Genomic DNA, 57671 nt, shown 5'->3' on the forward strand with positions numbered 1-57671 from the left:
CCATTCTAAAATTGCCATCCTCAATTTCCTTCAAGAGATCTTTATTGGTCGCGGCTACTACCCTGACATTGACGTCAATTTCTTTATCGCCACCCACTCTGGTGATTTTATGTTCCTGTAACGCCCTTAACACTTTAGCTTGAGCGGATAGACTCATGTCTCCGATCTCATCCAAGAACAATGTTCCGCCACTCGCTTGTTCAAATTTTCCGATACGCTGTTTAATAGCTGAAGTGAAGGATCCTTTTTCATGGCCAAATAATTCTGATTCGATTAATTCGGAAGGTATCGCAGCACAGTTCACTTCAATAAGCGGTCCCTGCGCACGATTCGATTTCTCATGCAGCCAACGTGCCACAAGCTCCTTTCCCGAACCATTTGCTCCAGTTATCAATACACGCGCTTCTGTCGGTGCTACGCGATCAATTGTCTCTTTAATACGTTTGATTGCCCCAGACTCACCCAATATATCTTTAGTTTTCGAACTGCTAACTTTTCGTTTCAGTACTTTGGTTTCGGTGACTAGGGAACTTTTATCCAGTGCATTCCGAACGGTGATCAATAATCTGTTCAGGTCCAGCGGTTTTTCTAAAAAGTCAAATGCTCCTTTTTTCGCCGCTTCAACAGCTGTTTCAATCGTACCATGTCCTGAGATCATAATAAAAGGGATATCCGGGCTGCTTTGGTGTGCTTCCGCCAAAACTTCCATCCCATCCATCGTATTCATCTTGATATCGCAGAGAACAAGATCTATTTTTTCCTTTTTTAAAATATCTAATCCATCCCGGCCATTGTCGACATCTAAAATCGTATAATCTTCATATTCCAAGATATCACGCAACGAACTTCTGATGGCGCGCTCATCATCAATGATTAAAATTGTACTCATAAATCGAGAGTTATGCTATTTTTTCAATTACGGGAATCAATATAAGTTTTTTTTGGCAATTAGCAAAAAGAAGCAAACCTTGTAAGCCGGGTTCTGTAGACCACCGAAGTGGAATTTCTATCATTTATCTAGATTTGCCATCGCTGACAAACTCAATCAACCTACCCATTACGAATTCCAATACATTGAAAGAAGACGAGCAGCCTTCGAATTTCGCAACCTATTTGGTCTTTCAACACACGAGGTTTACCGTAATATATGTCACCATACAAGACCGTAAGCTCTTACCTTACGTTTTCACCCTTACTCCGAAAAGCGGTATATTTTCTGTGGCACTTTCTGTCTGCTATTTTCATAACAGCCTTCCCGTTAGGAAGCGTGTTGCTCTATGTTGCCCGGACTTTCCTCTCCTCTTAAAAAAGAGCAGCGATAGAACCAGTTTGCTTCTGCGCAAAAGTAGCTATTTTACTCGGATAAACCCGAATTTCTTTTCAATTTCGAAAAGACCATTCATTTAGCACCACAGGCACAAAAATCTACGCAATTACCTTGCGTAGATAAAGAGAATTTTTGTATTTTCAATCTAACAAAAAAAACATGGCACTCAATAAACTAGCCCTCATACGTTATAAAACGATTGACCATTGCCTTCGCTTGCGACATCGTAAATGGACCTTGGAAGATCTCATGGAAAAGGTTTCCGATGCACTTTATGAATTTGAAGGAATCAAAAATGGGATAAGTAAACGTACCATACAAGGTGATATTCAACTCATGCGTAGCAATAAACTTGGCTACAATGCGCCTATTGTGGTGTTGCACCGAAAATTCTACACCTATGAAGATCCCAACTATAGCATTAGCAATTCACCGATTTCCGTCGGTGACATGCAAAAAATGAAGGAAGCAGTAGAGGTACTTAAGCATGTGAGCGGTTTCTCCAGTTTTGATGAAATGAGCGATATTGTTGCACGGCTTGAAGATAGCATCCATACCAAAAAGGACAATTCACCTTCCATTATACAAATGGAAAGTAACAACCTGCTAAAAGGCCTTTCTTTTATCAGCCCGCTGCATCAAGCCATTCGTGAAAAAACACCACTCCTGATCAGCTACCAATCGTTCAAAGCAACACAACAGCAGGATCTGGTCTTCTCCCCTTATCTCTTAAAAGAATATCGGAATCGATGGTTTCTAATTGGTCAGCATAAAAAGAATGAAGGATTAATGACGCTGGCGCTTGATCGAATCAATACCATCGAGGAAATGGGCAAAAATTCATACAAGGAATATACAGGGGTCGATTTCGAACGTTACTTTTCGGATACCATAGGCGTAACGAAGACACAAAAAGACCGCGGCCAGCGGGTGATATTGCAAGTCAATGCAAAAAATGCACCTTATGTAGCAACAAAACCCTTACATCCTTCACAGCAGATTTTAGACAAAAAGGAGGATGGCTCAATCTTAATTCGCATCGATGTTGTACTTAACTTTGAACTGGAAAGAGAAATTTTAGGTTTTGGCGAATCCATTAAAGTACTCTCGCCAAGAAATTTACAAACGAGAATAAAACAGCGCTTGACAGCTGCCACAGAACTCTATGCTGAGAAATCTGTCGATAAGATATCAAATTCACAACATGAATAATAGCTCACACACCTAAATATCTTGGGCGATGGCGTAACCACTAGCCCAAGCCCATTGGAAATTATAGCCGCCAAGCCATCCTGTAATATCAACAGTCTCCCCGCCGAAATAAAGGCCTTCAACTTTTTTAGACATTAAGCTTTTGGAGTGAAGCTCTTCCGTTGAAACTCCTCCACGCATGACCTCAGCTTTATCATACCCCTTATCTCCCGCAGGTTTTACCTTGAAACGATGGATCGTATCGACAATCAACTTCGCATCAGCTTTACTCAGTGAGGCGATTTTGGTATCCAAGGCCAAAAATTTCCCAAGGGCGTCGACCAATTTCCTGCTGAAATAATCGTTTAGCAATTGTGAAACAAGTCGCTTTCCGCCGTATTGTCGCTCCTGTTTAATCAGATTATCCAAATTAAAATTAGGCAAGAGATCAATCGTAATCTCCTGTCCAGGCCGCCAATAACTTGATATTTGAAGAATTGCAGGTCCGCTTAATCCCCAGTGTGTAAAGAGAATATTCTCTTCAAAAGACATTCCGGCAACAGACACTTTCGAGAACACCGAATTTCCAGCCAGAGAACTATACCAATCCGCATCTTTTCCAGTTATCGTCAAAGGGACTAATGCAGGCGCTGTACCGACTACATTCAAACCAAATTGTTTAGCTAAGCGTACTCCAAAGTCTGAGGCCCCAAGCTTTTGCACCGGAAGCCCACCGGAAGAAACAACCACTTTATGGGCATGGTATCGGGACTCACCTTTTGCATTTTCTACTTTTACCACAAAGCCATTATCGTTTTTTTCTACAGATTTGACCAAGGTATTCAAGGCTATATCCTGCCCTGTCTCGTATAAAATTTTAGAAAATACAGCAACGATATCTTTTGCTTTATTGGTCTCTGGAAACAACTGTCCCAGTGTTTTTTCATGTCCCACGATACCATATTGTTCAAAAAATGTAATGGTATCGTCCACGGTCCATTGTTTGAATATACCGTGCAAAAAATCTGGATTTTCAGAAATGAAATTAGCGGGACTGCTACCAATATTTGTATAATTACAGCGCCCACCTCCGGAAATCAGGATCTTCGCACCGACCTTATCGTTTCTTTCAAGGACCAAGGTCTTCTTCCCAATTAGCCCTGCTTGGGCTGCACACATCAATCCGCAGGCTCCCCCCCCAATAATGATGGCATCGTATAGTATACTCACAGCAACACTCTAATAAGCAATCAATGTATTTTCAACAGAAACAACTCTTCGTTCCAATTGACTCTGATACCCCAATTCAATAATTTTAATGACATCCCGCGCCTGTTCCGCCGATGCGATCAAGGTAGTTTTTCCCAATATGCTATCCGCAACGTTCTGATAAAAATCAGGATAAGAACCTATTTCAGAAGGAATCATTTCTTCAATATCATTCCCCTGTTCAACAATATTGAGCTTGCCGTATAGACTTGGATCTTCTTGTCCCCAGGTTGGATCTTCATCGGGAAATTTACCATCGCGCAGTAAAGCTTCCTGTGGATCGACACCATATTTTACAAAATTTCCGTTCATGCCAAAGACACGATATCGAGGTGTAGGTTCTTTTGTAAGCATAGACCCTTTCAGCGATACCCGTAAGTCATTATAGTACAATAAGCAGTCGAAATTGTCAATGGTTTTCGCATAATCCCGTTGAATAGCTAAATCTGCAAAAACAGCATCTGGTCTTCCAAACAATTGTAAAGTTTGATCGATAAGATGCGAGCCCAAGTCGTAGAATATCCCCGAACCCGGTAAATGCTCTTCACGCCATGCATTTGGTCTCAAGTAATTGCGGAAACGATCAAACCTAGCTTCCAAATTTACAATTCTTCCCAATCGTCCACTTTGAATCACTTTCTTTAACGTTCGATAATCGGAGTTGAATCTTAAATTGTGATAAGGCGCCAAAATCAGATTTTTCTCCTTAGCCAGCGCGATAAGCTCATCGGCCTGCTCTACATTGTTCGTAAATGGTTTCTCGACAATAACGTGTTTCCCTGCTTCCAAAGCACGTTTTGCAAAAGGATAATGCATGTCATTGGAAGTCGCAACCACGACTAAATCAATAGTTGCATCATTAAAAATATCATCTGCCGACAAAGCAATTGCTGCCTGTGGATAGCGTTCCTTTAGCAAACTTTGCTGATCTGCTTTCCGGGCGGTCACTTTAACAAGATCCAGTTCAGCTATCGAACGCATCACGGGAGCGTGAAAAACCTGACCTGAAATTCCAAAACCAATAAGTCCTACGCGAATTTTTTTCATAGCATTACATTCTTTCAGGTACATGAATACCCAATAAGTTCATCCCTTTGGCGATAACCTTTGCCGCAGAAGCCGAAAGATGCAATCTAAAGTTCTTTACATCAGGATCTTCCGCTTTCAATATCGTTTCTTCATGATAGAATTTATTGTAGAACTTGGCTACTTCATAGATATAGTTTGCCAATTGCGCCGGGCTGAACTCTTGCGCAGAAGCCTCAATAGCCTCCGGAAACGCACCTAATTGCTGAATTAGATCTCGCTCGTAAGAGGAAATCGTCGCCGGTACAGACACAGCACTGTCAAAATCGAATTCAGCTTTACTTAAAACAGATTTGATACGCGCATGCGTGTATTGAATAAACGGCCCTGTATGACCTTGAAAATCGACAGACTCATTTGGATCAAACAAAAGACGTTTTTTAGGATCCACTTTCAATAGAAAATATTTCAATGCTCCCATTCCGATCGTATCGTAAAGAGCAGCTTTTGATTCCTCGTCCAATCCGCCAGTCTTGCCAAGCTCCTCAGTACGTACCTGTGCAGTTTTAAGCATTTCAGCCATTAAATCATCCGCATCAACAACTGTTCCCTCCCGCGATTTCATTTTACCTGAAGGAAGGTCGACCATCCCATACGATAAATGGAACAATCCGTCAGCCCAGGCTTTACCTAGTTTTTTTAAGATTAAAAACAATACCTTGAAATGGTAATCCTGTTCGTTACCGACAACATAAATAGAATCATTCATTTTGAATTCATCATATTTCAATTGTGCTGTCCCCAAATCTTGTGTAATATAGACCGAAGTACCGTCGCCACGAAGCACAAGCTTCTGATCCAATCCTTCGTCTGTTAGATCAATCCATACGGAGTTATCCTCTTTTTTAAAGAAAACCCCTTTATCTAAACCTTCCTGGATAATATCTTTACCCAACAAGTATGTATTGGATTCATAATAGTATTTATCAAAATCGACGCCTAATTGTTTGTAGGTCTTTTCAAACCCCGCGTACACCCAACTGTTCATGGTTTTCCAAAGGGAGATCACCTCTTCATTACCGGCTTCCCATTGTTGCAACATCGCTTGTGCCTCCTTCATCAAAGGTGCATTTTTCTTTGCTTCCTCTTCGGTTTGCCCCTCAGCTTTCAATGCCTCGATTTCCTTTTTATATTCTTTGTCAAAGACAACGTAATATTTTCCAACAAGGTGGTCGCCTTTAAGTCCAGTAGACTCGGGTGTTTCACCGTTACCAAATTTCTGCCAGGCCAACATGGACTTACAGATATGGATACCACGATCGTTCACCAAATTTGCTTTGATCACATCATAACCATACGCTTTTAGGATTTCCGCAACAGCATATCCTAATAAGTTATTACGGATATGTCCCAAGTGCAGTGGTTTATTGGTATTTGGAGAAGAGTATTCCACCATCAATTTTTTCCCGTTCGCAGGAAATACAGCAAAGTCCTTCGCCGTTATGGTCTGATTCAACAACGTGATCCAGTAAGCATCGGAAAGAACAATATTCAAAAAGCCTTTTATCACATTGAAATCTGATATTTCAGCGATATGCTGTTGCAAATAAGCACCAATTTCCTTTCCGGTTTGTTCCGGAGAAGATTTCGAAAAGCGCGTTACGGGAAAAGTTACGATTGTAATTTGTCCCTCAAACTCCTTTCGGGTAGCTTGTAAAGCAATTTGAGTTTCTAAAATATCTGCATTGTAAAGCTCTTTTACTGCCTGTACAGTGACTTCAACAAGTCGCTTTTGAATAGAATTTGCCATTTAATGATTTTGTAATTTTTACAACTTCCTGATAGTGAATTGGAAATAAATAACATTCCTTATTTAGGTATTCACCATTAAAGTATATCTTTGCAAAAATAATAAAAAATGCAGAGCTATCAGGAATTTCTTGACTTAAGTGTTGGTTTTCCGCAAGACGGATTCGAAATCATCGACGACGAATTGTATTTCCACGATTTGAATTTAATGGAAATGATAGAAACGTACGGTACGCCGTTACGTTTTACCTATTTGCCTATCGTCAGCAAAAAAATTCAGCAAGCGAAAATCCTCTTTCAGACCGCAATTCTGAAACACAACTATCGCGGATCTTACAAATATTGTTATTGTACCAAGTCATCCCATTTCAAGCACATCGTAGAGGAAGCTTTGAAAAATGATATCCACCTGGAAACTTCATCTGCATTTGATATGCCGATGATCGATTCATTGGAAAGACAGGGCACAGTAACAAAAGACATTACAGTGATCTGTAATGGGTTCAAAACCTACCAGTACAAACAATATATTGTTGATATGATCCACGATGGATATAAAAACATTATACCGGTGCTGGATAACAAAGAGGAGTTTAACCTTTATGATGATGAAATCGAATTGGATGAGCCTTGTGCTTTAGGTATCCGCGTTGCTTCCGAAGAGCAACCAGATTCTCAATTCTATACATCTCGCCTAGGGATTCGCCAGGAAGACGTCGTTGAATTCTATAACAACAAGATCGCCGACAATCCAAACTTTAAAGTAAAGTTGCTCCATTTTTTCATTAATTCAGGTATCTCGGACACCCCGTATTACTGGAACGAATTAGAGAAATACGTTACTTTATATTGTAAATTCAAGAAAGTAAACCCGGATTTAGATACCCTAGATATCGGTGGTGGCATGCCATTTAAGGATTCATTGGTACACGACTTTGATTACGAATATATGGTCAATGAGATCGTCAACCGTATCAAACAAATCTGTGCTCACCATGAAGTGATGGAACCAGACATTATTACTGAATTTGGCAAATACACTGTTGCTGAAGCATCAGGTATCCTCTATAAAGTTTTAGGGCGCAAGCAACAAAACGACCGCGAACGTTGGTTTATGATTGATGGTTCATTCATTACAAATTTGCCGGATGTATGGGCATTGAATCAAAAATACATTCTATTGCCGATCAATAACTGGGATTCAGAATATGAACGCGTCAATTTGGGTGGCATCACATGCGATGGACAGGATTATTACAATCAGGAGGCGCATATGAACTCGGTATTTATGCCGAAGACCCGTAAGGTTCAATACCTGGGCTTCTTTCATACAGGCGCCTATCAAGATGTTTTAAGCGGATATGGAGGCATCCACCACTGCTTACTTCCTTCACCCAAACATGTGCTTGTACGCCGCAATAGAGATGAAACATTCAACTACGAGGTGTTCGGTGAGGAGCAAAACTCCAAACAAGTAATGAAATTGTTAGGCTACCAATAAGATATTATATTCTACCAAGAGTAAGCACGCTCGTCATTGGGGGATCAAAACAATATCCTCGTAAAAAAGAGCTATTTTAAGCCAAAATAAAAAGGTCTCGTTTCTAGGAACGAGACCTTTTTATTTTCAGCCTATCCGCCATTATTTACAATCGGGCGTAAATTAAAGGCAAAATCACAGACAATGACAACCATATCCAGTAGAAAAAAATAGATTGTAAAATCTATATAGTAAGCTGTTCGGTAGATGTAAACCTATTTCAGTATAAGACAGCTGGCTTTTATTCATATTGTGTTCGTACCTGCTTCGGACCACGTTCGGAGCTGCCCAATTCCGTTACGACTGTTGACCTAGTAGTGTACAGACCTTTCCTGTTTGGAGACTGGACAATATCTGTACAGCATCTGTACAAGATCTATTGATGATCCGAAGCAGATACGAAGCAGGTACGAAGGAAAGCTACTGATCTTTCAGAATGTATCGTCGTTTAGGAAAGGATTGCTGGGTATTTTCCTTTAGCGCGACTAGAAATCCCAAAGTCGATAATTGCTATTTTGCAACCCAAGTTTTAAAGAAATTAAGCACTTTTTCTTCATCATAGCCCTTTCCTTTTTCCAGACTACCACTCTCCTGTACATGCAACGTTTTTCCATTTCTATCCAAAATAATAAAAAATGGATAACCTAGTTTATTGCCTTCAGGGGCATACTTTTGAAACACAGCTTCATTTTTATTTTCCTTTGAATAATTGAGGTGATAATAGAGGAAATGACTCTTTAATAACTTGTCGACACTTGCCGTTTTATGGATATATTCATTAAATCTTAAACACCAGACACACCAATTCCCACCGGCTTGAATGACGATGTTTTTCTTTTCTTTCTTTGCTTGAACCAATAGCTGATCAATATCATTCTGTGCATTGGCATCTGGATTGTAAGGCTTCGAAAGATCCTGAGCTGTAGCAAGCTGCTGTGAGAACGCTTTGGACTGTACGAGTACCGTCCCCAAAAACACAATAGCTCCACACAGTAATAATCTTATATTTCTAATCATAAATAAATTAAATACGAATCTAAAATTACAAAATCATTTCCCCAAACCAAAACATAAGCAGCACATAATCGTTAAACATGATATAGCTATTGACCATGAAAAAAAACACCCAGGACTACAACGGACCGTATTTCAGCGGATTCATAAAAACGCGATTAAGCCCTATATACATGACCTTAGGTGATCATAATAGGGGTGTCATTCAAAATACCGCCATTGGGGAGAAGTAAAAAAGGCAACCTGTTGATATGCTATACCCTATCACCCGTAAAAACCAAAAAGACTTCCTTTTGCTAAAATAAAAACAAAACAAAACAAAAACAAACACCTGACCTTAACATAAATATTATTTAATTTCCTTTAAAATTTAACAAATATAGCATAACTTAGTGTAAAGGAAGTAGTAAAAGAAGCACAGAAGATTCACTACAAAAATCCAAAACGAAACAAAATGAAACACCAAGAATTCAACAGGTCAAAACTGATAGAAAAAATAAGGGATACGAGCGCGTGGGATGTTATCGTCATAGGCGGCGGTGCCAGCGGATTAGGTGTTGCATTAGATGCCTTAAGCCGAGGGTTCAAAACAATTTTATTGGAGCAGGTTGATTTTGCAAAAGGCACTTCAAGCAAAGCAACAAAGCTTGTTCACGGTGGTGTACGCTACTTGGCTCAAGGCGACATCTCATTGGTTAAAGAAGCGCTTCATGAAAGAGGTTTACTCCAAAAAAATGCTCCACACCTTGTTAAAAACCAATCGTTTATCATTCCAAACTACAGCTGGTTCGATGGCCCATTTTACACCATTGGAATGAAAATATATGACCTTCTGGCAGGTAAATTAAGCTTGGGAAAATCCATTCATATCAATAAAGAAGAAACGCTCAATCGCATAAGCACTGTACGACCTAAAGGGCTATATGGTGGCGTGGTATATCAAGACGGACAATTTGACGACTCCAGGCTTGCGCTCAACGTTGCGCAGACCTGTATACAAATGGGCGGAGTCGCCCTAAATTATGTAAGGGTCAATAACCTCACCAAAGACAGCGATGGACGAATAAACGGTGTCATCGCCAATGATACCGAAACTGGTGAAGTTTTCACCATACAAGGCAAAGCTGTTATCAATGCTACAGGAATATTTGTCGATGATATCTTAAAAATGGATAGACCTGAAGCGAAACAAATGGTACGCCCCAGCCAGGGTGTTCACCTTGTATTTGACAAGTCGTTTCTCCCGGGCGACGATGCCATTATGATTCCAAAAACGGATGATGGACGGGTCCTTTTTCTAGTACCTTGGCATAATCGAGTCATTGTGGGAACAACGGATACACCGATAGACGAGCATAGCCTTGAACCGGTAGCTTTGGAGCAGGAGATCGATTTTATTCTGAAAACGGCGGGACGTTACTTGACAAAACAACCAACAAGAGCGGATGCATTGGCCGTATTCGCCGGCCTCCGTCCACTGGCAGCCCCTACAGGTAACTCAAACAAAACCAAAGAGATCTCACGAAGCCACAAGGTTATTGTTAGCGACTCCAAATTACTGACTTTAACTGGCGGAAAGTGGACAACATTCCGTCGAATGGGCCAAGATACCCTAGACAAAGCGATAAAAATTGGTTGTTTACCTCAAAAAGAAAGCCGGTCTGCCACACAAAAGATCTATAGCGCCATTCCAACGTCCGACAGAAGCAATCATATGTATATTTACGGTGCCGACCAAGAAATGATCAATGCATTGGCTCAGGAAAATCCCGAATGGAACGAAAAGTTAATCCCACATCTTGAGTTCAAAAAGGCCGAAGTTGTTTGGGCAGCACGCAATGAACTTGCCAGGACTGTGGAAGATGTGCTATCCCGTCGGGTACGGATGCTATTTCTTGATGCGAAAGCTGCAATTGAAGCTGCACCTGATGTCGCAAAAATACTCGCCCAGGAACTGGAAAAAGATGAAGATTGGCAAAATGATCAAATAACGCATTTTCAAAATGTTGCAAAAAATTATATCTTAAAGTAATACAAAATAACCAGCAATACTCAATTACTCAATTATGGAACAACAATACATCTTGGCAATGGATCAAGGTACCACCAGCTCCAGAGCTATCATTTTTGATAAAGACAGAAATATAGTCTCCATTGCCCAGAAGGAATTTACGCAAATATTCCCACAACCAGGATGGGTTGAACACGATCCACATGAAATCTGGTCAACACAGGCAGGTGTCACTGCAGAAGCAACCACAAAAGCAGGGTTAAACGGCAAAAATATTGCCGCCATTGGCATTACCAATCAACGGGAAACTGTGGTCGTTTGGGAAAAAGAAACAGGAAAACCCATCTACAATGCCATTGTATGGCAAGATAAACGCACAGCAGATTATTGCGACGAGTTGCGTAGCTCTGGAAAACATGAGATGATCCAGGAAAAAACAGGCCTAATATTAGATCCTTACTTTTCTGCAACCAAAATAAAATGGATTCTGGATAACGTGGAAGGTGCCCGGGAAAAAGCACAAAACGGGGAATTAATCGGTGGAACTATTGACACTTGGCTCGTCTGGAACCTCACCCGGGGCGATGCTCACATTACGGATGTAACAAACGCTTCCCGCACCTTACTCTTTAATATTCATAGCATGGAATGGGATAAGGAGCTACTCGAATTATTTGACATCCCAGCCGCCATGCTGCCCGAAGTAAAAGAAAGCAGTGAAATATATGGGGAATCACGGACAACCATTTTTGCACACAAAGTCAAGATAGCTGGAATTGCTGGCGACCAGCAGGCGGCACTGTTCGGACAGCAATGTATTGAAAAGGGAATGGTCAAAAACACGTACGGCACTGGATGTTTTATGTTAATGAACATCGGGGATAAACCAATCCGTTCAAAGAACAACCTTTTAACGACTGTCGCCTGGAAAATCAACGGAAAAACAGAATATGCCTTAGAGGGGAGCATATTTATCGGCGGTGCACTGGTCCAATGGCTACGCGACAATCTCAACATCATCTACAAATCGGCAGACATAGAGCAATTAGCGCTGACAGAAAAAGATAATGGCGGTGTCACATTTATCCCTACATTCGCCGGACTGGGGGCTCCATACTGGAACGCTCGTGCACAAGGTACACTATTTGGCCTTACGCGTGCAACAACCAATGGTCATATTGCACGCGCCTCGCTAGAGGCAATTTCCCTGCAGACTCGTGATGTGCTGCAAGCCATGGAAGCTGATAGCGGCATACCGATCAAAGAATTGCGTGTAGACGGCGGCGCAACAGCGAATAATCTACTTATGCAGATTCAGGCCAATGTACTAAACAGCAAAGTTGTACGCCCCAAAATTACAGAAACTACAGCTTTGGGGGCAGCATACCTCGCCGGACTGGCCGTGGGATTCTGGAAAAATGAGGATGAGATTTCTAAGTTTTGGGCACAGGATCGTATATTTGAACCTGAAGCAGAGCAAGAAGAGCAAACAAAAAAGATTATTAAGCTCTGGACCAAGGGAGTCAAAGCATTACAATACTGGACCGAAAACTAACCAACAAGCATGAACCATTATTTAGCAGAATTTATCGGCACCACCCTTCTCCTTCTTTTAGGCAATGGGGTTGTGGCCAACGTTATCTTAAAAGGCACAAAAGGAGAAAATGGAGGGTGGATTGTAATCACGACCGCATGGGCACTTGCAGTCTATGTAGGTGTTGTTTTTGCCGGCCCATATACCGGAGCCCATCTCAATCCTGCGGTAACCATTGCCGTAGCCCTTAATCATGGCCTCCCTTGGATGGAAGTACCTGGCTATATTCTCGCACAAATTGCCGGTGGTTTCTGTGGCGCGATGTTGACCTACATCATGCACAAAGACCATTTCGATGCAACAGCAGACCCAACGACCAAACTTGGTGTTTTCGCTACTATACCCAACATCCGAAATACATCAACAAATCTAGCAAGTGAAATTATCGGAACCTTTGTGTTGATTTTTGTAATTTTCTTCATAACAGGTCAAGATGTCACCATTGACGGAAAAACAGCTCCCATTGGCATGGGCTCCCTTGGTGCGATACCCGTTGCATTCCTCGTGTGGGCCATCGGTCTCTCCCTAGGAGGAACTACGGGATATGCCATCAATCCTGCCCGGGATTTTGGCCCGCGCTTATTTCATGCGCTTTGGCCAATCAAAGGAAAAGGTAGCTCCGACTGGTCTTATGCCTGGATTCCAATCCTAGGACCGATCTTGGGCGCCATTTTATCCTTTGCACTGTATACCTGTATAAAACCGGCCTAATCAAGGTCGAGCTGCACGAACAAAATAAAAGGGATTCAAAAATTGAATCCCTTTTATTTTATTATCCACGCTTGGGTTTTCTATGACCGTATTCACGATCCCGATCAAACGTATTCATATGGCGTTCCTTCTTCACGGGATACACATCATCAATTACAATCAAAATACCTTTTTCTTCTACCGTACCAAACTCATCATTACGTGCAGTGCCAAATGATTTCATCGTAGGCGATAGGTTCATATAGGTATTGATCAACGGTGGAATATTCTCTCCCAATGCTCTCACATGGCTATTTAATACCTTATATCCTTCTTTATAATCCAGCCCATCAAATACGCCGACAAAGCGATCGTAATCATTTTTGATTTCCAATTCCGGAAGAGGAAGAACCAATTTATCATGGTCAGGAAAATAATAGTCCATAAAATAAAGCAACATATCCCGTGCATCTTTATTATAATGTGGATACATGGTCACTTTACCAAAGAGGTATTTAATTTCAGGGTTAAGCATCACCAAAGCCCCTAAACCGTCCCAAAGATTGTCCAATGAAAAAATTCCTTTTCTATTGTCGATGGCTGGTTGGTACTTAGGCTGTACAAACGACCGTCCCAACTCTATGGTGTAAGGTAGATATTCATTCGTAAATAATTCGGAAAACTGAAAATAATGTGCTGTTGATAAATTGGGTATGCCGTTTACTTCACCAGCCTCGGCACATTTGATTACCCTATAACCGGCAACCACCTCTTCATCTTCGGGATTCCATGCGATCAACTGATCGTAACAATCTTCGCATGTATCATTTTCATCGATATCAATTGAAAGTCCTGTACCTCCCCCTGCGCCACGAAAAGTCAACTCCCGCAAACGCCCAATTTCACGCATGACATTTGGCGAATTATGATAGTTGATTAGGTATATCTCGTTATTTCCATTGTTGGTATATCGTAAGAAGACTTCTTTATTCAATTCGGTCTTCAATAATTCTCTATCAACTGGAGGTATAATTTCTTGCATAAATTCTATTTTTCTTGAGCCAATCCATAAACCCTTCTTTTCACTTCCTCAGCCCAAGTTTTTTCGTTTTTTGATTGATCAAACGCTGTATAAGGGATTCTTTCTCCTACTATAATATTGACGGTATGTCCGCGTTGAGCAAACATTTCATCAGGTAAATATAACATTTCAATGTTTACCTTGAGACCCAATTTCTGTCTAAGCCTTGCAAAATTATAAAAAAACTTAGAGTTTTTACCGTCAATCAGGACCGGAATGATATCTTTTTTATATTTTTTTGCTTTGCTAATAAAACTTTTCTTCCATTCTAGGTCTTCTATACGGCCATCGTTTTGTTTTCTAGAAACCAAACCAGCAGGGAATACCAATAGCGCATCATCCGCTCCGTAAGCCTCCTCGATCGCAGAAATAGCCTGTTTCCCCTGCCCCCCCAACTTATTGACACCGACAAACAAAGGCCTCAAATTACCTATATTTAAAAGAATATCATTAACCAAAAATTTCACATCGCGTCTATATTTACCTATAGCGTGCATAAATGCAATTCCATCCAATCCGCCCAAAGGGTGATTGGACGCAAAAATAACCGGAACCGATACTGGAATATTTTCTGCCCCATACAAATTGACCTTGACATCCAGATCGTTGATCAATGCATCAACAAAGTCCAGGCCCTGAAGATCCGCAAAGCGCGTCATAATATCATTTATCTCGTCTTCATGAATTGTCCTTTTTAAATAATTAAGTAAAAAAGACGGAATCCATTTAGCAAGGCCCGCATTTTTTTTGTGAATAACTTCACGTATATCAATAAACTTTTTACTCTCGCTTGTGATCATCAATCTTACTGTTCCAATTAAAAATACTTCACCTCCATTTAAGCCCAGTTTTTAGGCGTATCCCAATTCGTTGACAAAAATAATAACAGAATGGTAATAAAAGTACAATTTTAAACTTTAAAATTGTACTTATTTGCAATAATGTATTCGTTCTCTGTGCTTCCTGTTTTAGGTATTACAAGCAATCAACGAATTAAGTATAAATCTGATCCTGTAAAATTTCTTTTCACCTAGTTTTTTTATTAAGTTTGAGTATGCTAATAAGTCAATTTCTTTCAAATGCTGATTTCAGTATTCAAAATGCTGATTCAATACAACAAGCGCTAGAGAAGCTGCAAGATATGCTTTGTAAAGAATTAGTCGTTTTAAATGGTGACGACTATATTGGCCTGGTTAATGAAACCATCTTATTGGATGCGGAAGATGAAGAAGCTCCCCTTTCTTCCATAAAAATAAATACGGCCCCCATACAGCTGAAGTTCAATCAACACCCCTATGATGCCCTGGTGATGATAACGGTATATAATAGCACAATCATTCCTATTTTAGATCAAGACAACAAATATATTGGTGTGTCAACACAATTGGATATATTAAAGGCAATAAGTTCAATTCAATCACAAAATGAATCTGGTGCTATTATTGTGTTGGCGACTGGCCTACACGATTTTTCACTTTCACAGATTGCGCACCTTGTTGAAAGTGACAATTGCAGAATCCTCAATTGCGCAACTAAAATAAATTTGGAAAGTGACAACATTGAAGTTACCCTTAAAGTCGACAAGTCAAACATCAATGCCTTACTGAATTCATTCCTAAGACACAACTATTTAATTCTTGAAACCCATAATACCATAGCTGCATTTGACGACACTGCCGACCGTTATCAGCAGCTTATGAATTATATTAACATTTGATTAAGATTAGTTTTTTCTCATCTTTGCCCCATAAATTGAAAACAATATGAGAATCGCAATATATGGAAGAGAGTTTCAACCCTCTGTTATACCACATGTGAAACACTTATTTGAATATCTTGTCGATAAAAATATTGAGATCTGGGTATATAATCCATTTCATGAATTTCTGCAATCACAATTTGAATGCGCCTTTAACTTCTCAACATACAATACCTATCAAGAAATAAAAGATCATATTGACATCATGTTGAGTCTAGGCGGAGATGGAACCATGTTATCTGCTGTTTCCCTGATTAAAGATTCCGGAATTCCAATTGCAGGAATAAACTTTGGACGCCTCGGCTTTTTAGCGTCCATCAATAAAAATGATTTTGAGGATGCCATCGAGGATATACTGAACCAGCGTTTTACCATACAGAAGCGCGTGCTGCTCTCTGTAGAATCTGAACAGCTTAACTTGTTTGAAGGCAATCATTATGCGCTCAATGACATTACCGTATTTCGTTACGACAGCTCGGCCATGATTACGGTCAATGCACGCATCAATGGCGAACTACTGAATTCATACTGGGCAGATGGACTAATTATCGCTACACCTACCGGATCCACAGCCTATTCATTGAGTTGCGGCGGACCTATTATTATGCCGGAAAGTGGCAATTTTGTCATTACCCCCATCTCTCCGCACAACCTCAATGTGAGACCCATTGTCATCTCGAATCAGTTTACCCTTGAATTGGAAATAGAGAGTCGAAGCAATCAATACATCTTAAGCTGTGATTCCAAAAACGAGTCTATTGATACATCTGTAAAATTAACCATTAAACAGGCTCCATTTACTATTAATCTGATTAGACTCCCCCATGAAAGCTTTTTCAGTACGCTGCGGGAAAAATTACTTTGGGGCATCGATGTCAGAAATTATTAGGCTATCAATTCACTTCGCACAAGCTCGCTTTGTATGAAGAGAAACACACAAAACAATCTTTCTACATATTGTCCTTCTAAATTTCCAATTAAAAATCGATATTTGGAAGAAATAAAGAAAGACGGAATAAGAACATCCGGAATAGAAATCCAAGTGCGATAATTAATCAATGAAAAGTACGTTAAACAAACAATAATCATTGGTAGCAATACAGGAAACCAAAAGTAGGTTTTAAAACGCCAAAATAGCATTGATGCCTAAGGTGTTCATTTTATTGAAAACAGCAAAAATGAGTTTTTTAGATCAGATAGATAGTATTAAATTGCCACAGCATATAGCCATCATCATGGATGGCAACGGCCGTTGGGCAAAACAGAAAGGGAAACTTCGCGTATTTGGGCATCAAAATGGTGTAAAAGCAGTACGAGAAGCATTAGAAGGATGTGTAAAAGCAAATATTAAATTTCTGACACTTTATGCATTTTCTGCAGAAAACTGGAATAGGCCTAAGCTCGAGGTAATGGCACTCATGGAGCTATTGGTTACTTCCCTTAAAAAAGAAATCAAAACTTTTCAGGAGAATGGCGTCCGTTTGAATGTTATTGGTGATATCACCAAATTACCCTCAAATGCACAAAGAAAGCTGCAGGAGACCATTGAAGCAACGAAAGAAAATACACACTGTACATTGACATTAGCTTTGAGCTACAGTTCTCGACAAGAAATTGTGGACGCCGCTCGAAATCTAGCCCAAAAAGTAAAAGACGGAAAACTCAATGCAGACGAAATTAACGATGAATTATTCGCTGCAAACCTCTATACACAAAACCTACCCGATCCTGACCTTCTGATACGTACCAGCGGAGAATTGAGAATAAGCAATTTCCTACTTTGGCAAATTGCCTATTCAGAATTATGCTTCCTAGATAAGATGTGGCCCGAGTTTACGAAAGAAGATTTATTTAAATCCATCGTCGATTATCAGCAACGCGAAAGAAGGTTTGGAAAAACAAGTGAACAGTTATAAAGATTTTATTAAATTTGACCACTGATTTGAAAAAAAGCAAGCTGGTTAAATTTTCTTAATTAACAAAAATTAACAAACGATTGGTGTACTTTAGCGCCAATAATTATAGATAAATGAAGCGTATACTACCCGTAATACTATTTTTTGGTCTCTCATCAATGCAGCTTGTCTACGGACAAGACAAAGGTGCGTTCAATTTAAATGACCCAGAAAAAATCAGCTATCTCAATCCTAAAAACTATGTAATTAGTGCTATTGATATAACTGGAACACAATTTTTAGATAAAAATGTATTAATTACGATCTCTAAATTGTCAGTAGGTCAATATTTGGAAGTTCCAAGTGAGGCGACTGCAAAAGTAGTGAAGGATATGATGGCTCAAGGCCTCTTTGATGATGTCGAATTATGGGCAGATAAAATTGAAGGTGAAAATATATTTTTGACCATCCGTGTAGTAGAACGTCCTCGTTTAACGCGTATTGATATCAACGGTCTAAGTAAAAGCCAGACCGAAGAAGTTCGCAAACGTTTAAATAGTAACACTGGTAAGATTGTCAACGAAAACTTGATGAACACCACACGTGGTACGATCCAACGGTTCTTAAAAGAAAAAGCTTTTTTATATCCGGAGATCACCCTAAAAACAGTGAAAGACTCGGCACAGGCTAATAATGAAATACTTATTGCCGATGTGGATAAAAAACATAAGGTAAGAGTCAAAAAAATGACTTTTACAGGGAATGAACATTTTTCTCAGCAAGAGTTGAGAAAAATGGCCAAGCCAATTAAGCAAAAAATGTGGTACCGTATTTTCGGTCCTGGAAAATTCAAGGAAGAAAAATACAAAGAAGGTAAAGAAAACCTAATCAAGAAAATGGCAGCCAAAGGCTATCGTGATGCGACAATCTTGAAAGATACGGTTATTCGCGATGGTGAAAAAAATGTGTTGGTTAACTTTGACATCTATGAAGGTCCTAAATATTATGTAGGTAATATTGTTTGGACAGGTAATGCTAAGTATTCTGACACTTTGCTTAATAAAATTTTAGGTGTCAAACGTGGTGATGTTTTTTCGGAAGAAAAATTAACAGCAAAATTGATGGGTCCTACAAAAAATAGTGATGACATCTCTTCAATCTATATGAACGATGGTTATCTTACGTTCTCAGTAGACCCCGAACAAACGCGTATTTATAACGATACCATCGATTTAAATTTACGTGTTTATGAAGGTGCTCAATATACCATCAATAACGTTATTGTTAAAGGTAATGATGTAACCAACGACCGTGTTGTATTACGTTCTATTTATACAAAACCTGGTCAAAAATTCTCAAAAGAACAAATTATGCGCAGTGTGCGTGAGATTGCGCAGTTGGGAAATTTTGATGAGCAAAAGACAAACCCAGTACCGACAAATCTAAATTATGCGGATGGTACAGTGGACATTGTTTACAATGTGACTGAAAAACCTTCGGATCAGGTCGAGCTTTCGGGTGGTTATGGTGCCGGTCAGATCATCGGTACGTTAGGTTTAACATTTAACAACTTCTCTACCAGTAATTTCTTTGATAAAAGTTCCTGGAAACCGCTACCACGTGGAGATGGACAGAAGTTGAGTGTCCGTGGTCAAACTTCGGGTAAACGTTATCAATCGTATAGTTTCTCTTTCTCCGAGCCTTGGTTGGGTGGTAAAAAACCAATTTATTTTGGTTTGAGCGCCTATACTTCGAGTTCATCATATGGTGGGTTTAACTACTATACTGGCGAGCAAATTGTTAAGGATTCCGAGTTGAATCGTATTTGGATGACTGGTATTACCGCAACATTAGGTAAACGCTTGCAATGGCCAGACAACTGGTTCCAGGCAAATACTTCCTTGTCATTCCAACGTTATAAGCTTCAGAATTATGGAAATTACTTCCTATTTGATAATGGTACAGCCTATAACATCAACTTGACGCAAGAGTTTAGCCGTAATTCGATCGATGCTCCTATCTATCCTACTTCGGGTTCAAACATCAAATTCTCGGTGCAATTGACGCCTCCATATTCATTGTTCAACAACATTGATTATAAAAATGGTTCGGCTCAGGAACGCTACCGTTGGACAGAGTACCACAAATGGAAATTTGACTCGCAATGGTATGCAAAAATTGCGGGAAAACTTGTTTTCAAAGCACAAGCTCAATTTGGTTTCTTGGGTAAATACTCCAGCAAAACTGAGATATCAACTTTCGAGCGTTTCAAAGTCGGTGGGGATGGTATGCAAGGGTTTGATTACCTACAAGGATCTGAAATTGTTGCGTTACGTGGTTATGCAAATGGTGTAATCATTCCTGAAGGAACACAAAATGTGAATGTGGCACGAAATTCAGGTAGTCCAATCTATACGAAATATCAAATGGAATTACGTCACCCGGTGATGTTAAATGATCAGGCAACAGTTTACGTATTGGCTTTCGCTGAAGCGGCAAATACCTGGAACAAGTTCACCGAATACAACCCATTTAAAGTACGTCGTTCTGCAGGTGTTGGTGCCCGTATCTTCTTACCTATCTTCGGTATGCTAGGAATAGATTACGGCCATGCATTCGACCCTATCCCGGGTTTACCAAGCAGTACATGGAAACAAAACTTTACATTTAGTATCATGCAAAATATGGGTGGATTCTAATCTTTGTTGATCCAATCCTGTCGAAATAAAATAAAAAGCTATCGCAAGAAATTGTAGATAGCTTTTTTGTTTTAAGATTATTTTCCAATAAATCATGCATTTTTCTTTCATTTCCACCCGATCGGATTAAATGCGAAATCACCCTATATATCTTATAAATTTTCTTATATTGAGTGCGGTTATGATCACCGAAAAAAGAAGCTATAAACAGCACTCAGGCAACTAGCATTGGAGCATTCTTCAACAAGTTAAATAGTGTTAAACCCGAGAAATATCTGTTAGATTGCTTCTTTTTTCTTATTTTTGAGCCGTAAATTTACGTAGAGCGGTTTTCTCGAATTAAACTTTTGGGATTATCCGAAGTCATAAGGTAAATTAGTGTTAAATAATAAAAAGTATAGTCTATAAAAACTTACAGGAAATATGAAAAAAATATTGTTAGTTATAGCTTTTGTAGTCGTGAGTGCTACAGCGACATTTGCCCAACAACTTGCATATGCTGATTCAGAATATATCCTAAAACATATTCCTGAATATACGACTGCACAGAAACAGTTAGATGACCTATCTAAGCAATGGCAGGAAGAAGTGGATCAGAAATATGCTGAGATTGAAAAACTATATCAGGCTTATCAAAAGGACCAGGTTTTATTAAATGAAGATATGCGTCGCCGCCGAGAGGATGAAATCGTGACAAGAGAAAAAGAAGTAAAAGACTATCAAAAACAAAAGTTTGGATTTGAAGGCGACCTCTTTAAAAGACGTACTCAATTGATGAAGCCTATTCAAGACCGTGTAGCAAAAGCTATCCAAGATGTTGCTTCGGCCCAGGGAATTGATTTTATTATGGACAAGGGCAATGAGTCTACTTTTCTCTATGCCAATCCAAAATTGAATAAAAGTAATGATGTCATTACAAAATTAGGATATAAACCCAATCCGAGTCTTGCAAACTAAGCGGGAGTTTATTATCATTGTGAACACAAATAATAATAGTAGTAATTAATTAGAAAACTAAAAGATTGCCATAAAGATGGCTCATTAGATTAAAATGAAAAGCATGAAAAATTTATTAAAGGGTGCGGTTGCTTTAGTGGCAGTATTTTTCTCAACTCAATTCGCAAATGCGCAACAAAAGATTGGTCATATCAATTTTGCTGAAATTATTCAGTCAACATCTGAATTTAAAACAGCTGAAGGGCAGTTGAAGACATTGAGTGATGGTAAAACCAAAGAAATTCAAGATATGGTTACCATCTATCAAACAAAACAAAAAGATGCAAACGATAAATTGCGTAACAGAAGTGAAGCAAATAAAGATACGGTTGATCCAGAAATCAACAAAATAGGTCAAGAATTACAAGATATCCAAGCGCGTATTCAAACAGCACAACAAGCTGCTCAAGAAGACTTGAACAAAAAAGAAGAAGAATTAATTGCACCTATACACAGAAAAGTTGGTGAAGCTGTAAATGCTGTTTCTAAAGAAAAAGGTATGGCTTATGTATTTGATATTTCAAGCACAAATATTCCTTATTTCCAAGGCGGAGAGGATTTAACTGCTGCTGTAAAAACAAAATTAGGTATTTCAGCTACAGCTGCTCCTACTGCTGCTCCAGCAAGAAAATAAGCTAGTATACAAGGCAATAAAAAAGGGATTATCGATATCGATAATCCCTTTTTTATTGCCTATCTATTTTCCCAATGGCAAGTGAATTTCAATCAGCGTAAAACGCCGACAGCACCAAATACGCTCCAGTTCTACAGCGAAAAGAATAAGGTAAACTCAAAAGCTTATCGAATCAGTCAAATTATAGTGTAAATAAAAATCTGCTGCTTGATTTTCTTGCATTTACCAGCTAAATTGTAGATATTGGTTCGGAAAACAAACATATCTACCCTAATGAAAACTTCATGGTCCCAAATTTGTTCATTAACTGACGAATATGAGGTACCCAGGAAAGCTTCGTCGTTAAAATGATTTTATTCGCATGAAAAAGAAAGTAATTGAGGATAATCCTAAAAAAGAAAGAAAGGTAACTTCCGGTCCTATTCGCGACAAAGAACGCACCAAGGCGCGAATGATCGCTGCTGTCGGAAAGGTAATTCAGAAAAAAGGATACCATGCATTGAATGGGCCTAATATTGCTTTGGAATGTGGACTGAACAAAGCATTAATATGGAATTATTTTGGCGGTCTCGATCAACTGGTGGAAGCTTACCTAACACAAAAAGATTTTTGGCAAATCGGAGACAAGGGCGTATTGGAACAAATGATCACAAACCCGGGCTCCATCAGTATCTCCTTGATAGAAGAATTGCTTAAATCTCAATTTAACACCTTTTTGAAGGATAAGACGAAGCAAAAAGTTATTCATTGGGGACTGGGCGAAAAAACAAAAGCCCTTAAAAATATAGCCGACAGAAGAGAATTGCTCGGCGAAGAACTATTTAAACATGTCGATTCAAAATTCGAAAACTCCGAAAACGACCTTAGAGCGACATTAGCGATTTTAGTCAGTTCAATTTATTATTTGAGCCTTCAGGCAAAATCTACAGGTAGTACATTTTGCGGTATTGATGTAAATAACGAAGCAGGAAAAGAACGAATTCAGAAAACGATGCGTAAAATATTAGAACAGACATTTTCTGATGTTGAGCTGTAGTCTACTCAGATACAACTAGAGAAAACGTCCAAGAAGAAATAATTCCTTCTGGACGTTTTTCATTACAGCCTAAATTCACCATTAAAAAATTCCAATAATTTATCGTGTTAGGTCCTCATTTTTGATTTATTTTTACTATGTTAGCATAACAAAATAATATAGTATATTTGTTTATAACCAAGATACAAGCATATGATAGGTCAACTAATATTTGCGGTTTGTTTCGCTGTAGCATTGTTTCTTTTTAGCAAAAATGCACAACAGATTTATCGTAATATCAAGCTAGGCAGACCGGCAGATCGTTCGGACAGATCCGCGGAGCGTTGGAAAATGATGTTCCTCGTCGCCTTTGGTCAAAAGAAAATGTTTAAGCGTATTTTCCCCGCAGTCCTACATTTATTTGTATACCTTGGATTTGTCATCATCAATATTGAGATGTTGGAGATTGTCATAGACGGGCTTTTTGGTACACATCGTATCTTTTCATTTCTAGGGGGTCTTTATAATTTCCTGATTGGGGCATTTGAATGGCTCGCGCTGGGTGTACTGGTATCCTGTCTCATCTTTTTATTTCGGAGAAATATTGCTAAAGTAGCTCGCTTAAATAGCGCGGAATTGAAACATTGGCCCAAGACGGATGCAAATATTATTTTAATCACAGAGATTCTTTTAATGTCGGCTTTCCTACTGATGAACGCTTCTGATCTTAAATTGCAACTCTATGGCTTTGCACATTTTAAATCGGCAGGTTCCTTTCCAGTAAGCCATTATCTTCTTCCATACCTTCCTACTTCGACGGAGGCCTTATTTTTAATAGAGCGGTCTTGTTGGTGGTTTCATATCCTAGGTGTACTTGCCTTCTTAAACTACCTCCCCTATTCCAAGCACCTTCATATTATTTTGGCTTTTCCGAACACCTATTTTTCTAATCTGAACGCAAAAGGCAAACTATCCAATATGCCAGCTGTGACCAATGAGGTTAAGGCAATGCTTGATCCGAGTTTCACCCCGCCTCCAGCAGATGCAAATGCACGCTTTGGAGCCAAAGATGTCCAGGATTTAACCTGGAAGAGCTTATTGGATGCATATACCTGTACTGAATGTGGACGTTGTACATCTTCCTGCCCCGCAAATATAACGGGAAAGCTGCTGTCCCCACGAAAAATCATGATGGATACAAGGGATCGACTCACTGAAGTCGGTACGAATATCAAAACAAATGGAAGCTTTCAGGATGACGGAAAATCTCTCATTGACACTTACATCAGTCGAGAAGAGTTATGGGCCTGTACAAGCTGTAATGCATGTGTAGAACAATGCCCGGTCAATATTAATCCTTTGGATATTATTATTGAGCTACGCCGCTTTGCTGTTATGGAAGAATCACAAGCTCCTGCGAGTATTAACAATATGTTTGGAAATATTGAGAATAATGGTGCCCCTTGGAAATATGCGCAATTGGACCGCGCCAATTGGACTCAACAACAATAGTTTTATGATGGAAAATGAATTAAAAGTTCCCACAGTTGCAGAACTGTTGGCCAAAGGAGAAACTCCTGATATACTATTTTGGGTAGGTTGTGCAGGGAGTTTTGACGAACGTGCACAGAAAATTACGCGTGATATCTGCAGAATATTACAACATGTCGGTTTAAAATATGCCATCTTAGGTACAGAAGAAAGTTGTACGGGCGATCCTGCCAAAAGAAGTGGAAACGAATTTCTATTTCAAATGCAGGCCATGATGAACATCGAAGTACTCAATGGCTATGAAATCAAAAAAATAGTAACGGCTTGCCCACACTGTTTCAATACCTTGAAAAATGAGTATCCATCCCTAGGTGGTAACTATGAGGTCATTCATCATACACAATTGATCCAAAACCTGATCAATGAAGGAAAATTAAAACCAGCAGATAACAACGTATTCAAAGGAAAGAAGATAACCTATCATGATCCCTGTTATCTTGGTCGTGCGAATGAGGTCTATGAGGCACCGAGAAAAGTATTGGAAAGCTTGGATGCCCAGTTGATCGAACTGAAACGTTGTAAGAGCAATGGACTTTGCTGCGGTGCTGGGGGCGGACAAATGTTTAAAGAACCAGAGCCCGGAGCAAAAGACATTAACATCGAACGTATCGAAGAAGTCATCGATGCACAGCCTCAAGTTGTCGCTGCAGCATGTCCTTTCTGTATGACGATGTTAAAAGATGGCGTAAAAATAAAAGAAAAAGAATCAGAGATTGAGGTGTTGGACATTGCGGAAATAACTGCCCGAGCAAATCAATTGTAAATTACATTAATTACGAAATAAAAGAGGCCCGATCATACGATCGGGCCTTTTGTGTAGGGAGAAGAATATCTCCTGTCCACGCTTAAATTAGGGGAATCCCAAAGCCGGTTAAAATATAAGGGATTCCCCCGAATCGAAGATCAGCGCTGTTTTTATGCTGATCAACCGACTCTAACATCTAGCCATAACAAAGGTATCGCCTCTAGTTCAATTCATTGTTGTTCATTTCTTTAAAAATGTTGTTCATTTCTTAAATAATAAAAAAAATGATAGACCATACTTTCTTTATCCCAATAGAAGTAATTCGATCGATCACTACAATAGCGTTATAATTTTATCAGCTTTTTCCTTGCCATAAAGTCGAGAAATCACTTCTATAACACGTTGTTTATGATTAAACGCAGTACTTGAATATGCCCAATGATGAATTGCTGTTGCAGTACACAAAGCCTTCAACGTATGTGGATTATAGATAAACATAGGCAGAAGATTAAAAATCTGCTTTTCCTTCACGGCACGGATCGTTTTTAAATTCATTGCGCTGATAGAACAGATCAGTGCTATCATTCCACATCACAATCATATCGGGATTCCATCCAATCAAAGTTTCGGCATTAATATTGGGTTGATCCAGTTCAAATGGACAAACATTCTGTACACCCGCCATTTCCAAACATGTATGCATCATGCTATGGGTTCCTGTTGTTGAAAAAATACGACCATAGGCCCAAGTAAAATAGACCCGGCGCTTTTCCTTAACAGCTGTAGCATTCTCCTTAAGGCGACCAATTTCAGCAACGTATTTAAAGAAAAGAAGATAACCTATCATGATCCCTGTTATCTTGGTCGTGCCAATGAGGTGTATGAGGCGCCGAGAAAAGTATTGGAAAGCTTGGATGCCCAGTTGATCGAACTGAAACGTTGTAAGAGCAATGGACTTTGCTGCGGTGCAGGGGGCGGACAAATGTTCAAAGAACCAGAGCCTGGAGTAAAAGACATTAACATCGAACGTATCGAAGAAGTCATCGATGCACAGCCTCAAGTTGTAGCAGCAGCATGTCCTTTCTGTATGACCATGCTAAAAGATGGCGTAAAGATAAAAGAAAAAGAATCAGAGATAGAAGTGCTGGATATTGCCGAAATCACTGCCCGAGCAAATCAATTGTAAATTATATTAATCACGAAATAAAAGAGGCCCGATCATACGATCGGGCCTTTTGTGTAGGGAGAAGAATATCTCCTGTCCACGCATAAATTAGGGGAATCCCAAAGCCGGTTAAAATATAAGGGATTCCCCCGAATCGAAGATCAGCGCTGTTTTTATGCTGATCAACCGACTCTAACATCTAGCCATAACAAAGGTATCGCCTCTAGTTCAATTCATTGTTGTTCATTTCTTTAAAAATGTTGTTCATTTCTTAAATAATAAAAAAAAATGAGAGAACACTACGCGATGATATAGCCGCCACCGAAATAGCTATCCGCAGAGATAGCACTTTCGGTGAGGTTGAGTACAACTTGATCACTAAAATTCTTACTGTTCACCACTTGAATACGATGTGGTATATTTAACAATGAAGCTTCTAGTCGGAATGCTTCCGACAGCTGTTTCGGATTATATGAGGTATAATCCTTCGAACTAATTTCGACTTAGTCAATTCTGAACGATTTTATTATATCGCTAAATCTCATCCTTCTCAATCCATTTGGGAACCAGTGGCGCTTCATACTGTTGCATCTTCTCGATCAGCTCCTCAATCGTATCAGCCACCAATAACATCGCTCGATTTTCCTGCTTAAGAAGGCCCTCTTCGACCATGTGATCAATAAATTGAATGAGATGATTGTAAAATCCATTGATGTTTAACAAACCAACTGGCTTTTTATGTAAACCCAATTGAGCCCATGTAATCATTTCAAAAAGTTCTTCCAAGGTACCAAAACCACCCGGCAGCGCAATAACTCCTTCGGCATAATCACTCATAATCCGTTTACGATCGTGCATGGTATCTACAGTAATCAGTTTTGTTACCCCCCTATGCTCTCTTTCTTTCGAATTTAAAAAATCAGGAATGACACCTATTACCTCACCTCCCTGTGCAAGAGCTCCATTCGCAACAGCTCCCATTAGGCCAACCCTTCCACCACCATAAACCAAACGAATACCGTATTCAGCCAAAACCTTTCCCACATAGGAGGCTTGCTCTTCATACACGGCCGAATTCCCTAAACTGGAAGCACAAAAAATAACAATACTATTAACTTTCTTCATATACAAGTATAGTTAAAAATAAACGGATCAGCTCTTTTTAATAAAAAAACAAACTCACTATCAATAATATACAAAAAAATACACGCATTATTTTCGCGCATAAATATAAATGTAAAAAAAACACTTAAAATAAATAACACATTTAATATCTTTGATTTACCGGTCTTTTTATACATAACGGCTAACCAGACAAGCTCATCAGATCTTGTTAATAACAAATGATAATTTCAGTCCATATGATCTTCAAAAACAAATTTTTGCACAGTGCTCTCTTAAGCTTATTTAGTCTGGCGCTATCTGCCCAAACAACTTCTCAATTGAATTATTTCGATTTAAGAGAAGTGAGGTTGTTACCTGGGATTTTTAAACATGCTGAAAATCTTGACATCAATTATTTATTGGAAATAGACCCGGACAGATTGCTGGCTCCCTTTTTACGCGAAGCCAATTTACCGCTAAAAAAAGACTCCTATACCAATTGGGAAAATACAGGATTAGATGGCCATATCGGAGGGCATTATCTATCTGCTCTCGCACATATGTATGCCGCTACAGGAGACCTTCGTATTAAGGAACGCCTAGATTATATGCTCAGCAACTTGAGACGTTGTCAGGAAGCAAATGGAAACGGCTACATAGGCGGAGTACCTGGGGGTAAAATTATTTGGACAGAGATTCAGCAAGGTAGAATCAACGCCGGTAGCTTTAACCTGAATGGAAAATGGGTGCCGCTATATAATATACACAAAACCTATGCTGGCCTGCGAGACGCCTACTTGTTGACAGGCAATGAATCTGCAAAAGACATGCTGATTCAAATGACTGATTGGGCGCTTAAGTTGGTCGCTCAACTTTCAGATGCTCAAATACAGGAAATGTTACGAAGTGAACATGGCGGACTGAACGAAACTTTTGCTGATGTTGCTGCAATTACCCAAGATCAGACTTATCTCGAGTTGGCTCGTAAATTCAGTCATCAATCCATACTTGAGCCTTTATTAGCGCATGAAGATCATTTAACAGGATTGCATGCAAATACACAAATTCCAAAAGTTCTCGGTTTTAAACGCATCGCTGACCTTTCTCACAACGAAAAATGGGCGGAGGCTGTTCGCTACTTTTGGGACAATGTCGTTGAGCAGCGCTCGATTGCTATTGGAGGAAATAGTGTAAGTGAACATTTTAACCCAACGGAAGATTTTTCAAAAATGCTCTATAGCATTGAGGGACCAGAAACTTGCAATACCTACAATATGTTACGGCTCACAAAAATGCTCTATCAGACCGATCCGCAAGGGAAATACCTCGATTTTTATGAACGTGCTCTTTACAACCATATCTTATCGACACAACACCCCGAACATGGTGGATTAGTCTATTTCACGCAAATTCGTCCGGGGCATTATCGTGTTTATTCTCAAGCGCAGACAAGTATGTGGTGCTGCGTCGGATCAGGGATGGAAAATCACGCCAAATATGGTGAAATGATCTACGCATACCGCAACAATGACCTATTTGTCAATCTATTTATTCCTTCACGCCTGGACTGGAAGGAGAAAAATATGGAAGTTATTCAAGAAACGAACTTCCCGACAGAAGCCAAAACAAGCATACGAATGAACCCTAAAAAACCGACGTCATTCAGCTTGTTTATTCGTAAACCCAGCTGGCTCACCACAGCTCCCCATGTGTTGATCAATGGAAAGCCTTACCGCAATTTCAGTTCCACAAATGAGCATATCCAGATCAAACGTACATGGCGAAAGGGCGATATCGTCAGCCTTCAATTACCCATGGGGGATACATACTGAGCAGTTGCCTGATAAAAGCAATTATTATAGTATTTTATATGGACCTCTTGTTTTGGGAGCCCGAACTGGACAGGAAGATCTTTTGGGACTTCGAGCCGACGACAGCCGAATGGGGCACATTGCTTCTGGAAAACAAATCCCTTTACGTGATCTCCCGATTCTTCAAGCAGAACCGAACAATATTCCGGCACTTGTAAAACCAATAGCGTCAAAGCCCTTACACTTTACACTCTCAAATCTCTATTTGGGAAAAAAAGATATTCAAATGGAACTAGAACCCTTTTTCGGTATTCATGATTCCCGTTATATGATCTATTGGCCTCAAGCAACGCAGAAAGAATTACTGGCATTACAGGACAAAATGCGCCGCGATGAAGTGGAAAGCTTAGCGCTAGCGGCCAAAACGGTCGATAAAGTAGTCGCTGGGGAGCAACAACCAGAATCAGATCACTTTTTTCGCGAGCAAAATAGCAATGCTGGGGCATTCGGTGATACACGCTGGCGCGATACAAAAGGCTGGTTCAGTTATGTGATGAAAATAACGCCAGAGACCCAACTGGTCGCGATCAAATTGCTGGCAGACAACTCATCCAGGGTAACTGAGGTAATGATCGATGGTAAAACCATCAGTATATTGGAAGACAAGGATGAGAGATCCACCATGAAAACAATACATATACAGCTTCCCATGGAGAGTGCAGGTAAAACCAAAATAGAACTGAAAATTAAGGCCGGGGCAGGATTTACAAGTCACAAGATCCTAGAAATAAGAACTCTTCGTCCTGACTAATGGATCTGGGAGATAGCTTCCATTAGTCAGGCGTGATTCACTTAGCCTAGATAATTCAGTTCATCAAAAGTGATTCAGTTCGTCAGAAGAGCGCTTAATTTATTTTCCGATTAAAACAACGGCGCCTTCAGGTTGCAACGTCAATTTGATGGACTTTGTTTTAGAAAGTCGAATCTGCTTCTGTTTTGACTCCCGGGCAATGTTATCGTCGATTAGCTGTACCGCATCTGTACTCAACATGGGCAAATTCACCGATACAGTTTTTTCTTTGCCCTCGGCATTTATCCCCGCTATATACCATGTATCATTCTTTCTCCGGGCAAGTATGACATATTTACCTGGATAACCATCAATAAAAACAGTCTCATCCCAGGTAGTTGGTACCTGCTTCATAAAATTAATCACATGGGTTGGCATTTCCTGTAAATTATTGGGTGTCAATCCAAAATTTTGTACCGGAGTCTGAAATAAAATCGCCGTTGCCAATTGAAATGTTTCTGTCGTTTTGCGGATAGTACCGCCGCTATTCTCGCGGTTATGACGTTTGTTCAGCAAAACCGGGCCAAAATCCATTGCCGCCACGGCATTCCGAATAAAGGGATGTAAAGTCGCATTAAAAGCCTCCGTATCATTTGCATGTTGTGTGAAAATCAAATTTTCAGAGGCTAATACGGCTTCACTGCCCACGAAATTCGGATACATGCGCTCCCAACCACGCGGTAAAGTACATCCATGAAATATAACGGTTAATCCATAATCATTTGCATCCGAAAGAATATCTTCGTAAAGCTTCAGTGTTTCTTGTTTATCGCCTCCAAAAAAGTCGACTTTGATTCCTTTAATGCCCACATGCTGCATCCATTGCATCTCGGCTTTACGTGCAATCGAAGTATTCATTTTATTTTTTGGCGTCTGAGGTGCGTCGTTCCAGAATCCGTTCGAATTGTACCACAGACAAATACCTACGCCCCGCTCCTTCCCATAAGCCACCAATTGTTCAATTTTCTCATGGCCGATCTTTGTATCCCACCAATTGTCGATCAATACAAATTCATACCCCATTGAAGCCGAAAGGTCAATGAACTTCTTCTGGTCTTCAAAATTAATACTGCCGTCCTGCCATTCCAACCAGCTCCATGTCGCCCGTCCGAATTCGTATTTCTTCGATGCCGGATACTGCGGTTCAACAACATCAAACGGAATGGTCGTTTCCACAATGGGTTTTAGGTTGCTTCCGACAGTCAGTGTGCGCCAAGGTGTATAACCGGGTAATGAAATTGTGGGAGCTGCACGTCCAATGCCATTGTTCTCCCCTTCCTCCGGAAAAGAAATGCTATAAAGGCCATCCTTCGTGCCTTCGCTTAACTTGGATGCGCAATATGCACTTGATACACCCGTTTCCGAAACAAGTACCCATCCCCGATCTCCAACATGAAAGAGCGCAGGAAAAGTATAGCCAACACCATACTTCGAAGGTACGCCTAGCGCCTGATCTGCCTGATACTCCTCTTCGTAACTTGGTTTTGTTTTCATCCAGCCTATCATGGGGGAAGCTTGGGCTGTTAAAAATGTTGTTGTAACGAGGGGAAATTTAAAGCCGCTATTCTCCTTTATCAATGCAAAGTTGGCCGGCTCGCCCACCTGAGGCACATAATATCGGAACGCTATATTGTTGTTGCTAACACGGAAAGTAACCTCGATCTGCTGCTTTGAAGTATTCTCCAACACATAACGCAATTCATTCGCTTTATACTGTACCTGACTGCGTTTGATTTTTGGCTCGATATAATTGGTCAAAATTTCACCTCTTTTTTCTGCTATAGGACGCAAATTATCGCTTAAATTTATCGTCTTGCTTTGAAGCCCAAGCGGTGAAGCTTCCAACATTGTCTTTCCTTCCAGTTCAACCTGATAAAATAGATGACCGTTTTTCAGATCCAATTTAACGGTCAAAGTTCCGTCCGGACTCGATACCGATGTCTGCTGTGCTGCGGCAATTGTCCCCAACAAAGATAGCATACATACCAAAGCATAACGTTTTACTGGTAAACGTTTAAAATAGCGCGTATAATTGTGATTTAACATAGATTAACTCAAATAGTCGGTTAGTTATTCTGTTAAAGATAAGGTTTTATTTTAATAAATGTACAAAAAACACTTATTACAGAATACGTATTTTATCAGGTTGCAATCGACTGCGTCAAATAGGAATCGTCGTCTAATCTGGGAAGGCGCAAACGCAGCTTTTCTTGTCCTATGAGAAGATATACCAAACAAAAATTCCTTATAATTGTAAAGAAATAGTGACATTTATTTTACGATCTTAAAACGTATTAAACTATGAATCTAATTATGAACATGATAGCACTTGCCAGCATAGCAACTGCTACCTTGGCTCCATCATCTGCCAAATCAGGGTCATTGCTCGAGCAAAAGGACCAAAACATTACGCTGATAGAAAAAAAACAGGCTTTAAAACACGATTATGTTGGAACCGACTCGCTATTGCAATATTTTAACCAAACAACTGCGGAGCTTGAAAAGCAGGTTGCGGGTTTAAGCGAAGCGCAGCTCCAATTTAAGCCAGCGCCCGACAAATGGTCGATCAGTCAATGCCTTGAGCATATTATTCGTTCAGAACGAATGATATTTGACATGGCAAAAAAGGGCCTGGATCAAGATCCACAACCTGAAAGGAGAAAAGAGATCAAGATGACCGACGACAATCTAAAAAATGCACTCACAGACAGAAGTCACAAATATCAGGCACCCAAGGAACTCCAACCAGAGGGAATTTATAAAAATGTGAACACCGCTTTGACTGATTTCAATGCCGCTCGCCAACCCGTGCTTGATTACATCAAAAAAGCTGATGCGGAAGATCTCAGAAATCACGTCAGCGATTCCCCAACTGGTCCAATTGATGGTTATCAAGCCCTGATGTTTATTGCTGCGCATTCTGCACGTCATACCAAACAGATCGCTGAAATAAAAGCCGATCCCAATTTTCCAAAACAATAGAAAGATGAAGAAATTAACTTATCAAATTAAGATCCATGCGCCTGTGCCGCGGGTTTTTAAAACAATGCTTGACAAAGAAACCTATAAACAATGGACCAGTGCATTCAATCCAAGTTCAGATTTCGAAGGCATCTGGGACAAGGGGCAAAAAATTCATTTTACAGGCGTCGATGAAAATGGTGAAAAAGGCGGAATAGTAGCAGAAATCGCCGAATACATTCCAAATTCATATGTGTCTATTCGGCATCTTGGTATCCTAGACAATGGCCAAGAAATTTTATCCGGACCAGCTGTCGAAGATTGGGCTGGAGCATTAGAAAATTATTCTTTTTCGGACATCGAAGGACAAACATTATTGAATGTAGATGTTGATACAAACGACGAATACATCGATTACTTTAATGAGGCTTGGCCAAATGCTTTGCAACGGCTAAAGGATATTAGCGAAAAGGAATAGGTGAAATACCCTGCATATTGAAGAGCTTTGCGAAATCAATGCGCAAGTCAGAAGCTTGTTGGCAAAAGTAAAAACGGCACCTAGATCTGGATGCCGTTTTTTTATCTTGCCGATGCTTTTTTTCGTTCGTTTACTTTTGTTTTTTGACCCGAATGTCAAATATATTGTAATACCGTAGCGTGCTATAGTCCTTCAGGCTCATAAAGTCATAGGTAAGTGGATAATTAAAGATATTTTCCGTCTGACTCACATAAAGGAGCATATCGCGGAGTGCTATTCCAATAGCCTTGGCTCCTTTCGGATACTGAATAAAACTGTTCTTGCCGCCGCCCCGATAGTAGATCAGCAGATTGCTGCAATCGAGGACTTTGGTATCTACATCATCCAGTGTTTTATTTTCCAGTATTTTGTCTATTGCCGTATTGAGGCCTGCCCGTGTTGAATCAGTTTCACCCATCAGAATCATATGGGTACCATAAGTCACCGAAGCAAGCACATAGGGAGAGTAACCTGCTTGGGTCAATACAGCTAACTCCGATTCCGGATAAGCATCAAAATACTCTGTGTGGTCAATATAAATTGTAAGCTTATTGACTTTGCCTATACGAAGCGTGCTGTTTTGCTTACTGATCGTCGTTGAGTCGGCATGTTTTACAAGGGATAATGCCTTTTTTACATCCTTCGAAATACCGAGAAATCCCTGTATTTCGGCGTAATCTCCAAAACTGCTCGAAGTAAAGTTCATACTACTTGCCTGTTTCGACTTTTCAAACTTATTGGCATAAGCAAGACCATTTTTATAGCTGGGCTCAAAGAATCCCATATCTACGGAGAAGTCATTGTAAGACAAGAAATGGAATTTTACTTTTTTCGCTTTTGCTTCCAGGCTTTCTAGCCGTGGGCCTTCAAGGGTGTCTTTGAGACTCCAAAGTCCGCCCAGGAAAACCTTTTCATCAATATTATCATCAGAGAAAAGCTCGCTCATCTGAAATTGTACTTTCCGAATTTCGTACTTATCAGGAGGAACAGTGGGCTCATTCTTGGTGGTATCTGAAGGTGCCACCTCTGGGGGCTCTACGTTTGGCTCGATGGGATCTTTTGTGCAACTTAGCCATATTAGTGCGCTAAGAAGAAGTAAAAAATTTCTAGTGTGCATATTGAAGTTCTTCAGTTCCAAATTCGGTTATCATTAAAAAAGGTTAGCTACGCTTTTTTATCTGATAAATTAAATATAATAATCTAAGATAATGTTTTTTTACATCAGTCCAACACGTACCATCCCGTTATAGCATATTTTTACAATTCAAATCAAAACGCTTCAACCTCGTTAAACGAAAAACAAGGTAATAACTTACGCGATAAGACTACCAGTAGTTGATCACAAATCATCAAAGCATACCCTTCCTAGCGTATTATAAGCGAAAAAGCGGGTTAAAGACTGAATTTTCTGCACACCAAAAAGACTTAACAGTCTAACCATTTAGGGCGAAAAAAAAGCGGGGTTTTCACCCCGCTTAAATTAATCGTTTGTAACAGCGCGAAAACGCCGAAACCTATCTGCCGGTTGAAACCAACAGGGATCGACTGCATTAAACACCCCAAAATGCCCTACATGCTTTAAAGAAAGATCCATAACCACCATTTGTATAGGTGTCTGAAGTATGTGTACCGACCAGTTGCGCCGTGTCATAATCATAAAAACTCAACACAAAAATACAGTGTGTCAATTTTCCTTCGCTTTCTTTGACCTCTTCGGTGACTTTCACGAGTGTATTCGTGTTAGGAAGACGGTAAGTCGTTGTCTTAGCATTGACATTTTCTTTCGGTGCCTTTTCCGTTGTCTTTGCAGAAGCGGCTGTAGATAGCAGTGCAACAGCCATCAAACTCATCATTAATTTTTTCATTGTTTCTATCTTTTTATTAAACTATAACATGCTTTTGAAGCAAGCCTTTATTTTATGGAAGTAAAAATAAAAACACCATTAATTAATTTTGCGGTTATTTATTATCTGTTGCAGTTCGTTCAATATTCGTGGTTTTTAGTCTATTATTCGCAATACAGCTAGGCTTATGGTATAGGTGAATGAAACTATTTAAATCTATGAGCTCTAAAATAGGTTCGTGCTAAACAATGAGTCAGCATACCATGGAGCAAGCATACAATCAAAAAGGTCGGGCTGGGGCATTATTGCTCATAAGACTAATCAGAGTAAAGTTCAAGGAATGATCAGCGAGGAATCTAGTACCGCCAAGGTATCCTGTCCTGACTACATCAACTATACTTCAACAATACTGGAACTATACTGGAAGTGGTAATCCAGCATCTATATATACCGTTATTTTACGTTTGTTCTTGACCTATTTTCTTAGGCAGCGGCTGCGTAAACCGTCCTATAGCTGTGCTATATTTATGAAATTTTTTCAGACGAGTTTAAGTTCTCAAAAATAGAAAAGTTAATGAACGTCTACATTGCTTGTTCTCGTATTTCCCATCAAAAAATCGAACTGTGCTCAATTGACCTCCAATGATCTGATTCACAATATTTTTTTGCATAAAAAAAGGAGACTACTATTTAATAGTGTCTCCTTAAGTGCCCAGGAGCAGATTCGAACTGCCACGCCCATGCGAGCGCCACCCCCTCAAGATGGTGCGTCTACCAATTTCGCCACCTGGGCTCATATTCACCTTTGGTATCACAAAAATAAAGATTTTTCGCTCTTTTACAAGTCGAAAATCGCTTTTTACAGCATTATTTTACTAAATTCCTATTGATCAAGGTTCTAATTACACCGTCGACAAGCCCAACCCTTGGAACAATGATTTGTTTTAGACGACCATGCTTCATAATCGTTAGAAAAATCTCACTCGCAGGAATAATGACATCGGCACGATCTTCGTTTAAACCCAATAAGATAATGCGTTCTTTCAAAGAAAATGAAGATAAATGCTCATACACGGCTTTTAATTTAGCATAGGATAATGGTTTATCCAATTTTTCATTGGAAAGGCGCGCAAGCTTATTAATATTGCCGCCAGTACCAATACCAACCACTTGCTTATACATATGCGTATTGCTACGTACCCATTCCCTCAGTTCATCCCAGGTTTCTGCCTTGTCCTGATTGTCGAGGATACGGATTGTGCCCAAGTTGAAGGACCTGGAATTAACCAAAACACCATTGGCAAATAACGATAATTCTGTACTACCCCCACCTACATCAATGTAAAGGTAAACTTTGTCCTTTTCCATCTTATTATCCCAATGGCTATTGTAAATAATCTCTGCCTCCTTTGCCCCTTCTATAATATCGATGTTGATACCGTTTTTCTTGACCTCCGCAACAATATCAGCGCCATTTCGTGCATCACGCATGGCCGAAGTCGCGCAGGCCATATAATCCTCCACGTTATAAACATCCATCAACTCCCGAAAGGCCTTCATCGTTTTAACCAAACTCTCGGCTTTCCTAGGTGAAATTTCCTGATGAATAAACGCATCATCCCCCAAACGAAGTGGAACACGTAACAGTGTATTTTTCTTAAAATTATATTGGTCTTTCTGTCCAATAATGTCAGCTATCAAAAGACGGACTGCATTGGAACCTATATCTATTGCGGCGTATCTCACTTTATATACGATTTCATTAAATTACGCTAAAATAAACACAGTTATTAAAAACTGTGTTATATAAATGTTAAGTTATCATTAATTTAACAAATAACAAACGATTATTCCAGGGAATTCTTGTGTACACAACACTGATATGTCTTACAATAACTAAAATTTCCATTTTATCAAGAATACAAACTCATTTCCTGCCAAAATCATCTCGCTGGCAATCAACTGAGTCGGAATACAGATAGCACATCCTATCGAAACTCAGTACCTATCACAATTCCATGCAGAAAATCTAGTATTGTCAACAAAAAAATCATAAAAAAAGGAATATTCATCTTAATGAATACTCCTTTCCTTTTATTTATCTTATTTCTTAGTGATGGTGTTCTTCAACTTTACCGCCAGCTAATTTGTAGATCTCTTCCACTTTTTTCAAAGACTCCTCCGAAAGGTGAATAACATCCTTGTTTGTATTGTGCTCTTCATGAGACAATCTAGTATTGATCTCACCTTGTTTTTCAACCACTAGCGCTAAAAATGCTTTATCATTGAATGCCGCTGTACTGTCCGAACCAATTGAAGCAGGAACTTGAAATGCAGGCACGCCACGTTGCGCATCGCCAACATGCAATTCTTTTGCTAAATTGTCCAATTCTGGTAACACTGTTGCGTAAGCTTCTTTAATCTTTGCAGCTACATTTTTCACCTCTGCTGAGGTAGATTGTTTTGCAGCTACATCAGCAAGATTTACCAAGTAGTTTCCATTTTCGCCAACGAATTTAATCATTGCAAAGGCATCACCATCCGCTAAGGATGCATTAGAGTATTGACGCTGTCTATCTGCAGCTGTTTGACCACAAGATGCAAATAATGTACCCGCACAAGCCGCAACAATAAATAACTTATTAATCTTCATATCAATTTTGTTAACTATACAAAAGTAGATAAAATATATGTTCTCCGAAACCCTATCCGTGAAAAGAAAGAAAAATTACGCAACATTTCTTCCGGCATTCACCACGCCAAAGATTGTACGCGCTATTAATTTCGAATAATCTTCACGTTGTGCATCAGTCAGCTGATCCGAATTCAATGCACGAATCGCAAAATGCTGTATAACCAATAACGGTAATACAATTCCCTCGCGCGCTAAAATAGACTCACGATCCACAGGATAGTTTTCCATCAATTTTGAGGTTCCGCTCAGCTTTAACAGATATTCTTTTGTTATTTGGTACTCGGCATACAAAGTTTTCCAAAAGTCACCATAAATAGGATCATCTTTCATGTATGCTGTAATATCAAAGTTGGACTTTGTCATCGACATCATACAATTGTCGATCAATGTTTGGAAAAATCCAGATGACACATACAATTGCTGCACGTCTTTCCAAAGGTTATTTTTTTCAGCCCATTGCAATGCTGTTCCGACACCATAAAACCCAGGAATATTTTGTTTCAGCTGGCTCCATGAAGTTACAAAACTAATCGCCCGCAAATCTTCCAATCGCAATTCGCGGCCTGAGTTACGTTTTACAGGTCTACTTGAAATATTGATCGACGATAGCGCTTTCAATGGCGACATCGTTTCCAGATAAGGTAAAAACAATTCATTCGTCCGTAGATCCATAAACTTATGATGACTTAGCTCAGCCAGCTTATCAATGATCTCCTGTTGATGTTTGGTTAAGGTATCGCCTACGCGTTGTTTCAAATCTGAAATAATTCCAGCGTGCAACAATTGCTCTATATTAAATCGTGCCGTATCTAAAGAACCATACTGACTACTGATTGTTTGTCCTTGAATCGTCAATTGAATATGATCGTTGGCAATCTCTTTACCCATCGATGCATAAAAACGCTGTGTCTTACCACCGCCACGTGCCGGAGGTCCACCACGACCGTCAAAAAACACCAAATCGACATCGTACTCGCGAGATATCGCCGTAAGTTCGATTTTTGCACGATAAATCGACCAGTTCGCCATCAAGTATCCACCGTCTTTGGTACTATCTGAATAGCCCAACATAATGGTCTGTTTGTTTCCTCTACGCTTCAAATGCGCTTTATACTCCTTGTTACTATACAAGGTTTTCATCACATCTGCTGCTCTCGTCAAATCATCAACGGTCTCAAACAAGGGTACAAAATCGATCGTTAAAGCATCCTTCTTCCATCCAGACCATAAAAATAATTGACGCAGTCCCAAAATATCACTTGCCTGTTGGCAATTGCTGATGATAAAGCGTTGCGCAGCTCGCTCAGAACCGGAACGTTGAATCTCCTTTAACAATTTGATCACACCAGATGTATCTTTCGTCAACGGATCTGCATCTTCTCCCACCGTTAAGTCAAGTTCTTTGAATTTTAATGCTTTTTGCTTATCATTTTCACTGAGCTCCAGATAATCCAATGGCATTCCAGTCTTTTCCTGATTGTGCTGAATCAGATAATTGGTAGCCTCACGTAATATCCGACTGTCTTGTCTGATATCCAATGTGGTAAAGAAACAACCAAAAGTCATCACTTTGCGGAGTAAGTCATCAACGATTTCTACAAAAAGTCCATTGTGATATTCCTCCAAAACATTTTTGATTGCTTTCAGATTTGTGATAATATTATCAGTTTCGTCTGCTGGATGTTCGACTGGATTAAAACTGTTTTCGTAGAACAATGTTTGGAGATTTTCCATATATTCCTCTACACCTCTAAATGTGATGCGCCGTCTAACAATACGAAAATCCCTATAGTAACATCTAAACAAAATGGTACGTAGCAATGCGGCAACTTTCTTGGTGCTATCAACACTTACGTTGGGATTACCATCACGGTCACCTCCAGGCCAAAAGCCCAGTTCAATCAATTGTTTGACTTCTTCGGTATCCACGTCCAATTCATCATCAATAAAAGACTGAATTTCCGATGCTACTTTATAAAATACGTTTTCCAAAAACCAAGCTAAGCTCGCAGCCTCATCAACTGGAGTCGGTTTATTTTTATTGATGAAAGGCGTTTTACCCAGTTGCTGTAGCAATAAATGTATACTATGGATATCATTGGTCTTGATTGCATCGATCAGGTCGTTGATAATACCCAATACTGGTCCCGGATAGAATTGCGTAGGATGTGCAGTCAACACAAGACGTACAGAAAAATCCTTCAATTTTGACACGATCTTACGGCGCATATCTTCGCTGCCCTCGGCATTTTTTATTAATGCCCCCAAGACATTTTCGTCATCGCCACGGCCCACCATCTGAAAGGATGAGTCTTCGATCGCATCAAATAAAACAACCTGACGCTCTATATATTGAACAAATCGAAACAACAAATCAATTCGTTGTTCTTCCGAAGAAAATTCCTCATGCTGATCGAAGAAACTTTTTATGATCTCATCAGGAGTTAAATGCTGATCCACACCCTTTTCACATTGCTTTGCAAAAAATGGTAATAAAGTACCTGTATCTTTAACACGTTGAAATGGCAATGTTAAAAACAAACTTTTGAAAAGCTCAAAGCGTGTCAATACCTCGTCCTGAAAGACGGCTTCATTTTTACTTTGCTTCATATTTAAATCTTTGAAAGTGGTCAAGAGAGTTTAGGTGACTCTTGAAAATTTGTAATGTCTCTGAAATAACCCTATGGTTCCAAATATAACAATATTATAGCTAAACAAATAAAAAAATATAAATTAATCAAAAAAACAATTGAAATATTATAAACATACTAACAAATTTTAGTAAATTTTCATTTTTAACACATTAATGCAATGCAGTATAGCAACGAAGACCTTGAGAACCTGATCCTGTTAAGCCCCGCTACAAAATGAACCATCCCTGATCTGACAGGAACGGAACAGCTATCTCGCTTTCATCCGTACTAAAAAGGGCAAACATAGCCGAACAATTGTTTTTAATATGAAAAGCAATTTATCTAAGTTTGTACTATACATTATGAAACAGACACAAGAAATAAAAAGTTTTTTCTATAGCCAATATTTTGCGGATGGACTCCGAATTACCATCGGATGTATTGTGCCTGTCCTAATCTTTGCAACTATCGGGCAATTTACCAATGGAACCATTGTTTCCCTGGGAGCGCTCTTGGTAGGTCTCTCCGATACGCCCGGAGCACCTAGCCATAGAAGGAAAGGCATGATTGCGGGTGCGATTTTGACTACGTTAACTTTTATTTTAACCAATATAGTTAATCAAAATGTCTATCTACTGGCGATTTTTATCGGCGTAGCCTGCTTTATATTTGCCATGTTTGCAGTATTCAATAGCAGGGCCGCCAACGTAGGCCTTATGTGTATTCTGATGATGTTGATCCATGTGCAGATTCACTATCCTCTTGCTGAAGCCATCAACTATTTAGGCTTCTATACATTAGGTGGTCTATGGTATATCGCCATTAGTCTTTCCATCACCCAGGCACGCCCTTACAGGCTCGCCGAACAGGAGCTATCCGAAACAATTCGCTATGTGGCTGATTACATCCGGCTGAAAGCTAATTTTTACGATGCTAAAATTGATAATGATAAAAACTACCTCAAACTGATCGACAAACAAGTTGAAGTCAATCAGCATCAGGAAAACCTACGGGATGTATTGTTTCAAAGTAAACGATCAATTAAAGACACCACAAAGGTGGGACGTTATCTAACCCTCGTCTTCAACGATATTGTCGATCTCTTTGAGCAAAGTATGGCGGCACACTATGATTACAACACCATCAGCGAACGCTTTGGTCCTACCGGAATCTTGGAAGATTTCAAAAACGTGATCCTAAAATATACCAATGAGCTTGACAATTTGGCTTATCAGCTCAATACCAATACACAGCCAAAACCACTGTACGATTTCGATTCGGATCTCAGTCGCCTTCACACTAAAATCGATCAGCTGGATAAAAATCAAGAGTATAGCACCTTTGCTTTACGCAAAGTGTTGATCAATTTGCGTGATTTGGTTCGCCGAATCAAAAATATCTATGGTTACTCGCATCTACAACCGGACGATGTCAAACGAAAAGAAATTGACGACGCAAAACGCTTTGTCCAAAGTTCTGCAATTGATTTCAAAAAGTTCCGCGAAAATCTTACCCTAAAATCCACCATCTTTCGACATGCGTGCCGCATGGCAATTGTCATGTCGGTCACTTATTACGTGTTTGAGGTCACCAATATCACAAATAATGTATATTGGATTCTCCTGACTATCATGGTTATCCTAAAGCCTGGCTTCGGGCTCACAAAGGAGAGGAATATCCAGCGTCTAATCGGTACAACGATCGGTGGACTCATCGGAGCCCTCATCCTGTTAACCATTCATGACCCAACGGTCCTTTTCGTTCTACTGGTATTCTTTTTTCTGACGGCATATAGCTTATTCCGGGTCAATTATGTCATTGCCGTACTTTTTATGACCCCTTATGTATTAATTATGCTGAGCTTCGTCAGCGCCAATACATTGGACGTCACCAAAGAACGCATACTGGACACCTTTATCGGCGGCATGATTGCATTCTTATCCAGTTATATTATTTTTCCAAATTGGGAAAGCATGCAAGTCAAGGAATCCATGCGAAAGCTACTGATAGCCAACTACAATTACATCTTTCAGGCATTGAAAGAAATTGCAGGCCAAGCGCCTTCCATCACCGACTACAAACTAACACGCAAGGCAGTCTATGTGGAAACAGCCAACATGGGTTCCACATTCCAACGTATGCTTACGGAACCCAAGAAACGTCAAAAATATAGTAAGGAAGTCAACAAATTCGTCATATTCAACCATATTCTAGCTTCTTTTTCGGTGACATTGATGAACCATCTCGACGAAATGGACAATAATTATATCAATAAGGACCATGTCCGGACAATTCGAAAAATATTAAGCTCCTTGGAGCAATCCATTCAGCTGCTGCATTCTGCCGATAGTGTCAATGCATTTGTTCCTTTGGCAATCGAAATTCCAAACAACCAATTTGATAATACAGATGTCAGTTCAGTTGATGGACAGTTATTGAGCGAACAGCTGGACTTTCTCAATAAAATTGCACAGGACCTCCATAAAATAGTTCAGGATCTTCACGCTAAAAGCACAGCAATGTCAGAAAATGAACTGCCTAAAGCTTTAAGCTGATTTATTCTTTAAAATTCTCGACATTTATACCATGAGCGATACGATAACACGGTACGACCTGATCATAGTTGGCGGCGGGCCAATTGGCTTAGCTTGCGCCTTAGAAGCCAAAGAAGCAAATTTAAACTACCTTATTCTCGAAAAGGGCTGTTTGGTCAACTCATTATATAATTACCCCCAAAATATGACCTTCTTCTCTTCCTCCGAAAGATTAGAAATAGGTGATATTCCATTTGTCACCACCAATCCCAAGCCAAAACGCATGGAGGCGCTGGAATATTACAGACGTATACAGCAAAAGTTCGCACTGGATACCCATCTTTTTGAAGAAGTACTGGAAATTAAGAAAGAGGACACGGAGTTTCTGGTCAGCAGTAGCAAAAGCATATACCTGAGCAAGAAAGTCATCATCGCCACGGGTTTTTATGACATACCGATGTTGCTCAATATCCCGGGCGAAGAACTTCCCAAAGTGAGGCATTACTACGACGATCCACATTATTATAGCAGCCAAAAGGTGATCGTTGTCGGCGCCAGTAATTCATCCATTGATGCCGCCCTTGAAACCTACCGAAAAGGAGCACAAGTTTCTTTGGTAATCCGCGGTAGCGAAATCAGCCGCCGGGTAAAATATTGGGTAAAACCTGATATTGAAAATCGAATTGCCGCGGGTGAAATCGATGTCTATTATAACAGCCACTTAACAGAAGTTACTCCAACTACTGCGCATATCCAAACCCCAGATGGTATGGTCGAACTCGATAATGATTTTGTACTGGCTTTAACCGGCTATCGCCCAAATTTTGATTTTTTGAAAAAGATCGGAATTGATATTCCCCAAGAAGCACCTTGCATTCCCAGCCATAATGAAGAAACAATGGAAACAAATATTGCCGGGATTTATTTGGCAGGTGTCGTTTGCGGTGGCTTAAATACCCACCTTTGGTTTATTGAAAATTCACGAATTCATGCCAAACAGATTATCGGACATATTCGCTCAACACTTACTTGAAGACTTGAAAACGTAAGCCATTTAAGAAGATTTTCATCATTTTCTTCTGTAAACTGAGAATATGATCGAATTCTTCTTTTGTTGGGAACAACATGTTTTTCATATCCTTTAATATGCCCATACGCATACCGAATAGTGAATACAAAAGAATCCGCGCAGTTTCATTGATATCTTCCACCTGTATCTCGCCGGCATCGATACCAATCTTGAGAATCTTCTCAATAATTTCTACCTCACGGAGATAAGACTCTTTGAAAACCTGTTCCAGCTCGTCCGGAAGCTCTTTGACCATCTTCATGGTGTATTCAAATAAATTATAATACTGATTGATGATCTTGACACGCATATCAATGGAGTACATCATAATCTCCTCAAAGTCTCCCCCTTTTCCAATGACATCCTCAAGGTCCTCGATCATTTTGTCGATGACATATTCGAAAACCGCAGAATATAAGCTATTCTTATCCGGAAAATAATAATACAGCAATGCTTTTGAAAAATTGAGATCCTTGGCTATTTCCGACATCGTTGTCTTAGCCATTCCAAAATGTGCAAAGCGCCTTGTCGCAGCTTCTAGAATTTTGATTCTTTTTACATCTGCATTACCCATTAAACTTATATTTTTTATCGTTAAATAAACGGTTTATACTATCTTTACCGATTATCATGCTAAAGATAGCTGATTTTTTTGAATTTCTGAAAACTAAAGTCAACATGAAGTTAAACATTCAATCGAATATATCTTTAAAAGCTTTCAATACGTTTGGAATTGAAGAAAAGACAAATTTTCTAATCGAAGTGAATGACAATGAAACATTGACCGAAATTTTTAAAAATGGTATTTTTAAGGAGAACTTCTTTGTTCTTGGCGCAGGTAGCAATGTCCTTTTCACCAAAGCATTCGACGGCTATATTATTCGTATGACGAGCAAGGGCATACAGTCAAAAATTGATGGCGATGATGTCTATGTCACAGCGCAAGCGGGAGAAATCTGGAATGACTTCGTTTGGTATTGTATCGAACATAATTACGCGGGTATTGAAAACATGGCCCTAATTCCTGGCACTGTTGGTGCTTCACCTGTGCAAAACATCGGTGCCTATGGTACCGAGTTGATGTATGTTTTTCACGAATGTCAGGCTTTCGATACGCATACCGGTAACTTTGCGACCTTCAAAAAAGAAGATTGCGATTTCTCCTATCGCGACAGTATCTTTAAAACAGCACACAAAGGGCGTTTTATCATTACTCAGGTCACTTATAAGCTAAGTCAAACAGCTCATATCAATACAACTTATGGTGCAATTGAAGCCGAACTCGCCAAAGAAAACATAACAAACCCGAGCATTGCCGACATTGCAACCATTGTCTCCAAAATCCGCGTAGAAAAGCTTCCTGACCCAAGTACAGTGGGAAATGCAGGTAGCTTCTTTAAAAACCCTGTAGTGACAGCATCAACTTTTGGACCTCTTCAGAAAGAATACCCTACAATACCGCATTATCCAATGCCCAATAATGAAACAAAATTGGCTGCTGGATGGTTAATAGAACAATGTGGTTGGAAAGGAAAAGAATATGGACAAGCAGGTGTATGGAAAAATCAGGCACTTGTACTAATAAATAGACAAAACGCTACAGGACAGGAAATTTACAATCTATCGGAACAAATTATAAGTGATGTAGCCAACAAATTTGGCATCAAGCTAGAGCGTGAAGTTAATTTACTGTAAAGATTTAAAAAAAGTATTTTTACTCTTTTTAAATCTGAAAGCAAAAGAAAAACAGGCTTCACTTTAGCTAAACATCACTTTGAGCTAATTTTATTTACTTAAAGTTAGCTTACACACACGTTTGCTTTGCTTAAAATAATCTTAAAATTATATTAACAAATCTAATTTTGTCATTTTTGGCGCATTTTTTGCCTCATACTTAATGAACCGCATTTATAAACGTACTGTTTTGTAAAAAGAACAGTTATAATTCATTAAGCTATGACAAAGAATGAATTTGACACCATGGTTATTGAGCAATCGGACTCATTAAAACTCTACGCCAGAAATTTTACCAGTGATTACGAAGATGCCAACGATCTCGTTCAGGACACAATCCTGAAAGCTGTAACCTATTTTAAAAATTTCAAAGAAGGAACCAATTTGAAAGGATGGCTTTACACCATCATGAAAAATACGTTTATTAACAACTATAGACGTATTGTGAAAACCAACTCTTTCATTACGAAAGACGAGGATATTTCTAACGCTAACCTCCTATTATCCGCTTCCTCAAATCAGGGCGAAAGCAAATTTGTCATGGAAGACATCCATGAAGCTTTATCTAGTCTTTCCGAAGAATATTACATCCCTTTTTCATTGTACTTCGAAGGTTTTAAATACCACGAGATATCGGAACATTTAAATATCCCCATCGGAACGGTAAAAACAAGAATACATGTCGCTAGAAAATTAATGAAGAGATCACTATCGGCCTATAAAGTAGCTTAGTTTTTCTATCTTCGCCTTTTTAAAATGACGAATGGCAGAAGAATTATCGGAATACAGCAAAAGCCAACTGGCTTTACGTAATGGTCAGGACAAACCACAGATCTGGGTTGCTTATCGCGGACTTATCTACGATGTCGGAGAAAGTAGACTGTGGAAAAACGGAATGCACTACGAACATTGGGCCGGACAAGATCTAACTGAGGAGCTCCAAGAAGCCCCTCATTCAGCATCTGTATTTTCAAAATTTCAGATCGTCGGAAAACTAAAAGATCAATGATTATAAATTAAACTGAGATAGGGCAACAAAAGCATTCAAACGCTTTTGTATGTCCTCTTCGGTAAGATCAACCAACCGATCTGTTCCAAATTTCTCTACACAGAATGAAGCTAGCGCAGAACCAAAAATCAATGCGTTCTTCATGTTTGTAAAGTTGATACTTTTTACTTTGGCAAGATAGCCAATAAAACCTCCAGCAAAGGAATCTCCCGCACCAGTTGGATCAAAAACATCTGCTAATGGTAGCGCCGGAGCAGAAAAAATCTGATTCTCTCCAAAAAGAAGCGCACCGTGTTCACCTTTTTTGATAATTAAATATTTAGGTCCCATTGCTAAAATGACTTTTGCAGCTTTAACCAGCGAATACTCTCCAGAAAGTTGCCTTGCCTCTGAATCATTGATGGCTAAAACATCAACCTTGAGAAGCACTTTTCTTAAGTCATCCATGGCAACATTCATCCAGTAGTTCATGGTATCCAGAACAACCAACTTAGGCTTGTGTGCCAAGCGCTCCAACGTAGTCAATTGTATTTGAGGCGTAAGATTGCCCAAGAGAAGATACTCGCAATCCTGGTAACTTTCAGGAATAATAGGATCAAAATCAGCCAATACATTTAAGTCTGTCGCCAAGGTATCACGGCTATTCATATCGTTATGATACCTGCCAGACCAAGAAAAAGTTTGCCCACCAGTAATCACCTGAACACCCGTAACATCTATACCACGGCTCCTGATAAGATCGAGATTATCATTTCCAAAATCCTCCCCAACAACACTGACCAATTTGATTTGATCACATAGATATGACGCCGCTAGACTCGCAAATGTACCGGCACCACCTAGAATTTTGTCAGTTTTACCGAACGGTGTTTCTATTGTATCGAAAGCCACCGTACCAATAATTACTAAACTCATAGTTTTTTAATAAGCATGGTAAACAAAAAAACCGGCATAAAGCCGGTTTCAATATTGCTCCTGAAGCTGGGCTCGAACCAGCGACCCTCTGATTAACAGTCAGATGCTCTAACCTGCTGAGCTATTCAGGAATTTATTTTTCGAGAAATTCCTTTCTCATAGAATGTACAAAAGTAGTACATTTTAATATCATTTGCAAATAAAATATTTGCATTGTTGCTCCTGAAGCTGGGCTCGAACCAGCGACCCTCTGATTAACAGTCAGATGCTCTAACCGGCTGAGCTATTCAGGAATGAAAAATTGAATATTTTAAAAACTCCGGCTATGTAAGTTATTAAATTGCTCCTGAAGCTGGGCTCGAACCAGCGACCCTCTGATTAACAGTCAGATGCTCTAACCTGCTGAGCTATTCAGGAGTGTTTTTCAATTTTTCCGGAGACCCTATTGCGTTTCCGTGATGCAAGTATCGGAAGATTATTAGAATACTACAAATTTTTTGAGCACATTTTTTACAACTTCCTAAATTCCAATTAGAATAATTTATTTTTATTTTTTCAAACAGCTCCACAAAATCCCCTTTTCAGCACTTAAACCAACATTATCCTTCTTTTACCTTCAATCGCCATCAGCGGATGAACGACCAGTATCGGCAATTGCGTACGATTAAAGCAACACACCTTTCAAAATTAGCGCTGCCACACTAAAATAAATCAGCAAACCTGTTACATCGACTAATGTCGACACAAAGGGCGCTGAAGAACTCGCAGGGTCGGCCCCAAGTCGTTTCATCACAAAAGGCAACATAGACCCCATCAACGACCCCCAAAGGACCACACCAACCAAGGACAAAGAGATAACTAATGCAACCAACACCCAATACTGACCATAGCTATGCGCAAAAGATTGCCATGCCATAATCCTTATAAAGCCCAAAGCCCCCAAAATAAGTCCCAGCAGTAAACCCGACAGAATCTCTCTTCGCATCACACGCCACCAGTCACCCAAGGTAACTTCCCCCAGGGCCATCGCTTGAATAATTAATGTTGAGGCTTGCGAACCGCTATTCCCACCACTGGATATAATAACAGGCATCAGTGCAAACAACATAATCGCACTTGCCATTTGCTCCTCGAAATGCTCAATAACCGTAGCGGTCAAAAGTTGTCCCAGAAAAAGCACAATAAGCCATCCAGCTCTCTTCTTCACCAAGTTCTTAATCGACACATCCAGATAAGGTTCATCCAACGCCTCCGTTCCTCCGATACGTTGCATATCTTCCGTGTACTCCTCGTTTGCTACCCAAAGAATATCATCGACAGTCACAATCCCCAACATAACCCCCTGTTCGTCGACAACAGGCAAGGCCACGCGATTATTCATCCGGAAGATGTTGATCGCTTCCTCCTGGGGATCGTAAGCATTCAGCGAGATCAGCCGATGATCGATCAAATCTCCAACGACTCTATCTGGCTCCGCCATCAGCACATCTTTAATCCGAATATCATCAACCAGCTTCCCATTTCCATCAATCACATACAATACATCTATCGTTTCCGAATCTCTTCCATAACGCCTAATATGCCCCAATATCCGTTCAATACTCCAATGTTCTTTTACGGTAATATAATCAGGTGTCATTAGGCGCCCAACGCTGTCTTCCGGATAGCCCAGCAAAGCCAATGCTTCAACACGATCTTTGGGTGGCAACAGTAAAATTAAATGCTTAATATCGTCCTTCATTTCTGAAAAAAAAGAAGTCCGATCATCGGGAGGTAACTCGTTAATTAGTGCGCTAATTTTTGCTTTAGAAAGCTTCTTAAAAATCCTGTTTTGAGTAGGGAAATCCAGAATACGAAAAACGTTAACTGCGCGATTCAAATTTAACGATTCAATAAATAGTGAACCATGTTCGGGCAACTCATCAATCAGCTCCTCAACTTCTGAAATATTTAATTCATTCAAAAATTCTTCCAGCCTAACAAGATCTCCACCTGCTATCAATTGCTCTATTTGATTCACCTGCATTTCCAGTTCTTCCATATCTCCTATCAATTTAAAAATCCTACATCTAAACAAAGTTTATATGTTACAAAAATCGCTTTTTTAAAGTAAATTCTGCATAAAAAAATAAATAATAAAAACCTACAGTCTGTCGCAGTAATTGGGATAAATACCCGGCGTAACGTTCAAAGCTCAATTCAAAAACAAGACATTTTGTCATTAGCAAAAAATTAAGGGAAACCGTTCTCGCCAACAACTTCAACAGGTCTCTACAAAAGAAAGACGATGAAATTTATCGTCTAATTACCGATCCATTTTTTTTATCGAATAAAATGAATCAGCCCACACCTAACTCGCCAGCATACTCCCGAAAGCAACACCCCATAGTCGTCTGATTTTTCCACAAAAAAAAACAGAAAAATTTTCTCGGCGCAGTCTTAGAATCGCTAATTATTTAAGTATATTCGTCGTATGCTTTAACCTGTTCAATATAGTGCTTTTTTTTCAGAACAGCCCAATATCATCAGGTTGTTTTACAGAAAAAAAATAGTAAAAAGAAGTAAATCATAAAAATCATAAAAGCCTATTATTCAAATATAAATAAATTTTAAACAGAAGTTAAAGTTCATATAAATAGGAATAATAAAACTAAAAAAAATAGCAAACACTCGATATACAAAAATTAATGAAACATAAAAACATAATTATCAACATATTATCATTATTATCATTAATAATATATTCACAAAAAAGTTCTGCTCAATTTTTTGAAGACAGCCAAGCGCCCTTAAGCCAAAAATGGTATAAAATTGAAACCAAGAATTTTCGACTAATTTTCCCTGAGGAAATGAAGAGCAAGGCCCCTACCCTAGCTGACCAGGTTAACCGATCGCTGCGTACAACTGCTAGAAATTACAAAATAACACCGCGGAAAATTCCATTCATTATCCATAACACGAATCTACAAACGAATGGTTTTGTACAGCTGTCTCCACGTAAATCTGAACTGTACAGCACCGCAGGCGCAGAACCCGACAACCAGACCTGGCTACCCAATTTGATCCTTCACGAGTCAAGACACGTAAGTCAATTTGACAAATTGACAGGAAAACTACGCGCGCCATTTTTTGAACAATTAGCCCTTGCCTACTACGGACTGACCGTTCCTTCCTGGTATTTTGAAGGCGATGCAACCCTTACAGAAACCATATATTCGGAGGGAGGGCGAGGAAGATTACCCGCTTTTGAAATGCCCATCAAAGCGAACTTTCAATCGAATCACAGCTATAGTTTTAATAAATATTTATTGGGGTCCTATAAAGATATAGTCCCGAGTTACTATACAATCGGCTATCTGATGACCTCCACTTTAAAGTCGGAATTACCTTCGAATTATGAAGCCGACCTCTTTTCGGAGCTGAACAAAAAACCATTATATCCCTATAATATCAATCGTGTTTTAAAGAAAAAAATTGGAGGAAATAGTGCCTACTTATACAATAAAACAATAGCAAATTTAGAGACCATATGGAATAAGAAAACAAGCGACTATCAATACCAGAAATACAAAGAAATAGACAAGAAAAACGACAGCTATTACAACAGCAATTTATTACCAAAACACAAGAACGGTCTGATCTATTTCATTAAGCAGAACCCACAAAAGACCAACGCAATTTACACGTATGATGTGGCAACAAAAACAGAAAATAGGCTCGCTAAAACTGGCATACAGTTAACACCACATTTTGACGTAAACAGCAATTACATCGTATGGGACGAGCTCCATAAAGATCCGCGTTTCAACAAAAGAACATACAGCGTTATCAATGTCATGGATCTCAAAACAGGTAAAATTAGCCAGCTCAGCAAACAGACGAGATATTATTCACCCATTTTAAGCCCATTAGACGAAACCATTGCCTGCGTTGAGGTAGATTTATCCAACGACAGCTATCTAACGCTCATAAGCCTTAAAAACAACAGCATCATCAAACGGATAAAAATAGGCAATTCCGAACAGCTCCAACACCCTGCTTTCAACCCCAAAGGCGATAAAATAATAGCAATACGATTATCCGAATCCGGAACCGCACTGTGTGAAATCGATCTGAAAAATGACAAAATCACCAACCTAACACCTTGGGACAACCAGCAATATGAAAGACCGCAATACCTTTCGGGTATGAAAATCATCACAAAAGCTAACTTCAACGGTATCGATAATATTTACAGCATCGACCTCCTATCTGGAAAGAAACAGCTTTTGACAAAGGCACAATTTGGCGCGTTCAACCCTTTTTACGATAACGATACAAGGCAATTATTCTTCAACGACTATCAGTACAACGGCTACAAGATCGCCCAGACATCCATCGATACCGCATTTGATATCGACCCAGAAACGGATTACTTTTCGCATTATTACGCCACCGCATTGACCAGAGACAGCGTAAAAAATATCGCTGCAGTCTCCGTAGATACTAGTCAGCACTACCAAATTGTACCCTATCGTGGACTGGGCAGAACGTTCAATTTTCATAGTCTTTCGCTAAGTAGCAGCAATTTTGAAAGCTTCGACAATTTTAAACCCGGAGTCTTCTGGTTATCAAACAACATCTTAAACACCACACAAATTGCTCTGGGGTATGAATATGACACCGACATTCGAAAAGGAGTATACTCGGCAGAACTTACCTACAACAAGTACTTTCCAAAATTCTCGCTACGCTATGAAAACAGAGGGCAAATTGCAGCAGCAAGCATCCCTAACAAACCTGACAGTAGCATCCGTTTCGACTGGCGCGAGCATTATATATCTTCACAGATCTCCATCCCGCTCTCCTTTTACAAAAGAGACTACGTCTACTCCACTGGATTCAACCTGGCGACAGCCTATCTACGGCGCTATGACCTTAGCCGCACAGACGTCAAGAACTTTAATTATGAGACTGCATTTCCCTTGACCTATCAGCTTTACCTCAATCGAAATGCTCGAATGGCCAATATGGACCTCTACCCAAGATGGGGACAAAATTTTAGTGTCACCTACCGACATACGCCTTTTGAAAACAATGCAAAAGGTGAAATTTTATCAGCAAGAACAGTATTCTATCTACCTGGATTTATGAGCAATCACGGTTTTCAAATTAGATTGAGCGCCCAAACAGGATCAGGAATTTATCAATACATCAACGATATCCCTCTTGTGAGTGGATTTAGCTACTACAAATATGAAAAAATAAAAAACACGGTGTTGGTCAACTATCGTTTCCCTATAGCTTATCCCGACCTTGGATTAGGATCTTTAGCCTATATTAAACGTGTAAAAGGAGGAATATTTGCCGATTATCAAAATATACACAAACACAGGGAGATCTCACCAAAAAGCTTTGGAGCCTATCTGTCGCTTGATTTCAATGCTTTCAGATACCCACTTCCAGATTTCGAATTCGTCGTTAAGGGTACCTATATCAATGACAACACGACAACACAACGTGTAGTTCCAACTTTCAGTTTAAACTACACCTATTAAGGATAAGCTGCTTAAGGATGAATCGCCCAGTTAAAATTCAGTGCCAAGGCATAATGATCCGATAAGGGCAATCCTTTGACATTGGTGAATAGATTATTTTCTATTTTATAATCCCGGGCAGCAAGACTGAGGTGACTACTGCTCCGATAGAGGATCTTATCGATAGATTCGCTCTGATTGCTGATAGACAACATATGTGGCGGCTTAAACTCATGTCGCACCTCAGGCACTAAGCCTCCATTTTCAAGCTCAACCCAGCTATCAACCAATGCTGTGGAATCCATAAAATCATGCAGGTTATCATCACAAAAACTATAATGTGCATTAAAATCACCCATTACAATAAGTGGCTTACCACTCGAATGCTCTCCAATATAATCACGTAGCTGATTGAGATTATCCCGGCGTGCACTTGAAGCTTTCCTGCTATTTTGTGCATTTGCATGAACATTATAAACATCCAACCAGACTTCAGGAACGATTTCTATCTGAACTAAGGTGAAGCCCTTGGGTGTCAGAAAATCGGCTCCTGTACGTTTTTTCCAGGGCACACGGACAACATCGGTCATCGGAAAATGAGACAGGGTATTGAGACCATCACCAAAGGGAACACGTCCCTTGGTTCTTGTGCGATATGGATGTGAATTACCGCCCCAATATAGACTTCTATTATAATTGAAATCCTCCTGTACATTAACAATGTCAAAAGGATTGATCTTCTTTCCAATTTCAGCAATACTTCTGCTTCTTCCTGTAATCGCAGAGGAAATAATCCCAGGCAACCCCGCTACATTATACGTCAGTACCGAAAAAAAACCAGAACTATCTTTTTCTTTACTCTTATTAGCATCCATCAATATCTGCATATATAACCATGTCATGATAAATTTAGCAAATACAATAAAAACTCACCAGTGCTACACAAACATTTAACGGATAATTGATTTAATCTGACATTACATGAATAGTTTCGTACAAAACATCGATCTTTTTTAATAAAAAAGGGACAACCTATGTTGTCCCTTTCTAAAGATTTTGATTTATATTAATCTTCAAGTGCCTTCACCCCTGGAAGAACTTTTCCTTCCATGTATTCCAAAAGCGCACCACCACCTGTACTGACGTAACTTACATCTTCAGTCATACCAAATTTACTTACCGCAGCAGCAGAATCACCACCTCCTATTAAAGAGAATGCCCCATTCTTCGTTGCTTCCACAACAGCATCAGCTACAGCTTTGGTACCCTTTGCAAAGGTATCAAATTCAAAAACACCCATTGGACCGTTCCAAAGAACTGTTTTAGAATTTTTGATGATCGCAGCGAAATTTGCTGCAGACTCCTGACCAATATCCAGACCTTGCAAATCTGCAGGAATTTGATCATTTGGTCCATCATATACATTGGCATCGTTGGAAAATGCATCTGCAATCTGAGCATCCGTAGGAATAACCAAGTTTACACCTTTTTCCTTCGCTTTTTTCACCAACTCATTCGCTAAATCAAGTTTATCGATTTCAACCAATGATTGACCAATTTCACCCCCTCTAGCTTTGATGAACGTATAAGCCATACCTCCACCAATTAAAAGGTTGTCAACTTTATCCAATAAGGCCTCAATTAACTGAATTTTATCAGAAACTTTTGCTCCACCCATGATAGCCGTAAATGGTCTAACCGGATTGTTTAATACTTTTTCTGCATTTCCGACTTCTGCAGCCATCAAGTAACCGCTATATTTAGCTCCTGGAAAAAATTGCGCAACAATTGCTGTCGAAGCATGAGCTCTGTGGGCTGTACCGAAAGCATCGTTCACATAGATATCGCCTAATTTTGACAACTTCTCAGCAAATTCAACATCTCCTTTTTCTTCTTCTTTATAGAAGCGAAGGTTTTCTAGCAATAAAACCTGACCAGCTTGTAAAGCTGCCGCTTTTTCTACGGCCTCTGTACCGATACAATCATTGGCAAACTGAACATCAGTACCTAAAACCTGTGAAAGATGAGCAACAATATGTTTTAATGAATACTTATCAGTAGGACCATCTTTTGGCCTTCCTAAATGGGACATCAATATCACGCTTCCACCATCGTTCAAGATCTTCTTTATTGTTGGAGCCGCTCCCTGGATACGATTATCATCCGTAATATTGAAATTTTCATCCAAAGGCACGTTGAAATCCACACGTACCAAGGCTTTTTTACCTGCAAAATTTAAATCGTCTACTGTTTTCATTCTGTAACTTTATTGATTTGGGATTAGGTCGTTTTGTCAAACGAACAGCTAAATATAAAAAAAAGCATTTGCTTTCATTAGAAATAATTATTTATTCATGGCAATCCGTACATTGGATCGAACTTCTCCGCACGCAACGTAAGAATTACCGGCATCGTTATAAATTATAATCACCTACAACCATACCACGATTGGACTTCCTTTACGAATCAATTACTAGTGAATCTCAACGCTATAAGGCATTCTCGCCTGCACCCCCGTCTGTGCTGTAGCTTTTCTCACGACATCAAAATAACGATAATATTCGCCCATTTGCTCTTTTGCAATCCAAACTTGGACTTTTTCTTTTGAATTATTTAATATCGAGGTAAAAGGATCTTCTTTCTCCGGATATTGGGACACTTTATATTTATTCAGATTGGCCTTTTTTGCGGCAGCCTGAATAGCGGCATCCAAGTTTCCGAGACGGTCAACCAATTTATTATTCACACCTTGCGCACCGGTCCAAACTCTTCCCTGCCCAATACTATCTACATCAGCAATGGATAATTTACGGCCGTCTGCAACAACTTTAGTAAATGTACCATATACTTTATCCACTTCCCGCTGGATGATATCCCTTTCTTCTGCTGTCAACGGCCGATCGAAAGAAGTCATCAAATCAGCAAACTTACCCGTCTTTACACCATCATAATGCACTCCAATTTTATTGTTCATCAGATTTTGGAAATTAGGAATCACACCAAATACACCAATAGATCCTGTAATTGTAGTTGGTTCAGCAAATATCGAATCTGCTGCCGCCGAGATATAATACCCACCTGATGCAGCTAAATCTCCCATCGACACGATTACGGGTTTCACTTTCTTGGTCAAAATAACCTCCCGCCAAATAATATCGGACGCTAAAGCAGATCCACCTGGTGAATTCACACGCAAAACAACAGCTTTAACAGCATCATCTTCTCTTAATTTTCGTAGTTCGCGGGAGAATTTATCACCACCGATTTGACCTGGTCCTGTTCCTTCACCATCAACAATTTCTCCGGCAGCATAAAGAACCGCGACTTCAGATCCGCTCGCATCATCTTTTAACTTTTTATTATAATCCAACAGGGAAACAAACGATATCTCATCCTTTTCCGAAATTTTCAAACGTTTTCTCAAATCCGATAAAAGTTCGTCTTTATACAACTTGGCATCTGCAAGCT

General features: G+C 39.5%; 45 protein-coding genes, 4 tRNA genes, 1 other RNA gene and 1 pseudogene (2 of these 51 only partly in view). 25 read left to right on the top strand and 26 right to left on the bottom strand.

What is annotated here, in order from left to right:
- Window positions 1-889, bottom strand: the 5' portion of a protein-coding gene (locus B3297_RS16675) for a sigma-54-dependent transcriptional regulator (RefSeq protein ID WP_070569233.1). Its footprint begins 503 nt before the window's first position; only the first 889 of its 1392 coding nucleotides appear in the window; its start codon is at window positions 887-889; its stop codon lies off the left edge, out of view.
- Between the two features lie 66 nt (window positions 890-955).
- An RNA gene (gene rnpB, locus B3297_RS16680) (RNase P RNA component class A) lies at window positions 956-1335 on the bottom strand.
- Window positions 1336-1486: 151 nt separating this feature from the next.
- Between rnpB and B3297_RS16685 the strand changes: the two genes are divergently transcribed.
- Window positions 1487-2539: a helix-turn-helix transcriptional regulator gene (locus B3297_RS16685; protein WP_070569230.1), complete on the top strand. Its 1053-nt coding sequence runs from the start codon at window positions 1487-1489 to the stop codon at window positions 2537-2539.
- A gap of 12 nt (window positions 2540-2551) precedes the next feature.
- On the opposite strand, the gene B3297_RS16690 is transcribed toward B3297_RS16685, so the two are convergent.
- The 3 genes from B3297_RS16690 to argS are packed head-to-tail and all read right to left on the bottom strand — an operon-like array spanning window position 2552 to window position 6623.
- The gene (locus B3297_RS16690) at window positions 2552-3742 is read right to left on the bottom strand and encodes an NAD(P)/FAD-dependent oxidoreductase (protein WP_070569927.1); all 1191 of its coding nucleotides are present in this window, start codon (window positions 3740-3742) and stop codon (window positions 2552-2554) included.
- Window positions 3743-3757: 15 nt separating this feature from the next.
- Entirely contained in the window at window positions 3758-4834 is a 1077-nt protein-coding gene (locus B3297_RS16695) for an oxidoreductase (protein WP_286779166.1), read from the bottom strand.
- A 4-nt stretch (window positions 4835-4838) separates the two neighbouring features.
- Window positions 4839-6623 (bottom strand): arginine--tRNA ligase, encoded by a 1785-nt coding sequence (argS, locus tag B3297_RS16700; protein ID WP_070569227.1) that lies wholly within the window; start codon window positions 6621-6623, stop codon window positions 4839-4841.
- Between the two features lie 108 nt (window positions 6624-6731).
- On the opposite strand from argS, the gene B3297_RS16705 reads away from it, so the two are divergent.
- Window positions 6732-8123 (top strand): arginine decarboxylase, encoded by a 1392-nt coding sequence (locus B3297_RS16705; RefSeq protein ID WP_046675638.1) that lies wholly within the window; start codon window positions 6732-6734, stop codon window positions 8121-8123.
- Window positions 8124-8672: 549 nt separating this feature from the next.
- On the opposite strand, the gene B3297_RS16710 is transcribed toward B3297_RS16705, so the two are convergent.
- Window positions 8673-9179, bottom strand: coding sequence for a thioredoxin family protein (locus B3297_RS16710; protein WP_286727721.1), 507 nt, complete (start codon window positions 9177-9179; stop codon window positions 8673-8675).
- Between the two features lie 451 nt (window positions 9180-9630).
- Here B3297_RS16710 and B3297_RS16715 point away from each other — a divergent pair, with 451 nt between their 5' ends.
- Genes B3297_RS16715 through B3297_RS16725 form a run of 3 tightly spaced genes read left to right on the top strand, consistent with a single transcriptional unit; the run spans window position 9631 to window position 13492 of the window.
- Window positions 9631-11208 carry a glycerol-3-phosphate dehydrogenase/oxidase gene (locus B3297_RS16715; protein ID WP_115047844.1) on the top strand — a complete coding sequence of 526 codons (1578 nt, stop codon included), beginning with the start codon at window positions 9631-9633 and terminating at the stop codon, window positions 11206-11208.
- Between the two features lie 34 nt (window positions 11209-11242).
- A complete protein-coding gene (gene glpK, locus B3297_RS16720; protein WP_286727722.1) occupies window positions 11243-12742 on the top strand; it encodes a glycerol kinase GlpK in 1500 nt (499 codons plus the stop codon).
- A gap of 9 nt (window positions 12743-12751) precedes the next feature.
- The gene (locus B3297_RS16725; protein ID WP_286727723.1) at window positions 12752-13492 is read left to right on the top strand and encodes an MIP/aquaporin family protein; all 741 of its coding nucleotides are present in this window, start codon (window positions 12752-12754) and stop codon (window positions 13490-13492) included.
- Window positions 13493-13553: 61 nt separating this feature from the next.
- Here the strand turns inward: B3297_RS16725 and B3297_RS16730 are convergent, their stop codons facing one another.
- Together B3297_RS16730 and B3297_RS16735 are read right to left on the bottom strand one after the other, a co-directional pair.
- Window positions 13554-14513: a GNAT family N-acetyltransferase gene (locus tag B3297_RS16730; protein ID WP_046671934.1), complete on the bottom strand. Its 960-nt coding sequence runs from the start codon at window positions 14511-14513 to the stop codon at window positions 13554-13556.
- 5 nt (window positions 14514-14518) lie between these two features.
- Window positions 14519-15352 carry a 1-acyl-sn-glycerol-3-phosphate acyltransferase gene (locus B3297_RS16735; protein ID WP_286727724.1) on the bottom strand — a complete coding sequence of 278 codons (834 nt, stop codon included), beginning with the start codon at window positions 15350-15352 and terminating at the stop codon, window positions 14519-14521.
- A 254-nt stretch (window positions 15353-15606) separates the two neighbouring features.
- Here B3297_RS16735 and B3297_RS16740 point away from each other — a divergent pair, with 254 nt between their 5' ends.
- The 9 genes from B3297_RS16740 to B3297_RS16780 all read left to right on the top strand — a co-directional run bounded on the left by B3297_RS16740 (window position 15607) and on the right by B3297_RS16780 (window position 25864).
- On the top strand, window positions 15607-16269 hold the full coding sequence (locus tag B3297_RS16740; RefSeq protein ID WP_115047839.1) for a CBS domain-containing protein: 663 nt from the start codon (window positions 15607-15609) through the stop codon (window positions 16267-16269).
- A gap of 46 nt (window positions 16270-16315) precedes the next feature.
- Entirely contained in the window at window positions 16316-17200 is an 885-nt protein-coding gene (locus tag B3297_RS16745; protein ID WP_112374400.1) for an NAD kinase, read from the top strand.
- Window positions 17201-17489: 289 nt separating this feature from the next.
- Window positions 17490-18227: an isoprenyl transferase gene (locus B3297_RS16750; protein WP_201639469.1), complete on the top strand. Its 738-nt coding sequence runs from the start codon at window positions 17490-17492 to the stop codon at window positions 18225-18227.
- A 113-nt stretch (window positions 18228-18340) separates the two neighbouring features.
- Window positions 18341-20905: an outer membrane protein assembly factor BamA gene (gene bamA / locus B3297_RS16755; protein WP_115047835.1), complete on the top strand. Its 2565-nt coding sequence runs from the start codon at window positions 18341-18343 to the stop codon at window positions 20903-20905.
- A 423-nt stretch (window positions 20906-21328) separates the two neighbouring features.
- A complete protein-coding gene (locus B3297_RS16760) occupies window positions 21329-21862 on the top strand; it encodes an OmpH family outer membrane protein (protein ID WP_046671928.1) in 534 nt (177 codons plus the stop codon).
- Window positions 21863-21965: 103 nt separating this feature from the next.
- Entirely contained in the window at window positions 21966-22535 is a 570-nt protein-coding gene (locus B3297_RS16765) for an OmpH family outer membrane protein (RefSeq protein ID WP_070569926.1), read from the top strand.
- 361 nt (window positions 22536-22896) lie between these two features.
- Window positions 22897-23571, top strand: a complete 675-nt coding sequence (locus B3297_RS16770; protein WP_286779167.1) for a TetR/AcrR family transcriptional regulator — start codon at window positions 22897-22899, stop codon at window positions 23569-23571.
- A 192-nt stretch (window positions 23572-23763) separates the two neighbouring features.
- Complete coding sequence (locus tag B3297_RS16775; RefSeq protein ID WP_070569191.1) at window positions 23764-25062, top strand: 4Fe-4S dicluster domain-containing protein; 1299 nt, start codon at window positions 23764-23766, stop codon at window positions 25060-25062.
- A 7-nt stretch (window positions 25063-25069) separates the two neighbouring features.
- Complete coding sequence (locus B3297_RS16780) at window positions 25070-25864, top strand: (Fe-S)-binding protein (protein ID WP_115049484.1); 795 nt, start codon at window positions 25070-25072, stop codon at window positions 25862-25864.
- A gap of 490 nt (window positions 25865-26354) precedes the next feature.
- Here B3297_RS16780 and B3297_RS16785 read toward each other — a convergent pair whose 3' ends face one another.
- The gene (locus tag B3297_RS16785; protein WP_115047833.1) at window positions 26355-26693 is read right to left on the bottom strand and encodes an ABC transporter substrate-binding protein; all 339 of its coding nucleotides are present in this window, start codon (window positions 26691-26693) and stop codon (window positions 26355-26357) included.
- Here B3297_RS16785 and B3297_RS16790 point away from each other — a divergent pair.
- Window positions 26667-27032, top strand: a pseudogene (locus B3297_RS16790) ((Fe-S)-binding protein); the annotation flags it as partial. The gene B3297_RS16785 and the pseudogene B3297_RS16790 overlap by 27 nt on opposite strands.
- A gap of 513 nt (window positions 27033-27545) precedes the next feature.
- Here B3297_RS16790 and B3297_RS16795 read toward each other — a convergent pair.
- On the bottom strand, window positions 27546-28136 hold the full coding sequence (locus B3297_RS16795) for a TIGR00730 family Rossman fold protein (RefSeq protein ID WP_070570493.1): 591 nt from the start codon (window positions 28134-28136) through the stop codon (window positions 27546-27548).
- A 236-nt stretch (window positions 28137-28372) separates the two neighbouring features.
- Here B3297_RS16795 and B3297_RS16800 point away from each other — a divergent pair, with 236 nt between their 5' ends.
- The gene (locus B3297_RS16800; protein WP_201303498.1) at window positions 28373-29947 is read left to right on the top strand and encodes a glycoside hydrolase family 127 protein; all 1575 of its coding nucleotides are present in this window, start codon (window positions 28373-28375) and stop codon (window positions 29945-29947) included.
- Complete coding sequence (locus tag B3297_RS16805; protein WP_201303497.1) at window positions 29868-30737, top strand: DUF6805 domain-containing protein; 870 nt, start codon at window positions 29868-29870, stop codon at window positions 30735-30737. Before B3297_RS16800 ends, B3297_RS16805 begins: the two co-directional genes overlap by 80 nt.
- A 99-nt stretch (window positions 30738-30836) precedes the next feature.
- Here the strand turns inward: B3297_RS16805 and B3297_RS16810 are convergent, their stop codons facing one another.
- The gene (locus tag B3297_RS16810; protein ID WP_083296137.1) at window positions 30837-32822 is read right to left on the bottom strand and encodes a glycoside hydrolase family 97 protein; all 1986 of its coding nucleotides are present in this window, start codon (window positions 32820-32822) and stop codon (window positions 30837-30839) included.
- Window positions 32823-33077: 255 nt separating this feature from the next.
- Between B3297_RS16810 and B3297_RS16815 the strand changes: the two genes are divergently transcribed.
- Both B3297_RS16815 and B3297_RS16820 read left to right on the top strand, forming a co-directional pair.
- Complete coding sequence (locus tag B3297_RS16815; protein ID WP_083296136.1) at window positions 33078-33758, top strand: DinB family protein; 681 nt, start codon at window positions 33078-33080, stop codon at window positions 33756-33758.
- A 4-nt stretch (window positions 33759-33762) separates the two neighbouring features.
- On the top strand, window positions 33763-34215 hold the full coding sequence (locus tag B3297_RS16820; RefSeq protein ID WP_115047829.1) for an SRPBCC family protein: 453 nt from the start codon (window positions 33763-33765) through the stop codon (window positions 34213-34215).
- Window positions 34216-34345: 130 nt separating this feature from the next.
- Here B3297_RS16820 and B3297_RS16825 read toward each other — a convergent pair whose 3' ends face one another.
- The 6 genes from B3297_RS16825 to B3297_RS16850 all read right to left on the bottom strand — a co-directional run bounded on the left by B3297_RS16825 (window position 34346) and on the right by B3297_RS16850 (window position 41403).
- The gene (locus tag B3297_RS16825) at window positions 34346-35371 is read right to left on the bottom strand and encodes a hypothetical protein (RefSeq protein ID WP_115047827.1); all 1026 of its coding nucleotides are present in this window, start codon (window positions 35369-35371) and stop codon (window positions 34346-34348) included.
- Between the two features lie 433 nt (window positions 35372-35804).
- Window positions 35805-36119 (bottom strand): hypothetical protein, encoded by a 315-nt coding sequence (locus B3297_RS16830; RefSeq protein ID WP_115047825.1) that lies wholly within the window; start codon window positions 36117-36119, stop codon window positions 35805-35807.
- A 688-nt stretch (window positions 36120-36807) separates the two neighbouring features.
- Window positions 36808-36891: transfer RNA gene (locus tag B3297_RS16835), tRNA-Leu, on the bottom strand.
- 74 nt (window positions 36892-36965) lie between these two features.
- Window positions 36966-37844, bottom strand: coding sequence for an exopolyphosphatase (locus B3297_RS16840; protein WP_115047823.1), 879 nt, complete (start codon window positions 37842-37844; stop codon window positions 36966-36968).
- Between the two features lie 364 nt (window positions 37845-38208).
- Window positions 38209-38751, bottom strand: coding sequence for a hypothetical protein (locus tag B3297_RS16845; protein WP_070570475.1), 543 nt, complete (start codon window positions 38749-38751; stop codon window positions 38209-38211).
- 75 nt (window positions 38752-38826) lie between these two features.
- Window positions 38827-41403 carry a phosphoenolpyruvate carboxylase gene (locus B3297_RS16850; protein ID WP_115047821.1) on the bottom strand — a complete coding sequence of 859 codons (2577 nt, stop codon included), beginning with the start codon at window positions 41401-41403 and terminating at the stop codon, window positions 38827-38829.
- A gap of 385 nt (window positions 41404-41788) precedes the next feature.
- Here B3297_RS16850 and B3297_RS16855 point away from each other — a divergent pair, with 385 nt between their 5' ends.
- Complete coding sequence (locus B3297_RS16855; protein ID WP_236560148.1) at window positions 41789-43981, top strand: FUSC family protein; 2193 nt, start codon at window positions 41789-41791, stop codon at window positions 43979-43981.
- 31 nt (window positions 43982-44012) lie between these two features.
- Window positions 44013-44993, top strand: a complete 981-nt coding sequence (locus B3297_RS16860; protein WP_115047819.1) for a YpdA family putative bacillithiol disulfide reductase — start codon at window positions 44013-44015, stop codon at window positions 44991-44993.
- Here the strand turns inward: B3297_RS16860 and B3297_RS16865 are convergent.
- A complete protein-coding gene (locus B3297_RS16865; protein ID WP_112374184.1) occupies window positions 44986-45603 on the bottom strand; it encodes a TetR/AcrR family transcriptional regulator in 618 nt (205 codons plus the stop codon). The two genes, B3297_RS16860 and B3297_RS16865, sit on opposite strands and share 8 nt — an antisense overlap.
- A 104-nt stretch (window positions 45604-45707) precedes the next feature.
- Here B3297_RS16865 and murB point away from each other — a divergent pair, with 104 nt between their 5' ends.
- The 3 genes from murB (at window position 45708) to B3297_RS16880 (ending at window position 47772) form a co-directional block, all read left to right on the top strand.
- Window positions 45708-46724: a UDP-N-acetylmuramate dehydrogenase gene (gene murB / locus B3297_RS16870; RefSeq protein ID WP_115049480.1), complete on the top strand. Its 1017-nt coding sequence runs from the start codon at window positions 45708-45710 to the stop codon at window positions 46722-46724.
- 261 nt (window positions 46725-46985) lie between these two features.
- On the top strand, window positions 46986-47495 hold the full coding sequence (locus B3297_RS16875; protein WP_046671910.1) for an RNA polymerase sigma factor: 510 nt from the start codon (window positions 46986-46988) through the stop codon (window positions 47493-47495).
- Between the two features lie 31 nt (window positions 47496-47526).
- The gene (locus B3297_RS16880; RefSeq protein WP_112374185.1) at window positions 47527-47772 is read left to right on the top strand and encodes a cytochrome b5 domain-containing protein; all 246 of its coding nucleotides are present in this window, start codon (window positions 47527-47529) and stop codon (window positions 47770-47772) included.
- Here B3297_RS16880 and B3297_RS16885 read toward each other — a convergent pair whose 3' ends face one another.
- From B3297_RS16885 to mgtE, 5 genes are all read right to left on the bottom strand, one after another.
- Complete coding sequence (locus B3297_RS16885; RefSeq protein ID WP_070570461.1) at window positions 47773-48687, bottom strand: PfkB family carbohydrate kinase; 915 nt, start codon at window positions 48685-48687, stop codon at window positions 47773-47775. It abuts the gene before it with no gap.
- A gap of 57 nt (window positions 48688-48744) precedes the next feature.
- Window positions 48745-48818: transfer RNA gene (locus B3297_RS16890), tRNA-Asn, on the bottom strand.
- Window positions 48819-48906: 88 nt separating this feature from the next.
- Window positions 48907-48980, bottom strand: a tRNA-Asn gene (locus B3297_RS16895).
- 50 nt (window positions 48981-49030) lie between these two features.
- Window positions 49031-49104: transfer RNA gene (locus B3297_RS16900), tRNA-Asn, on the bottom strand.
- A 247-nt stretch (window positions 49105-49351) separates the two neighbouring features.
- Window positions 49352-50728, bottom strand: a complete 1377-nt coding sequence (gene mgtE / locus B3297_RS16905; protein ID WP_112374186.1) for a magnesium transporter — start codon at window positions 50726-50728, stop codon at window positions 49352-49354.
- A gap of 808 nt (window positions 50729-51536) precedes the next feature.
- Here mgtE and B3297_RS16910 point away from each other — a divergent pair.
- A complete protein-coding gene (locus B3297_RS16910) occupies window positions 51537-54224 on the top strand; it encodes a hypothetical protein (RefSeq protein WP_236560147.1) in 2688 nt (895 codons plus the stop codon).
- 11 nt (window positions 54225-54235) lie between these two features.
- On the opposite strand, the gene B3297_RS16915 is transcribed toward B3297_RS16910, so the two are convergent.
- The 3 genes from B3297_RS16915 to sppA all read right to left on the bottom strand — a co-directional run.
- On the bottom strand, window positions 54236-55105 hold the full coding sequence (locus tag B3297_RS16915) for an endonuclease/exonuclease/phosphatase family protein (protein WP_083296135.1): 870 nt from the start codon (window positions 55103-55105) through the stop codon (window positions 54236-54238).
- 164 nt (window positions 55106-55269) lie between these two features.
- The gene (locus B3297_RS16920) at window positions 55270-56460 is read right to left on the bottom strand and encodes a phosphoglycerate kinase (protein ID WP_070570453.1); all 1191 of its coding nucleotides are present in this window, start codon (window positions 56458-56460) and stop codon (window positions 55270-55272) included.
- A 216-nt stretch (window positions 56461-56676) separates the two neighbouring features.
- On the bottom strand, window positions 56677-57671 hold the 3' portion of the coding sequence (sppA, locus tag B3297_RS16925) for a signal peptide peptidase SppA (RefSeq protein ID WP_070570450.1). The gene runs 772 nt beyond the window's last position; only the last 995 of its 1767 coding nucleotides appear in the window; its start codon lies off the right edge, out of view; its stop codon occupies window positions 56677-56679.

Source organism: Sphingobacterium sp. UBA3519, from assembly GCF_002377215.1.
Taxonomy (GTDB): domain Bacteria; phylum Bacteroidota; class Bacteroidia; order Sphingobacteriales; family Sphingobacteriaceae; genus Sphingobacterium; species Sphingobacterium multivorum.

Excerpts from the sequence above, each read along its gene's own strand:
- B3297_RS16685 (WP_070569230.1), top strand. The coding sequence starts at position 1,487 with ATGGCACTCAATAAACTAGCCCTCATACGTTATAAAACGATTGACCAT.
- B3297_RS16695 (WP_286779166.1), bottom strand. The coding sequence starts at position 4,834 with ATGAAAAAAATTCGCGTAGGACTTATTGGTTTTGGAATTTCAGGTCAG.
- argS (WP_070569227.1), bottom strand. The coding sequence starts at position 6,623 with ATGGCAAATTCTATTCAAAAGCGACTTGTTGAAGTCACTGTACAGGCA.
- B3297_RS16705 (WP_046675638.1), top strand. The coding sequence starts at position 6,732 with ATGCAGAGCTATCAGGAATTTCTTGACTTAAGTGTTGGTTTTCCGCAA.
- B3297_RS16710 (WP_286727721.1), bottom strand. The coding sequence starts at position 9,179 with ATGATTAGAAATATAAGATTATTACTGTGTGGAGCTATTGTGTTTTTG.
- B3297_RS16715 (WP_115047844.1), top strand. The coding sequence starts at position 9,631 with ATGAAACACCAAGAATTCAACAGGTCAAAACTGATAGAAAAAATAAGG.
- glpK (WP_286727722.1), top strand. The coding sequence starts at position 11,243 with ATGGAACAACAATACATCTTGGCAATGGATCAAGGTACCACCAGCTCC.
- B3297_RS16725 (WP_286727723.1), top strand. The coding sequence starts at position 12,752 with ATGAACCATTATTTAGCAGAATTTATCGGCACCACCCTTCTCCTTCTT.
- B3297_RS16730 (WP_046671934.1), bottom strand. The coding sequence starts at position 14,513 with ATGCAAGAAATTATACCTCCAGTTGATAGAGAATTATTGAAGACCGAA.
- B3297_RS16735 (WP_286727724.1), bottom strand. The coding sequence starts at position 15,352 with ATGATCACAAGCGAGAGTAAAAAGTTTATTGATATACGTGAAGTTATT.
- B3297_RS16740 (WP_115047839.1), top strand. The coding sequence starts at position 15,607 with ATGCTAATAAGTCAATTTCTTTCAAATGCTGATTTCAGTATTCAAAAT.
- B3297_RS16745 (WP_112374400.1), top strand. The coding sequence starts at position 16,316 with ATGAGAATCGCAATATATGGAAGAGAGTTTCAACCCTCTGTTATACCA.
- B3297_RS16750 (WP_201639469.1), top strand. The coding sequence starts at position 17,490 with ATGAGTTTTTTAGATCAGATAGATAGTATTAAATTGCCACAGCATATA.
- bamA (WP_115047835.1), top strand. The coding sequence starts at position 18,341 with ATGAAGCGTATACTACCCGTAATACTATTTTTTGGTCTCTCATCAATG.
- B3297_RS16760 (WP_046671928.1), top strand. The coding sequence starts at position 21,329 with ATGAAAAAAATATTGTTAGTTATAGCTTTTGTAGTCGTGAGTGCTACA.
- B3297_RS16765 (WP_070569926.1), top strand. The coding sequence starts at position 21,966 with ATGAAAAATTTATTAAAGGGTGCGGTTGCTTTAGTGGCAGTATTTTTC.
- B3297_RS16770 (WP_286779167.1), top strand. The coding sequence starts at position 22,897 with ATGAAAAAGAAAGTAATTGAGGATAATCCTAAAAAAGAAAGAAAGGTA.
- B3297_RS16775 (WP_070569191.1), top strand. The coding sequence starts at position 23,764 with ATGATAGGTCAACTAATATTTGCGGTTTGTTTCGCTGTAGCATTGTTT.
- B3297_RS16780 (WP_115049484.1), top strand. The coding sequence starts at position 25,070 with ATGGAAAATGAATTAAAAGTTCCCACAGTTGCAGAACTGTTGGCCAAA.
- B3297_RS16785 (WP_115047833.1), bottom strand. The coding sequence starts at position 26,693 with ATGATAGGTTATCTTCTTTTCTTTAAATACGTTGCTGAAATTGGTCGC.
- B3297_RS16795 (WP_070570493.1), bottom strand. The coding sequence starts at position 28,136 with ATGAAGAAAGTTAATAGTATTGTTATTTTTTGTGCTTCCAGTTTAGGG.
- B3297_RS16800 (WP_201303498.1), top strand. The coding sequence starts at position 28,373 with ATGATCTTCAAAAACAAATTTTTGCACAGTGCTCTCTTAAGCTTATTT.
- B3297_RS16805 (WP_201303497.1), top strand. The coding sequence starts at position 29,868 with ATGAGCATATCCAGATCAAACGTACATGGCGAAAGGGCGATATCGTCA.
- B3297_RS16810 (WP_083296137.1), bottom strand. The coding sequence starts at position 32,822 with ATGTTAAATCACAATTATACGCGCTATTTTAAACGTTTACCAGTAAAA.
- B3297_RS16815 (WP_083296136.1), top strand. The coding sequence starts at position 33,078 with ATGAATCTAATTATGAACATGATAGCACTTGCCAGCATAGCAACTGCT.
- B3297_RS16820 (WP_115047829.1), top strand. The coding sequence starts at position 33,763 with ATGAAGAAATTAACTTATCAAATTAAGATCCATGCGCCTGTGCCGCGG.
- B3297_RS16825 (WP_115047827.1), bottom strand. The coding sequence starts at position 35,371 with ATGCACACTAGAAATTTTTTACTTCTTCTTAGCGCACTAATATGGCTA.
- B3297_RS16830 (WP_115047825.1), bottom strand. The coding sequence starts at position 36,119 with ATGAAAAAATTAATGATGAGTTTGATGGCTGTTGCACTGCTATCTACA.
- B3297_RS16845 (WP_070570475.1), bottom strand. The coding sequence starts at position 38,751 with ATGAAGATTAATAAGTTATTTATTGTTGCGGCTTGTGCGGGTACATTA.
- B3297_RS16850 (WP_115047821.1), bottom strand. The coding sequence starts at position 41,403 with ATGAAGCAAAGTAAAAATGAAGCCGTCTTTCAGGACGAGGTATTGACA.
- B3297_RS16855 (WP_236560148.1), top strand. The coding sequence starts at position 41,789 with ATGAAACAGACACAAGAAATAAAAAGTTTTTTCTATAGCCAATATTTT.
- B3297_RS16860 (WP_115047819.1), top strand. The coding sequence starts at position 44,013 with ATGAGCGATACGATAACACGGTACGACCTGATCATAGTTGGCGGCGGG.
- B3297_RS16865 (WP_112374184.1), bottom strand. The coding sequence starts at position 45,603 with ATGGGTAATGCAGATGTAAAAAGAATCAAAATTCTAGAAGCTGCGACA.
- murB (WP_115049480.1), top strand. The coding sequence starts at position 45,708 with ATGAAGTTAAACATTCAATCGAATATATCTTTAAAAGCTTTCAATACG.
- B3297_RS16875 (WP_046671910.1), top strand. The coding sequence starts at position 46,986 with ATGACAAAGAATGAATTTGACACCATGGTTATTGAGCAATCGGACTCA.
- B3297_RS16880 (WP_112374185.1), top strand. The coding sequence starts at position 47,527 with ATGGCAGAAGAATTATCGGAATACAGCAAAAGCCAACTGGCTTTACGT.
- B3297_RS16885 (WP_070570461.1), bottom strand. The coding sequence starts at position 48,687 with ATGAGTTTAGTAATTATTGGTACGGTGGCTTTCGATACAATAGAAACA.
- mgtE (WP_112374186.1), bottom strand. The coding sequence starts at position 50,728 with ATGGAAGAACTGGAAATGCAGGTGAATCAAATAGAGCAATTGATAGCA.
- B3297_RS16910 (WP_236560147.1), top strand. The coding sequence starts at position 51,537 with ATGAAGAGCAAGGCCCCTACCCTAGCTGACCAGGTTAACCGATCGCTG.
- B3297_RS16915 (WP_083296135.1), bottom strand. The coding sequence starts at position 55,105 with ATGACATGGTTATATATGCAGATATTGATGGATGCTAATAAGAGTAAA.
- B3297_RS16920 (WP_070570453.1), bottom strand. The coding sequence starts at position 56,460 with ATGAAAACAGTAGACGATTTAAATTTTGCAGGTAAAAAAGCCTTGGTA.